The sequence below is a fragment of the Streptomyces sp. CB03238 genome (assembly GCF_002099185.1).
Lineage (GTDB): Bacteria > Actinomycetota > Actinomycetes > Streptomycetales > Streptomycetaceae > Streptomyces.
Genome location: NZ_NBCN01000022.1, coordinates 1 through 57,671, shown reverse-complemented (window position 1 = coordinate 57,671; position 57,671 = coordinate 1). Strand labels below are relative to the sequence as shown.

Sequence of the window (57,671 nt, the reverse complement as noted above, 5' to 3'; positions counted from 1 at the left end):
TCTTCACCTTCATCTCCACCTGGAACAACTTCCTCTGGCCGTTCCTGGTGACCACCGACCCGAACGGCATGACCCTCCCCGTCGGACTGGTCAACGTCCAGTCCTCCTACGGAGTCCGGTACGCCCAGATGATGGCGTCCGTCGTCATCGCGGGACTCCCGCTGCTGATCGTCTTCGCGCTCTTCCAGCGCCAGATCGTCCGCGGCGTCGCCCACACCGGCCTGGCCGGCCAGTAGCACCGCCTTCCCCGAAGGAGCCGCATGACACCCCGTACCGCCCGCTTCACCCTCGACCCCGCCTTCACGGTCGGCGAGGTCAACCCCCGCCTGTTCGGCTCGTTCGTCGAGCACCTGGGTCGGTGCGTCTACACCGGCATATACGAGCCCGGCCACCCCACCGCCGACGAGGCCGGGCTGCGCACCGACGTCCTCGCCCTCATCCGCGAACTCGGCGTCACCACCATCCGCTACCCCGGCGGCAACTTCGTCTCCGGCTACCAGTGGGAGGACGGCGTCGGCCCGGTCGACCAGCGGCCGCGCCGCCTCGACCTCGCGTGGCGCTCCACCGAGACCAACCGCTTCGGCCTCGGCGAGTACATGGCGTTCCTCAAGAAGATCGGCCCCCAGGCCGAGCCCATGATGGCCGTCAACCTCGGCACACGCGGCGTCGCCGAAGCGCTTCACCTCCAGGAGTACGCCAACCACCCCGGCGGCACCGAGCTGTCCGAGCGCCGTATCGCCCACGGCGACAAGGGCCCGTACGGCATCCGGCTGTGGTGCCTCGGCAACGAGATGGACGGCCCCTGGCAGCTCGGCCACAAGACGGCCCGGGAGTACGGGCGGCTCGCCGCCGAGACGGCGCGCGCCATGCGCCAGATGGACCCGGACATCGAGCTGGTGGCGTGCGGCAGTTCGGCCCGCTCCATGGAGACCTTCGCCGCCTGGGAGGCGGCCGTCCTGGCCGAGACGTACCACGACGTCGACCACATCTCGCTCCACGCCTACTACGAGGAACTCGACGGCGACCGCGACTCCTTCCTCGCCTCCGCCGTCGACATGGAGGCCTTCATCGAGGAGGTCGTCGCCACCTGCGACCACATGGGTGCCCGGCTGAAGTCACCGAAGAAGATCAACCTCTCCTTCGACGAATGGAACGTCTGGTACCTCAGCCGCTACCAGGACCAGGCCGCCACCGAGCCCCTGGACTGGCCCGAGGCCCCGCGCCTGCTGGAGGACAGCTACTCCGTCACCGACGCCGTCGTCTTCGGCTCCCTGCTGATCGCCCTGCTGCGCCACGCCGACCGCGTCACCGTCGCCTGCCTCGCCCAGCTCGTCAACGTCATCGCCCCGATCATGACCGAGCCGGGCGGCCCCGCCTGGCGGCAGACCACGTTCTTCCCCTTCGCCCAGTCCTCCCGCCACGGGCGGGGCCGCGTCCTCGACGTACGCGTCGACTCACCCACGTACACCACGGCGAAGTACGGCGAGGTGCCGCTGCTGCACGCCACGGCGGTACGCGGTGACGACGGCACCGTCACCGTCTTCGCCGTCAACCGCGGCCGGAGCGCGCCGCTGCCGCTCGAAGTGGACCTGCGCGGGCTGGACCCGACGCACGTCATCGAGCACTCCGCGCTCGCCGACGCCGACCCCGACGCCCGCAACACCCTCCACGACCCCGAGCGCGTCGCCCCGCACACCGTGTCGACGACCACCCTCACGGACGGTGCCCTGCACGCCGTCCTGGAGCCCATGTCGTGGAACGTGATCCGGCTCGCCGCCGCGGGGCAACCGTGAGCCGCGCCCGCCGCCTCCGTGCGGCCCGGCTGCTCGCGCTCCCCGCCGCCGTGCTCCTCGCCCTCGCGCCGTCCGCGGCCCACGCCTACCCGGGCCCCGGCCGCGTCACCGGTGACATCGTCGTCCACGACCCGGCCATGCTGCGCACCCCGTCCGGCCAGTACCTGCTGTACTCCACCGGCGACGGCCTCCAACTGCGCACCTCCACCGACCGCGTCCACTTCAGCCGCCACAGCTCCGCCTTCCCCACCCGCCCCGCCTGGTGGCGCACCTACAACGGCACCTCGGACGTGTGGGCGCCGGACATCTCGCACCACGGCGGCAGATACCTGATGTACTACGCCGTCTCCTCCTTCGGCTCCAACACCTCCGCGATCGGCCTGGCGACCTCCACCACCGGCCTGCCTGGCAGCTGGACCGACCACGGACCCGTGTACACCTCCACCTCCGCCAGCGACTACAACGCCATCGACCCCCACCTCTTCGTCGACGGCGACGGCAAATGGTGGCTGTCCTTCGGCTCCTGGTGGACCGGGATCAAGATGATCCGCATCAACCCCGGCACCGGGAAGCAGCACGCGACCGACACCGCGCGCCGCTCCCTCGCCTCCCGGCCCACCGGCACCAAGGCCGTCGAGGCGCCCTCCCTCGTCAAACGGGGCGGCTACTACTACCTGTTCGCGTCGTACGACACCTGCTGCGCGGGCACCAGCTCCACGTACAGGATCAAAGTCGGCCGCGCGACCCGCGTCACCGGCCCGTACTACGACAGGAACGGCGTCAGCATGCTGAACAACGGCGGTACGCCCGTCCTGGAGAGCCACGGCCGGTACATCGGCCCCGGCGGCCAGTCCGTCATGGCGGACGTCGACGGCGACCTGCTCGTGTACCACTACTACGACGGCCAGGACAACGGCACGCCCAAGCTCGGCGTCAACCTCCTGAACTGGAGCAGCGGGTGGCCCGTCGCCTACTGATCCGCCCCCGGAGGCACCAGCTCGCCGCCCACGGGCAGGCCGTCCACTCCCCGGTTGTCGGTGACCACCAGTTCGTACGGGTGCCTCCGGCCCCGCTGCCACTGTCCGCCCGCCAGCCGCACCGTGGCGATGTGGGGGACCGGGCCGGACGTCCAGTCGAGCGGACCTGCGACGGTCTGGAGCCGGGTAGCGCCGAGCGCGGCCGCGACCGACTTGGGGGCCGTCGGGTCACCGGCCGTGGCCAGGGCGTGCGCGGCCACCTCGAAGAGGGCGTACGCCAGTCCCAGCGGCTGGAGCCACTGGTCGCCGGTGCTCCGCTCGTACCCCTCGGCCAGCTCGGCGGCGGTCATGCCGTCGAGGGACGAGCGGTAGGGGTGGGCCGGGGTCCAGTAGACGAGCGTTCCGACGTCGGCCTGGGGCGCCTGCTCGGCCGGTGCCGTGGCGGCGGGGGGATAGGCCAGCCACCGGGAGCAGGTGATCAGCCGGGGCCGCAGGCCCTGCCGCGCGGCCTCCCGGCGGAACAGTCCCAGGTCCGCCCCGGTCGCCGCACTCGTGACGACGTCCACCCCCGCCTCCCGGAACGCCGCCACGTGCTCATCGAGCGCGGCGGCCGGCTCCCGGTACCCGGCCGGGTCCACGAGACGGTGCCCACGCGCGCGTGCGGCGGGCAGGAAGCCGTGCTCGCGGTGGCGCGACCAGGTGCCCTGCGGGCCGTCGTTCCACAGGCACCCGACCGTCCGCTCCGTACCGCCGACGGCCTCCCACAGGTCGGCGAAGGTCTCGGCGATGTCGTCGAGCCCCCAGCAGAAGTGGTACGTCCAGCGCCGCCGCCGGCCCCCGTGGTAGTACACCTGCCACGGGAACGTGGTCGACAGGCACGGCACGCCCGCCTCCTCGCAGGCGTCGGCGACCGCCGGCAGCACCTCCGTACCCGCCAGCGTGACCACGATCCGCGCCCGCTCCACCTCCACCAGCTCCCGCACCGCCCGCCGCGCGCCCTCGGCGCTCGACCGGCTGTCGCGCCCCACCAGCCGCAGCCGCCCGCGCAGCTTCGGCGCCAGCAGCTCCATGGCGTACGCCAGTGGATCCCCCAGCCGCGCCAGCCGGCCCGTGCGCGCGACGACCACGCCCACGGCCGGCGCCTGTCCTGCCCCACTGTTCATCCGACTCATGCACCGGACAACGCCCCAGCGGGACAGGTGTCACGCCACGCCCCCGCACCCAGCCGCATGAATCGATTCATGACAGAGTGCGTGCGAACTCCTACGATGAAGCCTCCGGTCCGACGGCGGAGCGGGTGGTGGCTGAGGACCGAAAGGGGTGCGCGGCGTGGTGCGCATGGTGGGCATCAAGGACGTGGCGCAGCGGGCGGGCGTCTCCGTGGGTACCGTCTCCAATGTCATCAACCGGCCCGAGACCGTGGCCGAGGCCACGCGCGAGCGCGTCCAGGCGGCGATCGAGCTGCTCGGCTACGTCCGCAGCGAGTCGGCCCGCCAGCTGCGCGCCGGTCACAGCCGGATCATCGCGCTGCTCGTCCTCGACATGGCCAACCCCTTCTTCGTGGACCTCGCCACCGGCGCCGAGCGTGCCGCCCGCGAGGCCGGGCTCGGGGTGATGCTGTGCAACAGCGCCCAGGACCCGGACGAGGAGGCCGAGTACCTGGGCCTCTTCGCCGAGCAGCGGGTGCGCGGGGTGCTCGTGACGCCCGCCGACCCAGAGGGTCACACGCTCAGGGCGTTCGGCCGGCACGGCATCCCGTACGTGCTGGTCGACCGCACGGCGGCCGGGGAGGAGTCCTGCTCGGTCTCGGTCGACGACGTCGAGGGCGGGGCGCTCGCGGTCCGGCACCTGCTGGACGGCGGACACCGGAGCGTCGTGTACGTCGGGGGCCCGGCGCACCTGCCGCAGGTCCAGGACCGGTGCACGGGGGCGCTGAACGCGCTCGCCGAGGCGGGCCTGCCGGCCGACGCCCTGATCCGCGTCGAGACCGAGCGCCTCGACGTGGCCTCCGGGCGGGACGCGGGCGCCCGGCTGCTGGGCATGTCGCCCCGCCCCACGGCGGTCTTCTGCGCCAACGACCTGCTGGCGCTGGGCCTGCTGCAGACCCTGTTCGCCGCCGGGGTGTCGGTGCCCGGGGACATCGCGCTGGTCGGGTACGACGACATCGAGTTCGCCGCCGCCGCGGCCGTCCCGCTCACCTCGGTGCGCCAGCCCGCCCACCGGATGGGCCGGATGGCCGCCGAGCTGCTGATCGAGGAGACCGGCGAGGGCGCCGACGGTCACGCCCACCGGCGCATCGTGCTCCGGCCCGAACTGGTCGTGCGCGCCTCCAGCATGGCGCCCCGCCGTCCCTGACCGTGCCCCCCGGCCTCCTTGGCCGCCGACGGATCTCGTCCGAACCGTTGACGTACCCGGCGAGGGTCCTTACGTTGTCCCGGCAAGCGCTTTCCTAAAACGATTCAAAGCGCGCTGGAGGACGAACTGTGCGTACCAAGGGGACTGTTGACAGGCGCGGCCTGCTGAAGGTGACGGGCGGCTCCGTGGCCGCCCTCGGCCTGACGGCGGCGGGCTGCGGGTCCGGAACCGGCTCGGGCGGCGACGGGACCGTCACGATCCGGTACGCGTGGTGGGGGTCCGACGACCGCGCCAAGCGCATCAACGAGACGATCGCGCTCTTCGAGAAGAAGTACCCCAAGATCAAGGTCAAGACCGACTTCCAGCCCTACCTGGACTTCTGGAAGAAGTTCAACACCCAGGCCTCCGGCGGCAACCCGCCGGACGTCTTCCAGAACGCGATCGGCTTCCTGCGCAAGTACGACCAGAAGAACGTCCTCCTCGACCTCCGCGAGCAGGTCGAGGCCGGAAACCTCCGCATGGAGGGCTTCCGCGCCGGCCTGGAGAAGTTCGGCGAGGTCGACGGCAAGCTGCTGGGCGTTCCCGTCGGCTCCAACTCCATGGCCCTCGTCATCGACCAGGCCGTCTTCAAGAAGGCCGGCATCACGCCCAGGCCCGGCTGGACCTGGGGCGAGTTCAACGCCGCCATGGCGAAGATCCGCGACACCCAGGGCCGCGCCGGCGACAGCGGCCTGTACGGCGTGATGTACCTGTACGACCTCTACCTCCGCCAGCACGGCAAGGCGTTCTTCACCAAGGACGGGCTCGGCTTCACCCAGGCCGACCTCACCGACTGGTGGACCAAGGGACAGGCCGGCGTGCGGTCCGGCATCCACTCCGACCCCAAGAAGGTCGCCCAGATCAAGCCCAAGTCGGCGGTGGCCGCCGAACTCGCCGCCTCCGAGTTCACCTGGGACAACTTCACCGTCCGCTACACCTCCGAGGGCAAGAGCAGCTACGGCCTCGCGCCGATCCCCACCACCGACGGGCAGAAGACCGGCCAGTACCTCGGCTCCCTGATGCTCAGCGCCTCCAGGCGCACCAAGCACCCCAAGGAAGTCGCCCAGTTCATCGACTTCATGGTCCACGACCCCCAGGTCGCCACGATCATGGGCTACGACCGGGGCGTACCGGCCACCACCGCGCAGTACGAGGCGTTCACGCCGGCCGACGAGGTCACCAAGCTGATAGCCGCCTACGAGCAGCAGCTCGTCGACACCCGGGTCCTCGAACCCATCACCCCGCACCCGTCCGGCGCCGACGTCGCCGAGTCGGCCTTCCTGCGCATCGCCGAGGAGATGGCCCTGGGCAAGCGGTCCGTGCCCGAGGCGGTCGAGCAGTTCTTCACCGAGGCGAAGTCGGCCCTCGGCTCCTGATGGGAACGACCGTGACACACCACGCCACAGCCGCGCCCGAGCGCCTGGACAAGAGCCCCGCGCCGCGGCCCGGCCCGCCCGGCGCCGACCCCGCCGGGCGCACCGCCGCCCGGCGGCGCGGACGCCGCGAAAGCCTGGCCGGCTACCTGTTCATGTCCCCCTGGATCGCCGGATTCCTGCTGCTCACCGCCGGACCGATGGTCGCCTCGCTCTACTTCGCCTTCACCGACTACAACCTCTTCGACACCCCGAAGTGGATCGGATGGAAGAACTTCACCGACATGTTCGCCGACCCACGATGGCGTACGTCGGTCGAGGTGACGCTCTGGTACGTCGTCGTCGGCACCCCGCTCAAGCTCGCCGCAGCGCTCGCCGTGGCGCTGCTGCTCAACCAGAAGCGGCGCGGACAGGCCTTCTACCGGGCCGCGTTCTACGCACCCTCCCTCATCGGCGCCAGCGTCTCCATCGCCATCGTCTGGAAGGCGATCTTCTCCGACGACGCCATCGTCGACCGCACCCAGCGGGCCCTGTTCGGAGTGGACGTCGGCGGCTGGACCGGCGACCCGGACTGGATCATCTACAGCCTGGTGGCGCTGACCGTCTGGCAGTTCGGCGCCCCCATGGTGATCTTCCTCGCGGGCCTCAAGCAGGTGCCGCGCGAGCTGTACGAGGCCGCGGAGGTGGACGGCGCGGGCACCTGGCGGCGGTTCTGGAACATCACCCTGCCGATGATCTCGCCGGTCCTGTTCTTCAACGTCCTGCTGGAGACCATCCACTCGTTCCAGATCTTCGGCTCCGCGTACATCCTCGGCGGCGCGGGCGGCACCTGCGGCCCCGCCGACGGCACGCTCGTCTACACCTGTTACCTCTACGTCCAGGGCTTCGAGAACAGCCGGATGGGCTTCGCCTCGGCCATGGCCTGGATGCTGCTGCTCGCGGTCGGCCTGGTCACGGCGGTGCTGTTCTGGTCCCAGCGGCGCTGGGTGCACTACGAGGAGGCCGCCCGATGACCACCAGCTTGTCCGCCGTACGCAGGCGGGGCGCCGGATCACTCGCCTGGCACCTCGGCTCGCTCGCCGTCCTCGCGGTGGTGCTCTACCCGGTGGTGTGGGTGATCGGCGGCTCGTTCAAGCCGAACGACGAGATCGTCGGCAGCCTGGAGCTGTTCCCCAGCAACCCCATCACCGACAACTACAGCCGCCTCGCCGAGGGCATCGCCGACATCCCCATCTCCACCTTCTTCGGCAACTCGCTCTTCCTCGCGCTCGGTTCCGTCGTCGGCGTGCTGGTCTCCTGCTCGCTCGCCGCCTACGCCTTCGCCCGGATCCGGTTCGCCGGACGCAACCTGTTCTTCGCGCTCATGATCGGCACCCTGCTCCTCCCGTACCACGTCCTGCTCATCCCGCAGTACGTGCTGTTCCAGAAGCTGGAGCTGATCAACACCTATACGCCGCTGCTCCTCGGCAAGTACCTCGCCACGGACGCCTTCTTCGTCTTCCTGATGATGCAGTTCATGCGCGGCCTGCCCAAGGAGCTGGACGAGGCCGCCCGGCTGGACGGCTGCGGGCACCTGCGGATCTACTGGTCGATCGTGCTGCCGCTGTGCCGGCCCGCCCTGATCACCAGCGCGATCTTCACCTTCATCAACGCCTGGAACGATTTCATGGGCCCGCTGATCTACCTCAACGAACCCGAGAAGTACACCGTCTCCCTGGGCCTGAAGATGTTCGTCGACCAGGACGGACTCGCCAACTACGGCGGCATGATCGCCATGTCGCTGGTGGCGCTGCTTCCGGTGCTGGCGTTCTTCCTCGCCTTTCAGCGGTATCTGATCGACGGCATGGCCACCTCGGGACTGAAGGGCTGACCCATGCGCATGGTCCGCTTCGGGCTCTTCGCCGAGTGCCTGCTCACCGGCGTGTGGATCGCCCTCGCGTCCCTGCCGCTCGTCACCCTGCCCGCCGCGCTCGCCGCCGGCGCCGCCCACCTGCGCCGGCACCTCGCCCATGAGCGGGGCGGGCTGCCCGAGTTCGCGTCCGACGTCCGCGCCGCCACCCGGCACGGCGGCCTGGCGGCGGGCCTGGCGGCCTGGGCGGCGCTCGCACTCGTCCTGGCGGACCTCGCGGTCGTACGGGCCGGAGGCCTGCCCGGCGCCCCGCTCGTCGGCACGGTCGGCGTCCTGGCCATGCTCACCCTGTCCGTAGCCGGCCTACGGGCGGCCACCGCCTGGAGCCCGGGCGCCTCCTGGCGTTCCCTCCTCGCCTCGGCCACCCGCCGGACGGCAGGGGACCCAGCCGGCTCCTTCCTCCTCATCTGCGGGTTCGCGGTCATCGCGGCGTCGGCGTGGTTCGCCCTCCCGCTCGCGGCACCCGCGCTCGGCATCGTCATGGCGGCGGCCCTCGCGTTGGAGCGGCGGGCGGAGCCCTAGGAAGCGACGGCGGAAGGGGGCGTGCAGGGTCGCCCCGACAGGGGTTGGCGGCGTCGGGAGGGCTCCCTACCGCGGTACCCGGGGCCGCCGACCCCGAGGACGTGAGCCCGGATGGCCCCCGACCGGACCCACCGGCGGAACGCACCCCCACGCCACGGTCCCGTGGCCGTGGCGCACCCAACGAGCCCCATGGAAAGGAACGGTCCATGTCCCCCATCCCCCGCAGAGGTCTCCTCAAGGCCGCAGCGGCCGCCGGTGCCGCCGCCCAGTTCAGCCGGGCGCTCGGCCAGGGCACCGCCCAGGCGGCCCCCGCCACCGCAGCGGCGGCCGACGCGCCCGTCACCGTCACATGGCTGGAGTCCGGCGGCCTCGGCGCCGCTCCGGGCTCCACGCTCGGCGTCCCGTGGCCCAAGGGCGCCCACCCGTCAGGCCAGACGTTCACCCTGACCACCGACAACGGAAAAGGCGTCCCCGTCCAGACCTGGGCCACCGCCTACTGGCCCGACGGCTCCCTCAAGTGGACCGCCCACGCGGTCGGCCCCGAGGCGGCCGGCAGCGAGAAGTTCACGCTCACCCCCGGGACCCCGGCCGCCTCCGCCCGCCAGGTCACCGTCACGGAGACCGGCCGGAGGATCACCGTCGACACCGGCACGATCAGAACCGTCGTCTCCAAGGACGGCGGGAAGCTCGTCGAGTCCGTCACCCGAGGCGGCACCAAGATCGCCACCGATGGCCGCCTCGTCCTCCTCCGCCAGAGCGACCTCGACGACGGCGACCAGGGCAACGCCAAGTGGGAGCGGTTCGACGGCGAGATCAGCGGCGCCACGGTCGAACAGCGCGGCCCGGTCCGGGCGGTGGTCCGCATCGACGGCAAGCACCGCAAGGGCAGCCGCAGCTGGCTGCCGTTCTCGGTGCGGTTGTACTTCTACGCGGGCGCGGAGTCGTTCCGTATGGTCCACACCATCACCTACGACGGTGACCAGAACAAGGACTTCATCCGCGGCCTCGGCGTCCGCTTCACCGTCCCCATGCGTGACGCCGCCTACGACCGCCACATCCGTATCGCGGGGGAGGGCAAGGGGTTCCTCACCGAGGCCGTCCAGGGCATCACGGGGCTGCGCCGCGACCCGGGTGCCGCCGTCCGCGCCGCGCAGGTCAAGGGCGAGAAGCTGCCCGACCCGTCCACCTGGGACCAGCGCGTCACCAGCCGCCTCGCCCACGTCCCCCACTGGGGCGACTACACCCTCTCCCAGCTGTCCGCCGACGGCTTCACCCTCCGCAAGCGCACCAAGCCGGGCCACGGCTGGATCACCGCCGGAGGCGGCGGCCGGGCGAGCGGCTTCGGGTACGTCGGCGGGGTCAGCGGTGGACTCTCCTTCGGGCTGCGGGACTTCTGGGAGAAGCACCCCGCCCAGCTCGACATCCGCGGCGCGGCCGGGGACGCCGCCGAGGTCACCCTCTGGCTGTGGTCGCCCGAGGCGCAGCCCATGGACCTGCGCTTCTACCACGACGGCATGGGCCAGGACACCTACCCCGAGCAGCTCGAAGGCCTCAACATCACCTACGAGGACTACGAGCCCGGCTTCGGCACCCCGTACGGCATCGCCCGCACCAGCGAGCTGATGTTCTGGGCCAACGCCGCCACCCCGAGCGCCGCCACGCTCGTCGCCCAGGCCGCCGCCGTCCGCACCCCGCCGCAACTCGCCGCGAGCCCGGGCGACCTGGCCCGCGCCGGGGTCTTCGGCGGCCTGTTCGCGCCCGTCGACCGATCCGTCCCCGCCAAGGCGAGGATCGAGGACCAGCTGGACTTCCTCTTCACGTACTACAAGGACCAGGTCGAGCAGCGTCGCTGGTACGGCTTCTGGGACTACGGCGACATCATGCACACCTACGACGAGGACCGGCACCAGTGGCGGTACGACGTCGGCGGCTACGCCTGGGACAACTCCGAACTCTCGCCCGACCTGTGGCTCTGGTACGCCTACCTCCGCTCCGGCCGCGCGGACATCTTCCGCTTCGCCGAGGCCATGACCCGCCACACCGGCGAGGTCGACGTCTACCACCTCGGCACGTGGGCCGGGCTCGGCACCCGGCACGGCGTACAGCACTTCGCGTGCAGTGCGAAACAGCAGCGCATCTCCACCGCCGTGTACCGCCGCCCCTACTACTTCCTCACGGCGGACGAACGGGTCGGCGACCTCATGCACGACCTGGTCGACTCCGATGAGACGTTCCTCGTCCTCGACCCCATCCGCAAGATCCGCACCGAGCCCTACACCCCCGACCGCAACGCCCTCTCCATCGGCTTCGGCACCGACTGGAGCGGCCTGGCCGCGGCCTGGCTCACCGAGTGGGAACGCAAGGGCCCCAAGGCCGCCAAGGCCGAGGCGCGGCTGCGCTCCACCATGGAGACCATCGCCGCCCAGCCCAACGGCTTCGTCCAGGGAACGGGCCTGTACGACCTCGACACCGGCCGTTTCGCGGTCGCGGACAAGCCGGTCGTCGGCGTCTCGCACCTGTCGGCCATGTTCGGGCTCGTCGAGATGTGCGCCGAGCTCATCGACCTCATCGACATGCCCGCCTTCAAGGACGCGTGGCTGGACTACTGCCGCTACTTCAACGCCACCAAGGCGGAACAGGCCGCACGGTACGGGTCGCACTTCGGCAACCTGCTCCTGTTCCAGGGGCACTCGCGCCAGGACGCCTACGCCGCCGCCCGGTTGAAGGACGACAAGCTGGCGGCGCGCGCCTGGCAGAAGTTCTCCCACAGCGACGGGTACACCACGGCCATGAAGTGGGAGAAGACCCCCCTCCAAGGCCCCACCGTCCTCGAACCCGGCTACGAGCACCTGTGGATCAGCACCAACACCACGGCCCTGTTCGGCCTCGCCGGGATCCAGAACCTCGCTCTGATCGGGGACAGGATCCCGAGCTGAGCCGCTCTCGCCCGAACCAGCCGGTAGCCGCTCCTCAGGGGACCGTGTGCGTCACCGTCACGGCCGGCCCGAACGCGATCCGGGTGAGCGACCCGTCGTCCGCCCACCGCACCTCGGCCGTCTCCTCGTCGGCGCGCTCCACGGTCGCCGCGCCCGCGAGCGGCTCCGGCTCCGGGGCCGCCGTCAGCGAGGCCAGCGCCACCAGTACCGCCGTGCCGCCCTCGGAAGGGGCCGTGGACAGCCGGGGGAGGGTCGCCCAGCGGGTGAACGCCGTTCCCTGCGGGGCGCGTAGCTCATCGGAACGCTCCCAGCCGTGCAGACCGTGCAGCTGGGAGCAGAGCGGCTCGTCCGGGCCCGTCGCCCACCCCGACAGGTGTATCCGCGCCCCGAGCGGGAGGCCTACGAGCCGGTGGACCCGCAGCTCGTACCGGCCGCGCGCCACCGTCACGCTCTCCACCCGCAGTCCCGGCACCATCGGCGACCCGGCCGGGAACACCGGCCGGTGCCAGGAGGCGGCCCACCCCCAGCCGTCCCCGTGTCCGGCGCCCAGCGGCCGGATCCGGCACCGCACCGACGCCACCCCGCCGACCTCGACGGACAGGTGGTTGTCGGGCGCGTTGGCGGCGGACGTCGGCCCCGTACGGGTGGAGTAGGCGAGCCGCCCGTACAGCACGTCGTACGCGTCCGCCGAGTCACCTCGCGCGGGGTGGACGTGATCGCTGCCGTGGTTGTGGAGCCGGGCGACACCGTCCGCGCCGGTCGTCTGGACCAGCAGCCCCGGCGCGGGCAGCGCCAGCACCCGGTCGCCGCCGCTCTCGGCGGGGGCCGCCTCCTCCCGTACGGTCCACAGGGGGTCGTCCGCCGGGACCAGCAGTGCCACGAACGCCTTGGACGCCCAGTAGGGCGAGGCGGGCCCCGAGTACGACTGGAGCGTCGCCTCGTGCGGACCGTGCCAGCCGGGCGTCAGCAGCCCGTCGCGCGCGTCCACGGCGCCCCGGTCCAGGAAGTACCGCAGGCAGCCGCTCAGCAGCCGCCGTGAGACCCCGGGCGCGAGCGGCGTGTGCCCGGTCAGCGCGCCGAGCCCCACCGCCGCGCCCGCGGCGAAGCGGTACGTCAGCGACCGCCCGAAGTGCACCGGGGCTCCATCGCCGCCGAACAGCGGGGACAGCCCCTCCAGGTGCTCGCGCAGCCGTGGCCCGTACAGGCCCGACAACGCCTTGTCGCCCGCCAGATGGGCGTGCAGCACGGGGTAGAGGTGCAGGGCCCAGCCGTTGTAGTGGTCGAACGCCCGGCCGTCGCCGTCCGCGTACCAGCCGTCGCCCCGGTACCAGGACTCCAGCAGGCCCAGGCCCCGCTCGATGGCCCGCGCCGTCTCGGCGTCGCCGCGCCCCACCGACTGGAGGAACCCGGCGACGGTCAGCGGGAAGAGGTACCAGTTGTTGGGGGAGGGCGTGTGCCGCAGGGCGCCGCGCAGCCACTGTTCGGTCCGGTCCTGTACGTCACCGTCGAGGCGGTCCCACAGCCACGGGCGGGTCAGCCGCAGGCCGAGCGCCACGGACGCGGACTCGACCATCGGCTGGCCCTGGACGTGGTGGTCGAGGATCAGCGGCCACGACTCGGCGTCGTCGCGCCCGGGCGTGCGCGTCCCGGCGGCCAGCCCGTCCGCGTACCGGCCGAGCAGCCCGTACGGGTCCGCACCGCCCGCGCCCGCGACGCGGAACGCCGCCGCCAGGAACGTCCGCGCGTACCCCTCCAGGCCGTCGGAGCGCACGCCGGAGTGCGACGGCCGCCCCGGCAGGTCCAGCAGCGCCCCGCCCGGCGTCGCCCACCGCCAGGCGGCCCGGACCAGGCTGTCGGCCACGGCCTCCCAGTGGGCGCGGGTGAAGCCGGTGTACGGGCTCGACTCCCGGTCGTCGGGCGGAAGTCCGAGGTTCTCGCTCACGCCAGGTACCCCAGCCTCTCGCGCCGTACGGGATGGGCGAAACCGTCGCCCGCGGCCCAGCGGGCCACCTCGCTCACGGTCAGTTCCGCGAGCCGCCGCCACTCGTTGCCCTGCGAGCCTGCCAGGTGCGGGGTCAGCAGCACGTTCTCGCAGTCCCACAGCGGGTGGTCCGGCGGCAGGCCCTCCGGATCGGTGACGTCCAGCACCGCGTGGAGGCGGCCCGCCAGCGCTGCCTCGGTGAGCGCCTCCTGGTCGACCACCGCGCCCCGCGCGGTGTTGATCAGCGTCGCACCGGGGCGCAGCGCCGCGAGCAGCTCCCGGCCGACCAGCCCGCGGGTGGCGGGCAGCAGCGGGGTGTGCACGCTCACCACGTCGCTCGCGGCGAACAGCTCCTCGATGCCCACCTTCCGTACGCCGAGGGCGGCCGCCTCGTCGTCGGTGACGTACGGGTCGTGGAGCAGGACGCGCAGGTCGTACGGGCGCAGCAGCTCGATGACCCGGCGCCCGATCAGCGAGGCGGAGCAGATGCCGACCGTACGGCCGTAGTTGCCGAGGGCGCGGTCGACCCGCAGCGGGTGGCCGCGCTCGCGCGAGGCGCGGTGGTCGCGGGCGCGCTCCAGGACGCGCTTGCCGGACAGCAGGATCATCGCGACCGTGTACTCGGCCACCGGCAGCGCGTTGGCGGCTGCCGCCGACGACACCTCGATGCCCCGCTCCCAGCACGCCTCGGTGACATGTGCCCGGACGCTGCCGCCCGAGTGCGCGATGGCGCGCAGCCGGGGCGCGGCGGCCAGTGCGGCCTCGTCGACGGGCGGGCAGCCCCAGCCGGTGACCAGCAGCTCGGTGCGGGCGAGCACGGCACGGGCCCGGTCGGTCGTCAGATCGTCGAGCACCGGAGGCGCCAGATCGCACACGGCCGCCAGCTCCTCGCGGGCGGCGGGCCCGAAGACGGCCGTTGCCGTCTCCTCGCTCATCGCGAGGGCGGCGCGCGGCGGCGGACGGTGGGCGTGCGCGGTCGGCATCGCATCACTCCAAGTCGTCGACACTCCATCGACACCGGCATGGTGATCGAGCCACACCCACCCGGTCAAACGATCAAACGTTCACCGGGCGCGCGCCGCCAGCTCGGTGATCGCGCCGGGGCCGACCCGGCAGCAGCCTCCGATCAGCCGCGCGCCCGCCTGCCGCCAGCCGGCCACCCGCTCGGCCGAGAACGTCGGACGGCCACGCCAGGCACGGGCCCCGGCGTCCCACTCCTCGCCGCTGTTGGGGTACACCACCACCGGCTTGCCCGTGACGCGTGCCGCGACCGCGACGGCCCGGTCGGCGTCCTCGGGCGCGCAGCAGTTCACCCCGACGGCGACGATCTCGTCCGACGCGGCCGCGACCGCGAAGGCCTCCTCCAGCGGCTGGCCGGCGCGCGTCCGGTCCCCGGCGACCGTGTACGACAGCCACGCCGGTACGCCGAGCCCGCGCACCGCCCGCACCAGGGCCCGTGCCTCGTCCGTGTCCGGCACGGTCTCCAGCGCCAGGACGTCCGGGCGGGCGGCGGCCAGCACCTCCAGCCGCGGGCGGTGGAACCGTTCCAGTTCGGTGACGCTCAGCCCGTACCGGCCCCGGTACTCCGACCCGTCGGCCAGCATCGCACCGTACGGCCCGGCGGACGCGGCCACCCACAGTGGCCGCCCGGGCGCCTTGGCCTCCGCCCGCCGGGCGGCCTCGCGGCCCAGTTCGACGCTGAGCGCGATCAGTTCGGCCGCCCGGTCGTGCCCGATTCCGCGGTGGGCGAAGCCTTCGAAGGTGGCCTGGTAACTGGAGGTCGTCGCGACGCTCGCGCCCGCCTCGTAGTAGGCGAGGTGCGCCGCGACGATCGCCTCCGGCCGGTCGGCGAGGAGCCGCGCCGACCACAGGTCGTCGCTCAGGTCATGGCCGGCGGCTTCCAGCTCGTTGGACAGCCCGCCGTCGAGGACCACGGGCGGGGCCGATGCGGCGAGCGTCTCGGTGAAGGCGGGGGCGGCGGCGCTGGTCATGAGGCCGAAGCTAGTCCAAGACGCCCGGGCATGGGGAACGGATCACCGGGTAGCAGGGCCCTCACACGGACAACCGGCGCTTGTCGTCAGGAAGGAGACCTGCCGTGCTGATGGCCCACCCCGCCGTCCTGAACAACCTGGTCGAGCAGTACGAGACCCTTGAGCTCCTGCACGCCGAGGCCGGCACCCCGGAGGTCCGGGAGCGCATGGACGAGATCGCCCGCACCCTGTGCGTCGCCACGGGCACCCGCGACGTGGACGTGGCCCTGGTCGCCGCCCGCCACCGCCTTCCGGGCGCCCGGCCGGAGGACGACTCGCTGCTGACGGGCTGACCCGCCGGCGTCCGTCTCCCTCACTCTTTAGGTGGCTTCCGGCGGGCGATCCGCATCCCCGGGGCCGGTTGGCCTGTCTTGCCGGTAGCGGTGTATTCGGGCAGCGTCGCCGCGGCTGCGCGTACGGGAGTGTGGACTTTGAACAGCAGGACCTTCAGCCGCTTAGGGGCGGTGCACGTCACCGTCTGGACCGTGCTGGCCACCGGGGCGGCCGCCGCCCCGGCCCAGGCGGCCCCGGTGCGGCCACCGTCGATCACCGCCAAGGGCGGTTTCGTGATGAACACCGGCTCCGGGGCCGCCCTCTACGCGAAGGGCGCCGACAGCCGTCTTCCCACCGGATCGACGGCCAAGATCATGACGGCCCATGTGGTCCTCTCACAGAAGAACCTCGACCTGGACGCCAAGGTCCCCGTCCAGATGGCGTACAGCGACTACATCGTGGCCAAGACCGCCTCGTCGGCACGGCTGATCGTGGGCGACAAGGTGACCGTCCGGCAACTGCTGTACGGGCTGCTGCTCCCCTCCGGGTGCGACGCCGCGTACGCCCTGGCCGACACCTACGGGACCGGCTCCACCCGACAGGCCCGGGTGAAGTCGTTCGTCGGGAAGATGAACTCGGCGGCCACCGGCCTCGGCCTGAAGAACACCCACTTCGACTCCTTCGACGGCATCGGCAACGGCAAGAACTACTCGACACCGCGCGACCTCACCAGGCTCGCGGGGCAAGCGATGAAGAACGCGACGTTCCGCGCCATCGTGAAGACGAAGTCGACCAAGCAGAGGGTCACGACGAAGAACGGCGGCTACCGCGACATGTCGTGGACCAACACCAACAAGCTGCTCGGCACCTATCGGGGAGCCATCGGGGTCAAGACCGGCTCCGGCCCGGAAGCCAAGTACTGCCTGGTCTTCGCCGCCACCCGGGGCGGCAGGACGATCGTCGGCACGGTCCTGGCCTCCTCCTCGGAGGCCAACCGCAACACGGACGCGACCAAGCTCCTGGACCACGGATTCAGGCAGTAGCGCCCGGCGACCATCCCTGCCCGCCCGGGTACCGTCCCCGCGCGTGCGGGGATGGTCCCGGCCCCGAGGTCAGGCCCGGAGGTGACCGGCGTACGGGCCGCTCGCGCGCCGCATGAGGAGCGCGTAGCCGGCCCGGCCGAGACCTCACCCGGACACCGCAGGGCCCGGAACAGGCGCTCAACGCCCTGGAGGCCCTCCAGGGCATGACCGTCAACGCCGCCTACGCGGCCGGCGAGGAGCACGAGGCCGGCCGTATCGCGATCGGCCACCGCGCCGACCCGACGGTGTTCGCCGCCGACCCGCTCGCCACCGCGGCAACCGAGCTGCCGGACCCTCCCGGTGCCGCTCACCGTCCTCGACGGCGAACCGACCCACCGCGACGCGCTCCTTGACCGGCCTGGGTCAATCGCGCGCGACCCGTTGACCTTCCCGTAGTACACCCTTACCGTTTCGCCGTTCGGTATTGCAGATGGCGTTCGGGATCCCGAACAGGTGGGCGCAGCAAGGCCGTTGGGGTTGCGGGCGCCGGGACGGAAGGGCACACCGTATGAGTGACACATCGACACCCCCCACCCGCAGACTGCTCCTCCAGGGCGCCCTGGCCGCGGGCGCGCTCGGCGCCGTACCAGGCGTGGCGAGCGCCGCCCCGCACCGCCCGTACGTCAATCCGCTCGTGCGCAACCGGGCCGATCCGCACATCCACCGCCACACCGACCGGCAGTACTACTTCACCGCCACCGCCCCCGAGTACGACCGGATCATCCTGCGCCGCTCGCGCACCCTGCGCGGCCTCGCCACGGCCGAGGAGGCGGTGATCTGGCGCAAGCACGGAAGCGGCGACATGGGCGCGCACATCTGGGCGCCGGAGATCCACCACATCGACGGCAGGTGGTACATCTACTTCGCCGCCGCGCCCGTGGACGACGTGTGGAAGATCCGTATGTGGGTGCTGGAGAACCCCAGCCGCGACCCCTTCAAGGGCACCTGGACCGAGAAGGGGCGGATCGTCACCGCCTGGGACACCTTCTCGCTCGACGCCACCACCTTCACACACCGGGGGTCCCGCTACCTCGCCTGGGCGCAGCACGAGCCCGGCATCGACCACAACACCGGCGTCTTCCTGTCGAAGATGGCCAACCCATGGACCCTCACCGGCCCGCAGATCCGGCTCACCACGCCCGAGTACGACTGGGAGCGCGTCGGCTTCAAGGTGAACGAGGGCGCCTCCGTCATCCGGCGCAACGGCCGCGTCTTCATGACGTACTCCGCCAGCGCCACCGACAGCAACTACTGCATGGGCCTGCTCACCGCCGACGCCGACAGCGACCTGATGGACCCGGCCTCCTGGACCAAGTCGCCGCGGCCGGTGTTCACCAGCAACGACACCACCCGGCAGTACGGCCCCGGGCACAACTCCTTCACCGTCGCCGAGGACGGCCGCACCGACGTCCTCGTCTACCACGCCCGCCAGTACAAGGAGATCAGCGGCGACCCGCTGCACGACCCCAACCGCCACACCCGTATCCAACGGCTCGGCTGGAAGAGCGACGGCACCCCGGACTTCGGCATCCCGGTCGCCGACGGCCCCGGAGCCGGCGCATGACCATCCGAACGAGACGCGCCGGCGTCCTCGCCGCCGCCGCGCTCGCCGACGAACCCCTCGCCCAGGGACTGATCAGCCGATCGGCGCGCCGCTGACCCCCGGCCGGTCGCGGCCCCGCCCGGCCGGCACCACCCCCGGCCGGGCGGGCCAACTCCCGCGAAACAAGGGGCCCATGCCCGACCCCACCGTGAACGCGCCGCCTACTCGAGGGTCCCCGGCATCTCCCTCGAAGCGATGCGCGCCGACTTCCGGCGCCACATCTGCCCCATGCACGACACGACACGTACTCCTCCGGCATCACCGAGCAGGGGGCCAGTCGTTCCCGCGCCGGGCGTCTACGGCACCACGCTCGGGGCGTACGCGGGAGCCGTCACGCACTGCGCGCGCAGCGCCGCGAGCGCGGACCAGGCGTCGTGCGCACCGAAGACGCGGGGCGGCGCGGGGCGCGGGCCCATGACCGCGTAGTGCACCGGCAGGAAGGACAGACCGCCCCAGGGCTCCACCGTGTGCGCCCGCGCCAGCACCCCGCCGCACCGTGCGCACCCGATCCACGGAACCAGCACATGGCTCGTACCGGGCGAGGGGAGCGGCCGGGCGTCCGGATGCTCGATCAGCCGCAGCGGAGGGTCGTCCTCGTCGGAGCCGACGACGGCGCAGCACAGCAGCCGGGGCATGAGCGCGTCGCCCATGCCCCAGTCCCGCACCAGCACCGCGATCTCCACGAGCGTGGTCTCGCTGATGACCACCCGCCCGGCCTGGAGACCGGACACCAGCGCGTCCAGCCCCGCCTCCTGTTCCCCTATGTCCCAGCAGTCCCGGACCAGGGTGGCCTCGGGCTCGGGCAGCAGGTCGGCAAGGCGGTACCAGAGAGTAACTTCATCGATCACCCGCCGAGGCTATCGGGGCGGAGGTGACGGCCGGCGAGCAGCCCTCCACCTGGTCACTGGGCCTCCACGACACCCAACTGCCGCATCAGGCCGAAGTCGTCCCAGTTCCACCAGCTCTCCGCGATCTTGCCGCCCTTGCAGCGGAAGGTCGCGTGACCCGTGCCGGAAACATCCCGGTTCGTGGCCTCCAGGCCCTTGTACGTGCCGGTGTGGCGGCCCTTGTACGACATCCGCATGCACACCAGGTCGCCCTCGGCGACCAGCGCCTCGATGGTGATGGCCGGGTGGAACGCCTCCAAGATCTCCCGGTTCTCCGCCTTGGCGGTCGCCAGGTCCGCGTCGTACGTCGACAGGGACGGGTCGTGCTCCCGGTAGTCACTGGTGCACAGGCCGTCGGCCGCGTCGACGTTCCCCTTGTTGATCACCTCGTCCACGAACTTCTGGAGAACCAGCTTGTTGAGCTGCTCGTCGCGGACGACGTCCAGGTCCGTGAAGGTGGGTTCGCCGTCACAGAGGGCCGTCATCTCGCGGAAGATCCGGTCGGTCTCGGGCAGGTTCGAGTTCTCCATCGCCTCCTCGTACGAGGGGAATTCCACGATCTCCAGCACGTGCGTGGAGTCCGAACGGTCCCGGCCCATGATCGCGTGCGTGGCCGTCCGCTTACCCTGCGTTGCCTCGGCCCAGCTGTCCAGCAGCCGGTTCATCTCGTCGACCCTGTCGGTCTTGCAGTCGATGATCTGGACGAATGTCATGACGCCTCCCGCCATTGGAAACGACTGCGCTGCTTTCAGCGTAGGACCGTTGGGCGGAGACGGCAGGCGGGCAGAGGCCCGTCACCGCGAGGGCGCGGCGAGTCCGTTGAGCGCGGTGGCCAGCTGGGCGCGGGAGCGGACGTCGAGCTTCTGGTAGATGCGGGTGAGCCGCGCCTCGACGGTCTTCACGCTCAGATACAGCTTGGCCGCGGCCTCCTGGTTGCTCGCGCCCTCCCCGACGAGCCGGGCGAGCCGCAGCTCGGCCTCGGTCAGCCGGGACAGCGCGCTTCCGGCGGCGGGCGCCGGTGCCGAGTCGGCGGGCGAGGGGTGCTCGGCGGTCAGCCCGAGCCACGGCACGGCTCCCGCCCGCTCGAACACGGCGGCCGCCGCCTGCATCGCCGCCTGCGCGGCCGACCGTCTGCGCCGCCGCCGCTCCACCCGCGCCAGGGCGATCAGGCAGCGCCCCTGCTCCAGTACGAGCCCGTGCCCGGCGAACCGGTCGGCCGTCCCCACCAGCAGGTCGACCGCCTCGTCGGTCTTGCCGCCCGCCGCCAGGCACAGCGCGTACACCCGGTCGCAGCCCAGCAGCACGGTGGTGCGGCCGAGCCGCTCCGCGACCGGACCCACGTCGGCCAGCAGGGCCTGGGCCTCCGCCAGAGCGTCGCTCGCCAGCAGCGCCTCGGCCAGCTCCTCGTGCCAGCGCAGCATCGAGGGGTCGACCGTGCACTGCGCGTTCTCACCGTCCCGGACCCGGCGCAGCGTCTCCAGCGCGCCCGCCACGTCCCCGGTGACCAGCTGGACCCGGCCGAGCGCGTACAGGCCGCGCGCGAGGAAGACATGGTCGCCCTCCTCCTCCGACGCCCGCACGCTGCGCCGCGCGTACCCGGCCGCGCGCGCGAAGCTGCCGCCCGCCGTCTCGGCGAGCGCCAGCGCGTACCAGGCGGGCCCCGGTGAGAGGCCCGCCTCCAGCGTCAGGGCGAGCGACCGCCCGGCGTGCGCGAGGGCCGCCGCACACTGGCCGCGCCGGGCCTCGACCTCGGCGAGCGTACGGAACAGCTCGATGGCGTCCTCGACCGGGCCGCGCCGCTCGACCAGCGGCAGCAGCGCGTACAGCTGGTCCCGTGCCTCGGAGAGCCGGTCGTCGAACAGGGCGTGACGGACCGTCAGAATCTGGGCGCTGTTGCGGACGCCGAGCGGCCGGTCGGTCATCTCCAGCGCCCGTGCCTCGGCCAGCGTCCGCTCGGCGTCCGGCGAGCCGAGCACCCGGTCCATCCGGGCCTGCTGGGTCAGCGCCTGCGCGGCGGTGTGCCGGTCGCCCACGGACATGGCGAGGGCCGCCGACTCGACCGCCGCGGCGCGGGAGCGCACCGGATCGCCGTCCGCGAGGACGTACTTCACCGCCAGCCGTAGCTGGACCGCGGCCCGCAGCGCCGGCTCGCCCTCCGAGTCCTCCATGGCGTGCACATAGATCTCGTCCAGGTCGGTCAGCCCCTGCCCCGCCGTGTCCAGTACGGCGAGCCGCGCCCGCACCCGGTCGGCGGGCGTCGCGTCCCGGGCCAGCAGATCGGCCGCGGCACGCATCGCGAGATCCGCGCGGGCGGCCCGCCCGGCCTCCTCGGCGGCCTCCACCAGCCGCTCCAGCCGGCGCCGGCCCAGGCTCGCGGGCGTGGTCTCGGCGGCCAGCAGCGCCAGTTCGGCGGCGAGCGCGCTGTCGCCCCGCCGACGGGCCGTGTCGGCCGCCTCCGCGACCTCGGCGGCCAGGTCCTCGTCGGGCACGTCGTTGGCCAGGGCCCGGTGCCGTACCGCCTCCACCGGGTCGTCCGCCACTTCGGCGAGCGCGGCGTGCCCCCGGCTGCGCTCGGTCCAGCAGGTGTCGTGGACCAGCGTGGACGGCAGCAGCCCGGCGGTGAACGCGACCGTCCCGTCCTCGGACAGCGATATCAGCCCGGCGCGCTCGGCGGCGGCCAGCTCCGCCTCCGCCGTCGGTCGGCCGGCGCGGCGCAGCAGGGCCGTGGTCGGGCGCAGCGCCAGGGCGGCGAGCAGCAGCGTGGCCCGCACGGGGGCGGAGGCGGGCGCGAGCATCCGGCGCGCCACATCGCGGGCGCGCCCCGACAGCGGCAGCGCCTCGGCGTGGTGCACCGGGGTCCGCGCGTCGGCCAGGGACCGGCCGACGGCGAGGGCGAGGCGCGGGTTGCCGCCGCTGGCGCGGTGGATGCGCCCCGCGAGCCGGGACGGCAGCCGGTGGTGGACCAGCAGCTCCGCCATCTCGTCGGCCTGGAGCGGTGGCACCAGCAGCACGTCGGCCTCGGACGCCACCCACAGCGGCATGGGCGCGCCACCGCTGTCGGCCCCGCCACCGGCGTACGGAGCCGGGGTCTCGACGGCGACGACCCGCAGCGCGGGCGGCGCGAGGTGGAGGGCGAAACGGAGCAGGTCCGCGCTGTCGGCGTCGATGCGCTGGGCGTCGTCGACGACGAGGAGGACGGGCGACCGCTCGGTCAGCGTCCGCAGGACGCCGGCGACGGCCAGCCGCAGCGCGATCGGGTCCCATCCGCTGTCCAGGGCGGCCGACTCGCGGCACAGCACCGCGACGGCCTCCCGCTGCGGCCCCGGCAGGCCGTCGAGCGCGAAGGCGGGCACCGAGGCGATGAGCGCGGCGGCGGCCGCCCCGGCCATGTCGCGGTCCGCGGGTTGCGGGGCCAGCCACACGACCGTCTCACCGCGCGCCGAGGCCTGCTCGGCGGCCGCCTGGGCGACCTCGGTCTTGCCGACCCCGGGAGGCCCGGTGAGCAGGGCGCGCCCGCGGGAGTGCAGGACGCGTTCGAGGCGGGCGAGCAGCTCGGCCCGCCCGACGGGCGCGCCGCGGTCGGACTGCCCGGAGCCGTACGACGCGGGGACGCACGGCGTGGAGGGGTACGGCGTCGACCTCACCAGCGACCACCACCCTCCGGCCCGCGGACCCCCGCCCACGGGCCCCCTGCCCGTGATCTGTCTCGCGAGCGCAGCATACGAACTCGGCCACGGGAGTCCAGGTGTCCCGTCCGGTATGTGGACGAACACACAAGCGGGCGTGCCCGCGGCGAATTGCCGCGAGCACGCCCTTGACCTGCGAAGATGTGCGTCCTGCCGGTGGATCAGAAGGTCAGGCCCCACGAGTCGATGTAGCCGGTGTCACCCGACGCCACGTCCCTGACCTGGAGCTTCCAGGTGCCGTTCGCGACCTCGGTGGAGGCGTCGACCGTGTACGTGGCGAGGACGTTGTCGGCCGAGTCGCTGCCGCTGGAGTTCTTCAGCCGGTACGCGGTGCCGTCCGGGGCCACCAGGTCGATGACCAGGTCACCGCGCCAGGTGTGCTTGATGTCCACGTCGACCTTGAGGGCGGCGGGGGCGTTGCCGGTGAGGCCGGTGACGGAGATCGGGGACGTCACGGTGGTGTTGTCCGAAATCGTCACGTTCGTAGCGTTGGTGAACGCCGTTCCGGTACCGGGGGTGGGGGTACCGGTCACGGCGTTCACGGTCTTCGCCGCGTCCGCGATACCGGCGCCGCAGCCACCCGTGCAGGTGCCGGGCAGCGGGCGGGCGTTGGCCTTGATGGCGGACTCGATCTCGGCCGGGGTCAGGGTCGACTTGGCCGACTTGAGCAGCGCGGCGAGCCCGGCGATGTGCGGGGCGGCCATCGACGTGCCCTGGTAGGGCTTGTAGTTCTCCAGCGACTGGGTGGTGGTGCCGGAGTTCAGCGTGGAGAGGATGCCGTTCTCGGGGGTGGTGACGGTGCCGGGCGTGTCGGTGGCGCGGCGGGTCTCACCGCCCGGGGCCGAGACGTCGATGATGGTGCCGTAGTTCGAGTAGAACGAACGGTTGCCCTCACGGCTGGTGGACGCCACGTTGATGACGTTCGCGCAGTTGGCGGGCGTGAAGCCGGACGCGTTGGCGTTGCTGTTGCCGGCCGCGACGACGACGGTCGCCCCCCGCGCGACCGCCCCGTCGATGGCGTTCTTGTAAACGGTCGGGCAGGTGGAGCTGGCGCCGCCGAGACTCATGTTGATGACCTTGGCCGGATTCGGGTTCGCCGGGATGCCCGGGACCGAGCCGCCGGAGGCCCAGGTGATCGCGTCGGCGATGTCCGAGGACGAGCCGCCGCACTTGCCGAGCACGCGCACGTGCTGCACCTTCGCCCCGTACGCGATGCCCGCGACGCCCTTGGCGTTGTGGGTCGACGCCGCGATGGTGCCGTGGACGTGGGTGCCGTGCCAGGAGGAGTTGCTCGCCCGGGAGCCGGTGCCGCACTCGCCGTCCGTCGCGTTCCAGTCGCCCTCGTCCTTGGGGTCGCTGTCGCGGCCGTTGCCGTCGCGGGCGTCGGCGGAGCTGGAGATGAAGTCGTACCCCGACACGACGCCGGCGCTCAGGTCGGAGTGCGCGGCGTAGCCGGTGTCGATGACGGCGACGGTGACACCGCTGCCGGTGGTCTTGTCCCAGGCGCCGGGCACGTTCATGCCGCCGGTGGGCTCGAAGAGGTCCCACTGCTTGGCGTAGTCGGTGTCGTTGGGCGTGACGGCCATCGCGTAGGCGCGGATGTCGGCCTCCACGGAGGCGACCTGCGGGTCGGCACGGAAGGCGTCCATGACCTCCGTGACGTCCTGCTTCGTCGCCCGGTCGCCGAGGTCGACGAGCGCGGCGCCGCTCGCCAGACGGCGCTCGAACGACAGGCTCTCGCCGGTCTTCGCCGCCTTCTCGGCCGCGTCGCCCTTGGCGGCGGTGTTCGAGGTGGCCTCGGCGGTACGGGACTTGTACGTGACGATGACCTTGTCCACGGGCGCGCTCGGCAGGGCGGCCGGGGTCATGGCCTGCGAAGCCGGGGCAGCGGGCTTCGGGGTGGGGGTGGCCTCTGCGGCGAGGGCCACCGAGGAGGTGGCGGTCACGCCGAGGATCGTGGCGCTCGCCGCCACGACGGATATGAGTCTCCGCCTGGAACCGTTCAAGGTGTTCCCTTTCAGGGCAGCTCCGGCGACTCCCGGAGCGGCTGACGGTGCAGGGCGCGACGGGCGGCGGGCGCGTGGGGTCCGCGGACGTGCCGTGGGGGTGGCAGTCCGTGGTCCCCGGGCTGGGTAGGCCTCTTGCGCCGCCGCCGACGCGACGACCCCTGGGGACGGGGCCGTCACCGGCGGAATTACATGCACCTGACAGGCAGGTGGCTGAGAACCTCCGGTGCGGCAGACAGTAGGGAAACCCGGGATGAACCCGATACGGGGAAAACCCTTGTCACCCCCGCGAGGGTCAAGGGCGGGGGCGGGGGACCCCCGGCCCGCCCGCGGTTCCCACGGGTGGTCACCCCGCCGCGCCGTACCCGACCACCGCCGCAGCCGCCCACGGCCGGACGGTGCAGTACCCAACCACCGGCCTGCGGCCGCTCACGGGGCGGGCGGCTCCCGTGGCCCGCAGCCCCCCCACGGCCGGGCAGGACCGAACCCGACCACCGCCCCGCCCCGCCCCCCACGGCCGGACAGAGCCGAACGCGACCACCGGCCCGCAGCCGCCCGACGCCGGGCGGGGCAAGGAGGGTCACCCCCGCAGCGGATGGGGGTCCCCCCTGCTCGAGCGAGCCGAGAGCTTGGGGGAGGCGACGGGCGGGGCCCTTCCCCGGGTGGGTGCCCCGCCGACCGCGAGGAGGTGAGCCCGGAGGGGCCACGCCCCCACCCCACCCGCTCGGCGCAGACCCGCGGCCGGGCACCGCCCGGCGTGGGTGGTCGCGCCCCCGGCATGCCGAAACCCCCGAAGCCCCCGAGGCCCCGAGAAACCCCCCGCTCCTCGGGCCGGCCGTACGAAACAACGCCGCGTACCCGCGGCCCGCGCGGTCCCGCCCCCCTGTCGGGGCCGCGCGAGCCGGCCGCCGTGGCCGGGGCCACGGCGGGTCAGGTGGTCAGAGGCGGGTGCAGGCGCCCGGAACCGTCCAGGCGGGGGCCACGCCGGTGAGCTGGCAGATCATGAGGTACAGCGGGATCGGCGGGGTGTACGGCGACGTCGTGCCCGGCCGGTGGATCAGCCGGGGGCGCCGGTCCGGGACGTACGCGTCCGCCGCGTAACAGGACGGCAGCGGCCAGCGCAGGTCGGCGTCCGAGCCGGCCGGGACGATCCACCACCACCAGTCCGAGTCGGCGAACACGCACCCGTTGCCGGGCAGCCGCGACAGCAGCCGGAACCCGTACCGCGCCGGCACCCCCACCGCGTCGCAGCCCAGCGTGGCCGGCAGCGTCGACGGCAACGCCAGCCGCACCTCACCGTCCGGCTCACCGCTCCGGGCAGGGGCAGGGCCCGGCCCCCGCCCGCCACGCGCCGACAGCAGCGTGGCCATCGTCTTCAGCACGCCAACTCCGCCCAGACGACACGCCCCGCCCCGTGCCGCGCGTCATGCGCGCCCCACGCGCTGCTGACGGCGTCCACGAGCAGCAGCCCCCGGCCGCCCTCCTCCGGCGAGACGCGCCGCAGCCGCGGCGCGGCGGCCGGGCACCCCTCGTCCTGGACCGAGACGCGCAACCGCTCACCGCAGTCCCGCAGTTCGCAGATCACGCGGCAGCTCGCCGTGTGCACCACGGCGTTGGTGACGAGCTCGGAGACGACCAGCGTCACCGCCTCGCACACCGTGCCGTCCACCTCCCACAGCACCAGCCGTGCCTCGACGAGGTGTCTGGCTCTGGCGACCGACTCCGCGCGCGCGGGAAGTTCGAACGAGAAACGGCGGACGTCGGCGGAGATCGGAGGTCGTGGCGCTACGAGTCGGGGGGTGAGCGCATTACCAGGAGCCACGACCGATTCCTAACGTGGGGGCGCGGCGCCGTACGTCGCCTCTCCCGTGGCGGAGCGCGGCAGCCGCGTGAACTGGTTCACCAACTGGTTCACCGGAATACTTTCCTCCCGACTCGGACACTTGGCAAGTGGCACTCTGAAAATTGCAGAGTGCGGTGTTCTCTCTGACCGTCGCATGGCACACTCATCGAAACAGCGCGTGGGGAGGTCTCAAGTGAGCGAGCCGCGGTCCGCCCCCACCGTGGGACAGGTCGTACTCGGCAAGCGTCTGCAGGATCTGCGAGAGCGGGCGGGCCTGAAGCGGGAAGAGGCCGCCAAGGTGCTCCGCGTGGCCCCGGCCACGATCCGCAGGATGGAGACCGCGGAAGTCGCGCTGAAGATTCCCTACGTACAGCTGCTGCTCCAGGCGTACGGGGTCCCCGCCGACGAGGCCGACAGCTTCGTCCGGCTGGCCGAGGACGCCAACAAGCCCGGCTGGTGGCAGCGCTTCCACGACGTCCTGCCGGGCTGGTTCAGCATGTACGTCAGCCTGGAGGGCGCCGCGAGCGTCATCCGGGCCTACGAACCGCAGTTCGTCCCCGGTCTCCTCCAGACCGAGGAGTACGCCAGGGCCATCCTGCGCGGCGGCGCCGTCGGCCAGGTCGAGCACGACGACATCGAACGCCATGTGGCGCTACGGATGGAACGGCAGTCCCTGCTCACCCGCCCCGACGCGCCGAAATTCTGGGTGATCATGGACGAGACGGTGCTGCGCCGCCCCGTGGGCGGTGGCCCCGCCATCATGCGGGCGCAGATCGGCCGGCTGCTGGAGGCGGCCGAGCTGCCGAACGTCACCCTGCAGATCGCCGAGTTCGCCACCGGCCACCACCCCGGCACCTACGGGCCGTTCGTCCTCTTCCGTTTCGCCATGCCCGAACTCCCGGACATGGTCTACAGCGAGTACCTGACCGGCGCGGTCTACCTCGACGCGCGCCCCGAGGTGGCCTCGCACCTCGAGGTCATGGACCGCATGGCGGCACAGGCCGCCACCGCACAACGTACGAAGGAAATCCTCAAGGATTTCCGCAAGGAGCTGTGAATGGATAGCGCAGAGCACATATACAACGGCATGCCCGCCGCCGAGCTCGGGGCCGAGGGGTGGCACAAGCCGTGGAGCGGCGGCAACGGCGGCAACTGCATCGAGGCGATGAAGCTGGCCGACGGCCGGGTCGCGGTGCGCCAGTCCGCCGACCCCGACGGCCCCGCGCTGATCTACACCCACGGCGAGATCGCCGCGTTCATCCAGGGAGCCAAGTCGGGCAAGGCCGACTTCCTCCTCACCTGAGACGACTGAGTCCACTGAGTCCACGTCCGTCCGTATCGCCAGGGGGAGCGTCACATGACCGGGAACGAAGCCATCGACACCAGCAAGCCGCACCCGGCCCGCATGTACGACTGGTTCCTGGGCGGAAAGGACAACTACCCCGTCGACGAGGAGATGGCCAGGCAGCTCCTCACCCTCGACTCCCGCGGGCGCGACATGGCCCGGGTCAACCGCGCCTTCATGCACCGGGCCACCCGCCGGCTGGCCGGCGACGGCATCCGCCAGTACCTGGACATCGGCAGCGGCATCCCCACCGAGCCCAACCTCCACCAGGTCGCCCAGGAGGTCGCCCCGGAGTGCCGGGTCGTGTACTGCGACAACGACCCCATCGTCCTCGCGCACGCCGAGGCGCTGCTGCGCTCCACCCCCGAGGGCGCCACCGCGTACATCCAGGCGGACGCGCGCGAGCCGGAGGGCATCCTCGAACGGGCGGGGAAGGTCCTGGACTTCACACAGCCCGTCGCTCTCTCCCTCCTCGCCCTGCTGCACTTCGTCGACGACGAGGACGGCGCGTACGAACTGCTCAGCCGGCTCGTCGAGCGGCTGCCCTCCGGCAGCTACCTCGTCCTGTCGCACGTCACCGGTGACTTCGACCCGGAGGGCGCGGACAAGGCACGCGCCATGTACCGGGCGCGCGGCCTCACGCTGCGGCCGCGCACCCGGGAGGAGTTCACCCGCTTCTTCGACGGCCTGGACCTCGTCGAGCCGGGAGTCTCGCTCACGGCGGACTGGCATCCGGAGCTCGGCGAGGTCGTCCCGGTCGCCGGCGACGACCCGATCCCCGGGTACGCGGGCGTGGCGCGCAAGCCGTGACGCCTACACCGGGCGTACCAGCGTGACGAGGAACCTCTTCGCCGGGCCGGTGTTCCCTGCCGAGTCGACCGTCCGGTACTCCACGGTGTGCGTGCCGTACTCGGGCGTCGCGTCGTCCCACGGCACCACGCGCGGGGTGCCCAGCTTCCCGTACACCAGGCCGTCGATCTCCGTGCCGCCCGGGGTGAACCGGAACGGCGCGTCCGCGTCCGTCGGCCAGCCGTAGTACGTGTACCAGCCGTCGCCGTCCACCCGGAACTGGCTCACCACGTGACCCTCCTGGTCGTCCCGGGCGGTCAGCCGCATGGTGAACGGGCCGTCGTACACGTACTCCACCGGCCGCCCCGGCCGGTGCACCGTGCGCAGCGGCTTCGACAGCTCGTACGCGGCCGAGGCGGCCGTCCCGTCGACCGTCCAGCGCAGCTCGCGTGCCGTGCCCGCGATCCGGGCGGTCAGCGTGTACGTCCCGGGCGGGAGCCGCAGCGCCGACAGGTCCAGGTCACGGTCGTTGCCCGGGTTCGCCACGAGCCGGCCGTCCAGCCGCCACTGGACGGCGAGCGTCCGGTCGGCCGGGTGCGTGGTGTCGGCGTACACGACCGACCGGGCCCCCACGGGCGCGTCGGTGGCGGTGTGCCCGGTGAACCCGGGCGCGACGGCGACCGGCTGCGTGACCACCGCCGTATCGACCGTCCAGCTCACCGTACGGGTCAGCGCTGCCGACCCGCGCACCGCCGGGTCCCGCACGAACGGCGTCGGATCGGTCACCGTCGCCGTCAGCGTGTGCCGGCCGGGCGGGACGTCGAGGCGCCGCAGGTCGACCGTGCGCGCCCCGGCCGCCGACCGTACGGGCCGCCCGTCCAGCCGCCACACCACGTCCAGTTCGCCGCCCAGCGGATGCAGGGTGTCCACCCACACCGTCCGGTCGGCGCCGATCGGCGCGGTGGTGGGCGTGTGCCCCTGCACCAGGTTCACCTTGGACGAGATCGCCTGGACCATTACCTCGCGGCCCACCTGGTCGAACGCGTACCCGAGCGTCTTCATGATCGAGTGCCGGCTGGGCCGCCACACCCCCTTGGTGCTGTAGAGCCCGCCCTCGTACCGTCCGATGACGCCACCGGACTCGCTCTCCTCGCCCAGCCAGCGCCACCACTTGGCGCGCTGGTCCTTCATCTGCTGCTCGGTGAGCACCGTGTGGTGCGCGGACGACGGCTCACCGCCCTCGTAGGTCCCGCCGGGCACCCCGCGCCCGTAGTAGTCGTACTCGTCCTGGAGCTTGCCCAGCGAGTGGCCGATCTCGTGCGGGGTGATGAGGGAGGACAGCGCGTTTCCGCCGGACGCGGTGGCGTAGGTGCCGCCCGCGCCGCCGTAGGTGTCGCTGTTGGCGAGGGCGACGATCTGCCGGTTGGCGCTCGTCGAGCCGGGTACGAGGTCGGCGAGCGCGGTCGCCGCGCCGCTGTCCACGGTCAGCAGCCGCTGCACGCTGTTCGCGTCGCAGCCGCCCCAGAACCCCATCCCGAGGGGTGTGTCGCGGCGCGGCGCGTCCAGTCCCGGGTCGCAGTCGACGCCCGACTCGGCGGACGGCACCTCCACCGCCCAGACGTTGATGTACGAGCGGTAGGAGGCGAACGGCTCGATGCTCCACAGCACATTGAGGTGCTTGTCGACGTCCGCCCGGAACTCCGGGAGCTGTTCGGCGGTGTAGCCGTCCCCCAGCAGGACCAGGTTGAACCGCTTGTCCGCGGGGCCGGTGGTCTGTACGGGGACGACGGTGGCGGTCTCGGTGACCGGCGGGCGGTCCTCGGCGGTGGCCGGGCCGGCGCCCACCAGCGCGGTGGTGAGAAGGGAGGCCGCGCCGATCAGCGCGGCGGCTCGTCCAGAGTGTCGGGCAACCATGGGGCCGGAGCGTACGGTGCGCCCAACGCGCGGTGAAGGCACGCGTGTTGGCCACGGTCGCCACCGTTACGCCAGATAGCCCAGCCCCGGGTGCTCGCGCACATACGCGTCCAGGAGCCGCCGCGCCACCGACACCGAGTCGACCAGCGGATGCAGCGCGAACGCCTTCACGGCCGCCGCCCGTGACCCGCTCCCGGCCGCCGCCAGCACCTCTCGCTCGACCGCCTTGACCGCCGTCACCAGACCCACCGCGTGGTACGGGAGCGGCGCCACCGACACCGGATGGGCGCCGTTCGCGTCGACGAAGCAGGGCACCTCGATGACCGCGTCCGCGTCCAGCACCGACAGGGTGGTGCGGTTGCGGACGTTCAGGATCAGTGTGGTGCGCTCGTCTCGGGCGATGGCCCGCATCAGCGCCAGGGCGACCTTCTCGTAGCCGCCCGGCTCCAGGTCCTCCTCGGCGCGGTCCCCGACGCCGGCCGCCTCCCGGTTGGCCGCCATGTAGGTGGCCTCGCGCTCGGCGAGGGTGGCGTACCAGCTGTCCAGCGAGGGCGAGCCGTAGAACGCGGTCTGCTGGTCCCGCAGATACGCCCCCCGCGTCCGCCCGGCCTCCCGGTACGCCCGTACCGCCTCGCGGTTGAAGTAGTAGTAGTGCAGGTACTCGTTGGGGATCGCGCCCAGCGACCGCAGCCATTCCGGGCCGAACAGCTTGCCCTCCTCGAAGGAGCCCAGCGCCGCCGGGTCCGCCAGCAGCCTGGGCAGCTCGTCCCGCCCGGCCACCCGCACGCCGCGCAGCCAGCCGAGGTGGTTCAGGCCCACGTAGTCGAACCACGCCTCGTCCGGATCCGCGCCCAGCAGCCGCGCCACCCGCCGCCCCAGGCCCACGGGCGAGTCGCAGATGCCGATCACCCGGTCGCCCAGGACCCGCGACATGGCCTCCGTCACGAGCCCGGCCGGGTTGGTGAAGTTGATGACCCAGGCGTCCGGCGCGACCTCCGCGACCCGGCGGGCGATCGCGGTCGCGACCGGCACCGTACGCAGCCCGTACGCGATGCCGCCCGCGCCCACCGTCTCCTGCCCCAGCACCCCCTCGGCCAGCGCCACCCGCTCGTCCGCCGCCCGCCCGGCCAGGCCCCCGACGCGGATCGCCGAGAACACGAAGTCCGCGCCCCGCAGCGCCTCGCCGAGATCCGTGGTCGCCGTCACCTCGGGCGCGTCCGGTACGCCCTCGGCCTGCTCGGCCAGCACCCCGCCGATCGCCCCGAGCCGGCCCGCGTCCACGTCATGCAGGGTGACGTGCGTGACCCGCCCTTCCGCGTGGTCGCCCAGCAGCGCCCGGTACACCAGCGGCACCCGGAACCCGCCACCGCCCAGAATCGTCAGCTTCATGCCCGTAACGCTACTCGGATCACCCCAGGTCGAGCGCGTTGCGCAGTCCCAGCCGGTAGCGGGTGCGGTCGTGCCGCTTCAGGCCCTCGATCTCCGGGGCGCGGAACAGGGGCTTGACCATGCAGCGAGGGGCCGTCGAACCCGTGCGGTCCAGCAGGGCGTTGACGGCCTGGCGGGCGGCGGCGTTGGCGCCCTCCATGGTCGCCAGGTCGATGTCGACCGACACGTAGTCGCCCGCCAGGAAGAAGTTGGGGACCGCCGTGGCGGCCGAGGGGCGGAGGTGGAAGGTGCCGACCGGGTGGATCAGCAGCTCGTCCTCGTTGGTCGGGTTCGGCGTGCCGAGGCCGTCCACGCCCGGGTCCAGGAACCACGAGTGCAGGGCGCCGTCCTCGAGCACCGTACGGCCGGTGTCGTTGAGGGCGGCCTTGAGCTGGGCCCACACCTCGCGCGCCACCTGCTCGCGCGTGCACTGCTTCGCGGTCTTCCCGTACAGAATCCCCGGCTTGTCCCACTCCGAGATGTCCACGGACAGGCAGTCCACGGCCACCCCGTCGCCGTAGTCGGCCGGGAAGTCCCGGTGCGGCCAGTGCTCGGCCTGGGCGATCGCCGTCAACGACCAGGGTGAGTCGATGCAGTTGACATGGCCGTGGACCATGGGCGGGCGTTCGGTCAGATAGAACTGGATGCCCGTCATCCAGTCCGTACGGAGCTTGTCGCACCGTGCGAGCTGCGGGTCCGCCGCGCGCAGCGCCGCGCCCCAGGTGCGGCGGGCGTGCTCGACCGGCAGCGCGCAGACGTAGTGGTCGGCGGTGACGGTGGTGCGTACGCCGCCGGGGTCCTCGACCAGCGCGCCGGTGACCTTCCCGTCGCCGTACAGCACCTCGCGCAGCGTCCAGCCGATCCGGAACTCGACGCCGAGGGAGCGGAGGTGGGCCTCCCAGGGGTCGAGCCACGCCTCGTTGGTGGGCGCGTTGAGGATCCGGTCCGGCGGGCCGTCCGCGCCACGGCCGAGCGCGTTGAAGACGAACGCCTCGCCGAGCGTACCGACCGTGCGGGTGCTGGCCTCCTCGGCCTTGGTGGCCACGATGTTGCGGGTGACGCCGATCGCCAGTATCCGCTGGTACGTCTCCGACATCTGCGCCGCCCGGGTGAACTCCCACCAGGGCGTGCGCTCCCACACCTCGTCGCGCCGCTCGTCGCAGCTGGTCAGGAAGACGAGCGCGCGGTTGACGAAGTACGCGGCCTCGTGGAGGGGCAGGCCGGTGGCCGTCTCGACGAGCGCGGTCAGGGCGCGGCGGATCTCGTCGAGCGTGAGCGGGGCGGGTGTGTGGCCCGGCCAGGGGATGGGCATCCGCAGGTCCTCGCGGCCCGTGCGGGCGAACATCATCTCGCGGGGCGCGACCAGGTTGTCGAAGACCCCGTGGGCGTTGCCGGGGAAGGGGATGCGCCGCATCGTGTCGGGGAGGTTGTGGTAGATGCCCGGGATGAACCGGAACCCGTGCTCGGCGGGCAGGGCTCTGCGCCCGCCCTTCGCGCTGCCGGGCACGTCGAAGCTGCGGGCCTTGCCGCCGAGCGCGCGCCGCTCGTAGACGGTGACGTCGAACCCGCGCTCGGCGAGCTCGTGCGCGGCCGTGAGCCCGGCGACCCCACCGCCGAGCACCGCGACGGTGGGGCGGGCCGCCGGGGCGGCTTGGGCCGCCGCGGCGGTCTGCGCCAGGGGCAGCGCGCCCACCCCGACCGCTCCGGTGACGGCGGTGGCGCCCGCCATGAAGGTGCGTCGCGTCGTACCCGTACGGTGCATGCCCCACCCATTCCTTACCCGCGGTAACGGTCACGTCGGTCGCAGGAGCATAGGGCTGCCCCGCGCGGCCCGGAACCAACCGTGCGTCCCCCGCCGCACATTGGCCGGAATGCGCCCCGAAGGGCAGGCCCTCGGTCAGCTCGTGTAGAAGCGCTTCACGGCTTTGAGGAACTCCTTGGCGTCGAGCCGCCCGTTCCCGTCCTTGTCGAGCCGCGCGAAGAACTCCCCGGCGTCGTCGCCGGTCATGCCCAGGAAGCCGGCCGCCCGCAGGAACTCGTCCCGGTCGATCGTTCCGTCGTCGTCGGCGTCGAGCACCTCGAACAGCGTCCTGGACACATCGCCCTTGCCCTGGCGTTCCGGGGAGCGGAAGGCGGGGGAGGTGCGGGCCGCCACGTACTCCTCGGCGGACAGGACCCCGTCCCCGTCGTCGTCCGCGATCGAGAGCAGGAAGTCGAACTGTTCGTCGTTGGCTTCCAGCAGCGCGCGGCCCTTGTCCGCGTCCTCCGGGATGCCCAGCTCGGTCAGCAGCCTGCGCGGGGCCCGCATGAAGTCGTCCCGGTCGACGGATCCGTCGGCGTCCGCGTCCATGCGCTGGAACTCCTGGACGGCCGAGAGCCTGGCCTTGTCGGTGATGTCGGTCATATGAGGGAGCCTGCCAGCCGCGGGGCCGCCGACCGGCGAGCCGTCGGTCAGGTTCGCCCTGACGAGTGATCGGGACCGGCCAGCCAGGAGGCGACCGCCCCGGTGATCGGCTGGCCCGTCTCCAGCTCCACGAAGCCGAACTGCCCGCCCTGGTTGCACTCCAGGAACCACCACAGGCCGTCGGCGTCCTCGGCGAAGTCGAACGCGGCGTACGCGAGGCCGGCCAGGTCCGTGAACTCATGGACCGACCGGGCGATCCGGTCGGGCACCCCGGTCGGCTCCCAGCGCTGCCCGGTGTCGCCGTAGCGCCCGTCGACCTGCCCGTCCGCACTGACCTTGCGGGCGGCGAACAACCGCCCGCCGACGTACGTCAGCCGGACGTCGGCGCGCTTGGGCACGTAGCTCTGGAGCAGCGTGGGACCGGCCGCGACCCCGGCGAAGTCCGTGCCGGGTGCCAGCAGCGTGGTGGGCAGCGCGACCGGCGGGTCGGTCCGCGGCGGCCCCGACAGGGACTTGACCACGACCTTCCCGTACCGCGCCGCGAACTCCTCCGCCACGCGCGGGAAGGTCGTGATGAGGGTGGGTGGCACGGCGAAGCCGCTGTGGTGCGCGACGCGCAACTGCCAGGGCTTGTACCGGGCCTGTCCCGCCTGCCGGGGGTGGTTCATCCAGCGCGCCGTGGTGGAGTACAGCATGCCGTACAGCGCCTGCCCGGTCTCGGCGCTCAGCCACTCCGAGGCGTCGGGCGCGTGCGCCGCGGGCTCGCCGGGTCTTCGCACCCATATGGAGCGCAGGGCCCGGGAGCCGACCATGCGCCCCCGCGTCGACAGGTAGCAGTGGAAGTCCCCGTGGACGTACTCGGCCGACAGGTCGGCCCCACCGGGCACATCGGCCGGATCCAGCCGCACGAGCGGCACTCCCCGCTCGTGCAGCTCGGCCACCACCAGGTCGGCCGTGACGTCCTGAGGGCTCGTCAGGATCAGTACGGTCATCAGTCGCGCCGCCCGCCGGCCGCTCAGTCGTCGAAGTGCGTCTGGGAGCCGGCGGTGGACGTGGTCGTGCCGGCGGCCAGGAGCACCGCGCGGTCGCTGATCGCCGGACGCCCGTCGGGCAGGACGTTCAGCTGGAGCGCCGGGTCGTACGTGTAGAGAGCGGTGACGTCCTCCGAAGCCTTCTGCGGACGCGCGTAGCTGCACGCGAACGGCTGCATGATCCCTCCATTACTCATTCAACTTCGGTACATGTGACGGTACGCGGCCAATGTGTAGGGATCTCACTACTCTCCGCTGCATTCCGGACACCGGGCGGCCCGCCCGCCCCCGACCGGCAGAATGGACGCATGTCCCGACGCACCTCCGCCCGCCGCGCCACCCCCCGTCCGACCTCCCACAACGCCCGGTCCGGCGCCCGTCCGCAGCCCGCGCCCGAGGTCCGTGCCGACACCCCGTGCCCGTGCGGGCTGCCCGCCGCCTACGCGGCCTGTTGTGGCCGGTTTCACACCGGTGAGGCGCTCGCCCCGACCGCCGAAGCACTGATGCGGTCCCGCTACTGCGCCTTCGCCGTCCGCGACGAGCCGTACCTGCTGCGCACCTGGGCGCCGGCCACCCGCCCCCGGAGCGTCGACTTCGACCCCGCCATGCGCTGGACCGGCCTGGAGATCCTCGACACCACCGACGGCACCCTGTTCCACACCACCGGCACGGTCACCTTCGCGGCCCGCTACACCCACCAGGGCGAGCCGGGCGCGCTGCGCGAGCGCAGCCGGTTCGAGAAGACCGACGGCGCCTGGGTGTACGTGGACGGGACCTTCACCGACTGAAACGCTAGGGCGTGTCTTTTGGATCAGGCCGGATTCAGCGAGCGGGGTCTGGCGCGTGCAGATGCAAGGCGGAGGAGGGAGCCACTGCGGAGCATTGGCGACCGACGACAACGCCGCAGATGTGCGTGCCAGGGCACGCGAGCCCGGCGAGATCCGAAAGACACGCCCTAGGGGCGAGCCGCCGCCAGGTCCTCCGCCAGCAGCCGCTTCGCGATCGCGTCGACCGCCGCCCGCAGCTCCGGGCCGCTGGGGCGGCCGCTCTCCCGCTCGATCTGCCCGGCCAGCCAATCCCCCCACGCCTCGCTGATCACCCGCGCCTCCCGCGCCCCCGCCTCGGAGTGCGAGAACAGGTGCCCGTCCCGCGTCAGGTACCCCTCCTCCACCATCCGGTCGAACACCGGCACCAGCACCTCCGGTGGCACCCGCCGGCGCGCCGCGATCAGGCCCAGGCTCGCGTGCCCCACCAGCCGGGTCAGCAGCTCCACCTGCATCACCGCCCACGCGCCCGCCACGTCCAGCCGGGTGTCGGACGCCTCGATCACCTTCCGTACCGTGGTGACGTCCATCCGGCGCAGCAGCCTGCCCACCGACAGCTCCAGCAGCTTCGCCGAGTCCGCGGTCGCGACCGGCGACGAGAAGCCCTCGCCCATGTCGGGCGCCGTCGCCCGCGCCGTGTCGCGCAGCCTCACCTGCTTGAGGAACAGCGCCACCACGAACCCGACGGCCGCCACCGGCACCGTCCACAGGAACACGGTGTGCAGGGTGTCCGCGTACGCCTCGACGACCGGCACGGCCTGGTCCGCCGGCAGCGCGTGCACCCCGGCCGGGCTCTGCGCCGCCCGCGCCAGCACCGCCGGGTCGGGCGCCCCGGTGACGGCGGCCGCCTCGCGCACGCCCTGCTCCAGGTTGGGCCGCAGCGCGTTGGCGTAGATCGTCCCGAAGACCGCCGTGCCGAAGGACATGCCGAGGGTGCGGAAGAAGGTCACGCCCGAGGTGGCCGTGCCGAGGTCGGCGTACTCCACCGTGTTCTGCACGGCGATGGTCAGCACCTGCATGCACAGGCCGATCCCGATGCCGAGGACGAACATGTACAGGGACTCCAGCCAGCTGCTCGTGTCCCGTCCCATCAGGGAGAGCAGGTAGAGCCCGACGCCCATCACCAGCGACCCGGCGACGGGGAAGAGCCGGTACCGGCCGGTCTTGCTGACGACGTTGCCGCTGAAGACCGACGCGATCAGCAGTCCGATGACCATGGGCAGGGTGCGGACGCCGGAGACGGTCGCCGAGTCGCCGTCGACGTACTGGAGGTACGACGGCAGGAAGATCATCGCGCCGAGCATGGCGAAGCCCACGATGAAACTGAGCACCGAGCACACCGTGAACACCGGATTGCCGAACAGCCGCATCGGCAGCATCGGCTCGGCCGCACGCGTCTCGGCCACGCAGAACAGCGCGAGCGCGACGAGCCCGCCCGCGAACAGCCCGATGATGACCGGCGAGCTCCACGCGTACTCGTTGCCGCCCCAGCTCGTCGCCAGGATCAGCGCGCTCGCGCCGACCGCGACCAGCGCGATGCCCGGGTAGTCGATGACGGGCCGGGCCGCCGACCTGACGGCCGGGATGGTGCGGGCCGCGGCGAAGACCACGAGGACGGCGATGGGGACGTTGACGTAGAACGCCCAGCGCCAGGACGCGTGATCGGTGAACAGCCCGCCCAGCAGCGGCCCGATCACCGTAGACACACCGAAGACCGCCCCGATCGCCCCCTGGTACTTGCCGCGCTCACGCAACGGGATGACGTCCGCGATCAACGCCATGGCCGTCACCATCAGCCCGCCCGCGCCGATGCCCTGCACGCCCCGCCACAGGATAAGCAGCGGCATGTTGGCCGCCAGCCCGCACAGGAACGATCCGGTGATGAAGACGACCGCCGAGATCTGGAAGACGACCTTGCGGCCGAAGAGGTCACCGAACTTGCCGACCAGCACGGTGGCGACCGTCTCCGCCAGCAGATACGCCGTGACGACCCACGACATGTGCGCGGCGCCACCCAGATCCGCCACGATCGTCGGCAGCGCCGTCCCGACGATCGTCTGGTCCAGCGCGGCCAGCAGCACACCCAGCATGATCGTCACGAAGACGATGGTGCGCTGCCGGGCGTCGAGCACCGGCGGAGCCGCCGGCACCGCTTGCGTGGTCGTCGTCACGCCTGCAGCCTCACACCGGCGGACCGCACCCGCATGCGGGCACGGTCCGGACCGGTGACCGGCGCGTCAGAGTTCGATCTGGTAGCGGATGAAGCCGCGGTTCTCGGCCACCTTGTCGTAGAGGCGCCGCGCCGTCGCGTTGGACTCGTGGGTGTTCCAGTACACGCGCACGCAGCCCTGTTCGCGCGCCCAGTCCGTCACGGCGGCGATCAGCTCCCGGGCGACGCCCCGGCCGCGGACGTCGGGCGCGGTGAACAGGTCCTGGAGGTAGCACACGTCCGGGCCGGAGGTGTTGGCGTGCACGAAGAAGTGCGTGATGCCGACGAGCCGGCCGTCCAGCCGCGCCACCAGCGCGTGCATCCGGGTGTCCGCCTGGAACGCGCGCCAGGACCGCTCGTACATCTCGGGCGGCTCCACCCTCTCGTAGAAGTCGATGTACGCGCGGAAGAGTGCCTCCCAGGCGTCCCGGTCGGACGGCGTCGGCCTGCCAATGCTGATCATGGCGCTACGATCGCACGCCCCTCCGAGGGGCCGCCCGCCCGGGCCCTGGCGGTCAGCACCAGGCCGCTCGGCCCGGCCGCAGCAGCAGGCCCGGGTTGTACGCGCCGAGCACCTTGTTCGCCCTGGCCAGCGCCGCCAGCGCGTGCTCGCGGTCGGCCTGGTCCTCCGCGCACAGCGGTGCGCGGAACCGGTACACCTCGCGCGCCGCGCACTCGGCGTCGACCTCCGCCTGAAGGATGCCGATCGGCATGCACGACCCGATGAGGGCGGCGACCCGGTCGGGGATCGGGACGGGGACGAGGGGCGACGCGGTCACGTGGAGTCCTTCACTGCTTGAGCCTGCTTGTGGCAGCCGTCTGTTTGCCGTTCTCCCTCCATGGGTACAGCATCAGGTTCGCGTTTTCCCCAAGGGTTTGTATCTGTGCTGCAACCGTTTGCCCAAGAAGGCCGTCGACGGGACGGTTCAGCCACCGGTCCGCCGGCCGCCCGTCCTCGCGGCACGCAGGTGCAGCGCCCGCAGCACCGCCTCGGTCGCGAACCTGGACCGCGGGTCGGTGAGCCGGCCGCCGAAGCGGGCGTCCAGGTTGCGCATCCGGTAGCGCACGGTCTGGGGGTGGACGCCGAGCAGGGCGCCCATCTGCGCTGCCGTGCCACGGGTGTCCAGCCAGGTGCGCAAGGTCTCGACGAGCCGGTCGCGGCGGGTGGGGGTGAGCCCGGCGAGCGGGGCGAGTTCGCGTTCGGCGAGCTGGTCGACGAGGGCGGGATCGGCCAGCAGCCACAGGGTGATCAGATGGTCGGAGCAGAAGGCGAGCGGGGCGTCCTCGATGACGCCCGTGTCGATCAGCTCCAGCACGCGCCGGGCCCAGCGCAGCGAGTCGGCGGCGGAAGCGGTGGGGACGGTGAGGCCGACGGCGGCGCGGGTCGCGGGGAGCGCCGCTTCCAGCACCCGTCTTCGTGCCTCGTCGAACGGGCCGGGGAGGAGGAGGTGCGGCTGAGGGTCGTTCAGGTCGACGAGGGCATCGGCCAGGACATCGTTGTCGGGTCCGGACCGGGAGAGCCGGGCGGGGGAGCGGAGGGCGACCGGCGTGACCCGGTCGGGCAGCGGCCAGCCGGTCTGCTCGGCAAGCTCCGTGATGGCGGTGCGCGGCACGGGCGGCCCGGCGAGGACCAGGTGCAGCAGCCGCCTGCGTAACGCCTCGGTCTGTTCGACGGACTCCGCCCGTACTTGCAGATAGCCCTCGCGGGACAGCGCCTCCAGCTCGTCGATGTACGCGAACAGCGCGTCGGCGAAGCTCAGCATCAGGCTGGGGGAGAGGTTGTAGCGCCGGCCGACCTTCTTGGCGCGCCGCAGCGCCACCCGGGCGCCCAGGCGGTAGGCCCCCTGCAGGTTCTCCAGGCTGCGCCCCTCGTACGCCTCGAACCGGCCGAACCTCCGGCACATCTCGTCGCGCAGGGTGGTGGGCGCGGCGGGTGAGGCGACCTGGTCGACGAAGGCGGAGATGTGCTGTTCGAGGCCGAGTCGGATCGCCTGGCCGTAGGGGCCCTTCAGGAGGCGGGCGTACTCGGGGTAGGCACGGGTGACCTCGATGCCTATCTCCTGGATCAGGCTGGGCAGTTCGGGCCGGATGATGGCGGCGAACTCCTGGGGGAGCGGCCCCAGTGGCTCGCCCGCGTCCGACGGCTGGGTGGTGGACCGGGGCATGGCGGGTGGCCCCTCCTTCTCCGGGCGAACCGGTGGGGGAGGTGGTGGTGCGGGGGCGCGTGGGGGGAAGCGCTCCCACGGCGGACGGGGTTGAGCACTTCGTGGGTGCTGAACATAGACCAGGAGTCGCTGGGCGCGCATCAGTTCCGACCATGGCCGAAGGGGCGGGACCCGGATCTGGCCGAAGCGCGACCGTCGTCGTCGCCCGAGGGTGGCCGACGCGGGTGCGCGGGGGCGGGAGTGCTCACTTCCGGACAAGAAACCCCGGCGATCTGTTGCCCCGGCGACAAGAAAATACCCATCGGTAAGAGTGTCGGGGAAAACTTACGGGCGAGTATTGCGCGGCCGGTTACTCACTCGTAGCGTCAAACGCGCAACGTGCTCGACCTGGTGGCCGTCCGAATTTGGCCCCGCGTTCCGTGAAGTGAGCCGCTACCGCTTTTCCGCCGACGCGTACGAGCCGCATACGTGCCGGTGGGGAGCGGTCATCAGGTACGCCCCATCCCCGCAGGAGGGAACAGCCCGTGCGACGCATTACCAGAAGCAGAATTTCCGCCATTTCCGCCGCCGCATTACTGGCCGCCGCAGGAATGACCGCGACGAACGCCTCGGCCGCCCCCCAGGCCCAATGGACCGTCGCCAATCCCGCCGCCAACGACGCCTTCAGCGCCACGAACGTCTCGGGCGTCAACGCCGTCCTCACCAATGTGACCACCGGCGCCACCATCACCTGTTCCGTGTACGCCGCGACCGGCACGGCCGTGGACGGGGTGTACGCCAGTGGCACCGGACTGGCCACCATCAGCAGCGCCACGTTCGGCACGTCCGCGACCAAGTGCAACGGACCGCTGGGATCGAAGTGGGTCTCGTCGTCCGTCCAGGCCATGAAGCTCAACGGCGTCACGTACAGCGCCGGCGTCACCAAGGGCACGCTCACCGGCGTCAAGGTGTCCCTCACCGGCACCAGCCTGCTGGGCACCTGCAACGCGACGATCGAAGGGGCGGCGAACACCGGCAGCTACACCAACGCCACCGGTGTCCTGGAGATCGTGCCCGACGCGACCCCCGCGCTCACCGTCACCAGCGCGACAGGCCAGTGCGCCAACCTGATCAAGACCGGTGACAAGGCGAAGTTCGGCGCCAAGTACAAGGTGACGCCGGTCATCACCGTCACCAGCCCGTAGGCGTTTCGCGGGCGGACCCGTACGGGTCGTGCGGTCGGCGAGCGCGAGCACCGGCCGCACGGCCACGTCGGGGCACGCCCACGGCGAGAGGGGGTTGACCGATGGGCAGCAGCGTGAGCGGTGAACGCGGGCGCGGGCTCCGGCGGACATGGGCACGCACCGCGTCGGTGGGGGCCGTGGTCCTAGTGGCGGGGCTCGTCCCGGGTACGGGCGTCGCGGTGGACGAGGCGGTGGACGGGGGCGCGCGGGCCGCCGAGGCGGAGTTCGACCACCGGTGCGCACTGCCGGGCGGGGAACACCGCGCGGAGGTACGGGTCTCGGCCACGTTCCCCCGGCAGGCCGCGGCCGGCCGGCCGGTGCGGCCCACGGACGTGCGGGTCGCGGTACGCCTGCCGGCGGAGGCCGTGGCCGAACTCGCCGCCCTGGGAGCGGCGACCACGAGCGGAGCCGTACGCCTGAACGGGCGGGTGGCGCAGGGCGACGACACCGCCGAGCTGCCCTGGACACGGCTGACCGCCCCGGACACCGCCCTCCCCACCACCGGGCCGTACACGGTCGAAGGCACCGGCGCCGTACCGGCGGTGACCGCCTCCTCCGGGGGTGTACTGACCTTCTCGACCGGGCCCGTGACCCTGGACCTCCTCCTCCGCAAGGCCGACAGCACCCCCACCACGCCGCCGGGGCTCTCCGTCACCTGCGTGCCCGAGGCGGACCAGGACATGACCATCGCCGAGGTCACCGTCGTGTCCGGGCCGGGGCCGGGCGCAGGCGAGCGGCCACCGGCCGTGGAGGCGCCCGCCACGCCACCCACCGGCCCGGACGACGCCGGCCGTCCCGGAGACCCGCCGGGAGGCCCGGCGAAGACTCCGCCGGACGGAGCGGGCCGGCAGGACCCCGGCCGCCGCGCCGGTCCGGCCGACGAGTGCGTGGAGAACCCGCCCGTACCGCAGGAACCCGTACCGAGCCACGGCTACCTCGCCGGTTACGCCAATGTCCTGAAACTGGGATCCGCCATGTTCATCAAGGACCCCGGCCTGATGAAGGTGAACATGGCCAAGGCCACCCAGCTCTACCAGTGTCCCCGCGACGACGGGCTCATGTTCACCATGTACAGCGACGCCACGTTCGACCACAAAGGGAAACCACAATTGCCGCCCGCCCGGTCGACATTCCTCACCTTCGGGTTCATGCCGACGACGGCCACCGCGGAATTCACCCTGGAGGCGCCGATGGAGATCGCCACCGGAAGCTACTTCTCACCCGACGGCCAGTTCTCCGAGGTGACGAAGGCGACCGCGAAGCTGTGGATCCGGCTGTACGACGTGAAGGTGAACGGAACGCCGCTCGATGTCGGCCCGGCGTGCCGCACAGCCCGTCCGATGGAGCTGGCCCTGACGGGCCGCGGCTCCTACGACGCCGAGGGCAGGCCCCACGGCTACACGGTGGTCACCGGCGGCCCGCTCACCGGCACCGCCACCATCCCGGAGTTCAGCGGCTGCGGCGCCACCGAGGACCTGGACCGGCTGTTCACCGCGTCCCTGTCCGGCGGCGGCAACCACACGAAGATGACCCAGGGCGTGCTGTGCTCCCCGGGCCAGCCCGAGTACTGCCCCGACCCGCCCCGGCCGAAGCCCCAGCGGTGAACCGGACGGGCGACGCCGGTGCGCACCGAACGACAAGGAAACCGGGCCGGATTGTCATGCGGTGACAAACCATTCCGGCCGCTCCGAAGACGTCGTGCGCGGCGCTTGTCCAAGACCTCCGAGTGACCGTAACGTGCGGCCCCCGGCGCACTTTTGTCACTTCCTCAGCAAGAGCAGCACCTGGGAGTTGTGGTGGGAACAGAAGTGGTCGTCGAAGGACTCACCAAATCCTTCGGCAAACAGAACATCTGGCAGGACGTCACCCTCACCCTGCCGGCGGGCGAGGTCAGCGTCATGCTCGGGCCTTCCGGCACCGGAAAGACCGTATTCCTGAAATCCATCATCGGGCTGCTGAAACCCGAGCGCGGACGCGTCCTCATCAACGGCGTCGACATGGTCAACAGTTCCGAACGCGACATCTACGAGACGCGGAAGCTGTTCGGGCTGATGTTCCAGGACGGGGCCCTCTTCGGCTCGATGTCGCTGTTCGACAACATCGCCTTTCCGCTGCGCGAGCACACCCGCAAGAAGGAGCCGGAGATCCGCCGCATCGTCATGGAGCGGATGGAGATGGTCGGACTCGTCGGCGCCGAGGAGAAACTGCCCGGCGAGATATCCGGCGGCATGCGCAAGCGCGCCGGGCTCGCGCGCGCACTCGTACTCGACCCGCAGATCATCCTCTGTGACGAACCCGATTCCGGTCTGGACCCGGTCCGTACCGCTTATCTGTCGCAGCTGCTGATCGACCTCAATGCGCAGATCGATGCCACGATGCTCATCGTCACCCACAACCTCGACATCGCGGCGACGGTGCCGGACAACATGGGAATGCTGTTCCGGCGCAATCTCGTCACGTTCGGGCCGCGTGAGGTCCTGCTCACCAGTGACGAGCCGGTCGTCGCGCAATTCCTCAGCGGGCGGCGCGAAGGCCCCATCGGCATGTCGGAGGAGAAGGACGCGGCGACGCTGGCGCGTGAGCAGCGCACAGCCGCCTCGTACGCGCCGCCGCGTGCGCTGGCGCCCCAGCTGGAACCCTCGCCCGGCATGCCGCGCCGCGCGGCCGTCCTGCGCCGCCGCGAACGGGTCCTCGGCATGCTGCCCCGCCTGCCGGAAGCCGCCCGGACGGCGATCCTGCAGAGCTACGCCCCCGCCGGCACACTCGGTGGTGCCGCCTCATGACCCCGGCCCGGCCGCGCGATCCGGCCGCCGCCCCGGCCCCGCCGCCCGAAGGCCGGCCTCCAGGCCGCCCGGCAACGCCCGCGGACCCGTCGCTCCCCCTGCCGGACACGGATCCGCCCCGGGCCGACGCCCGGGGCCCGGCGCCCGAGAACGCGGCGACCAGGGACCCTGGCGCACCGCCCGGGGCCGCGTCGTCAGGCACCGTCCCGCGCCCCCTCCCGCCCGCGGACGCCCACCCCCGCCCCACCGCGGGGGCCGCCCCGGATGCCGCGTATACCGCCGCGGGCCCGCCCCCCGGGCGGCCCCACACGCAGGCGGACGCGGTCACCGCCCCCGCCCACGCGGGCGGCCAAGCTGACGTGAACGCGAGCCCGGAGCCGGACGCACCGGCGAGCGCGGGTCACCGCACCGGCACCTGCACCGGCACCGGCACTGGCTCCGGGGTCCCGCACCAGCCGCTCGCAGGGCACTGCACCGGCAGCGGCCCCGACACCGGCAGCGGCCCCGGCTCCGGCAGCGGCCCCGGCTCCGGCAGTGGCGCCGGCTCCGGCGCCGCGCACCGGCCGCCCGCGGGGCACCGCTCCGGCAGCGGTTCCGGCGCACGCGGCGTCGCCTACCGGCCGCCCGCGCGGGTGCTCGCGCCGTTGCGGGAGAGCGGGCGGCTGTTCGCCCTCGCCGTCACCGTCGCGCGCGACATGTTCCGGCGGCCGTTCCAACTCCGCGAGTTCATCGAGCAGTTCTGGTTCGTCGCGAGCGTCACGATCCTGCCCGCAGCACTCGTCTCCATCCCGTTCGGCGCGGTCATCGCCCTCCAGGTCGGCTCGCTCACGCAGCAGCTCGGCGCCCAGTCGTTCACCGGCGGGGCGAGTGTCCTGGCCGTCATCCAGCAGGCCAGCCCGCTGATCGTCGCCCTGCTGATCGCCGGCGCCGGCGGCTCCGCCATCTGCGCCGACCTCGGCTCCCGCAAGATCCGCGAGGAGCTGGACGCCATGGAGGTCATGGGCGTCTCGCCCATCCAGCGCCTCGTCGTCCCGCGGGTCCTCGCCACCATGCTCGTCGCCGTCCTCCTCAACGGCATGGTGTCCGTCGTCGGAACCCTCGGTGGCTACTTCTTCAACGTGATCATGCAGGACGGCACCCCCGGCGCCTACCTCGCCAGTTTCTCCGCCCTCGCCCAGCTCCCCGACCTCTGGATCAGCGAGATCAAGGCGCTGATCTTCGGTTTCCTCGCCGGCATCGTCGCCGCCCACCGCGGCCTCAACCCTCGCAGCGGCCCCAAGGGGGTCGGCGACGCCGTCAACCAGTCCGTCGTCATCACCTTCCTCCTCCTCTTCTTCGTCAACATGGTCCTCACCGCGATCTACCTCCAGATCGTCCCCGCGAAGGGGGCGTGACGATGGCTTCCCCGCTCGCCTGGCTCGACCGCTCCGGCGATCAGCTCATCTTCTACGTCAAGGCCGTCGCGTGGATCCCCCGCACACTGCGCCGCTACTCCCGGGAGGTGCAACGCCTGCTCGCCGAGGTCGCCTTCGGCAGCGGCGGCCTCGGAGTCATCGGCGGCACCATCGGCGTGATGATCGCCATGACCCTGTTCACCGGCACCGTCGTCGGCCTCCAGGGCTACGCCGCGCTCAACCAGATCGGCACGGCGGCGTTCACCGGCTTCATCTCCGCCTACTTCAACACCCGTGAGATCGCCCCGCTCGTCGCCGGTCTCGCCCTCTCCGCCACCGTCGGCGCCGGGTTCACCGCCCAGCTCGGCGCCATGCGCATCAACGAGGAGGTCGACGCCCTCGAGGCGATGGGCGTGCGCTCCCTGCCGTACCTCGTCACCACCCGCATCGTCGCGGGCGTCGTCGCGATCATCCCGCTCTACGCGATCGGGCTGCTCTCCTCGTACGCCGCCTCCCGCACGGTCACCGTCCTGTTCAACGGCCAGTCGGCGGGCACGTACGACCACTACTTCACGCTCTTCCTCTCGCCGGACGACGTCCTGCTCTCCATCCTCAAAGTGCTGATCTTCAGCGTGCTGGTGATCCTCGCCCACTGCTACTACGGCTTCCGCGCCACCGGCGGCCCGGCCGGTGTCGGCGTCGCCGTCGGCCGTTCCGTGCGCAACGCCATCGTGCTGATCAGCGTGACCGACTTCTTCCTCTCGCTCGCGATCTGGGGCGCCACGACGACCGTGAAGGTGGCCGGATGACCGCGAACAAGCTCCGCAGACGCCTCGCCGGGGTCGTGTTCCTGCTCGTGCCCGTCCTCCTCGTATGGCTGTCGGTGGCGGTGTACGACAAGGAGTTCACGCGCGACGCCACGATCACCGTCCTCACCACCAGCGCCGGCAACGAGATGCACCGCGGCGCGGAGGTGAAGCTGCGCGGCGTCGTCATCGGCGAGGTCCGCGACATCCGCGCCGACGGCACCGGGGCCCGCCTCACCCTCGCCATCGACCCCCGCCACCTCGACCGCGTCCCGGCCGACGTCACCGCGCAGATGCTGCCCACCACGCTCTTCGGCGAACGGTTCGTCGCCCTCGTACCGCCCACCGCCAACCCGTCCCCCCGCACCCTCACCGCCGGCGCGACCATCCCACAGGACCGCTCCACCAACGCCATCGAACTGGAAGAGGTCCTCGACCAGTTGCTCCCGCTGCTCACCGCCGTCAAGCCCGAGAAGCTGTCCGCCACCCTCACCGCCGTCGCCCAGGCCCTCCAAGGCAGGGGCGAGCAGCTCGGCCGCACCCTCGTCACCCTCGAAGCGCACCTGAAGCGGCTCAACCCCCACCTGCCCGCCCTCAACCGCGACATCACCCACCTCGTCGAGGTCAGCCGCGTGTACGGCGACGCCGCCCCCGACGTACTCGACGCCCTCACCGACTTCACCACCACCAGCGGCACCATCGCCGACCAACAAGCCCGGCTCGCGAGCCTGTACGGCGCCACCACCGCCTCCGCCCAGGACCTGACGGCGTTCCTCCGGAACAACCGGCACAACATCATCCGGCTGTCCGCCGTTTCCCGCCCCACCCTGGAACTCCTCGCCCGCCACTCCTCCTCCTTCCCCTGCACCCTGCGCACCCTCGCCGGGTTCGTCCCCGCCATGGACAAGGCGCTCGGCAAGGGCACCGACGAACCCGGCCTCCATGTGAACGTCCGGACCGTCCCCTCTCTCGGCCAGTACTTCCCGGGCAAGGACCGGCCCGTGTACGACGCGACCGGCGGGCCCCACTGCTACGCCGTCCCGTACACCGGAAAACCCGCCCCCACGGCCCCGGACCAGGCCGGGCTCGGCCTGCCCAACTCGCCCCAGGAGAACCGGCTCGTCAACGAACTGATCGCCCCGGGCCTGAAGACCGCCCCCCAGTCCCTGCCGGACTGGAGCACCGTCCTGACGGGCCCCGTCTTCCGCGGAACGGAGGTGACCCTCAAGTGAAGCGCCGCTCCCTCGCCGGACCGCTCACCAAATCGCTCGTCTTCGTCGTGGTGACCGTTCTCGCCACCACCGTCCTGGCGTTCTCCGTCGCCAACAAGGGCGTCGGCGACACCGTCACGTACAAGGCCCGCTTCACCGACGCCACCGGCCTCGTCGAGGGCGACAGCGTCCGTATCGCCGGGGTGAAGGTCGGTCAGGTCGAGTCCGTCAGGGTCGCCGACCGCCGGCTCGCCGAAGTCGCCTTCGCGGTCCGGAAGGGCCGCGCCCTGCCCGCCTCGGCGACCGCGTCGATCAAGTACCTCAACATGGTCGGCCAGCGCTACATCGACCTCGACCGCGGCAGCGGCCCGGTCGGCCGGACGCTGCCCGCCGGTGCGGTCATCCCGGTCGGACGCACCACCCCCGCGCTCGACCTCACCCAGCTCTTCAACGGCTTCCAGCCGCTCTTCCAGGGCCTCTCCCCGGCCGAGGTCAACAGCCTGGCCGGATCGATCGTCCAGGTCCTCCAGGGCGAGGGCGGTACCGTCGACTCCCTCCTCGAGCACGTCGGGTCGCTCACCACCACCGTCGCCGGCAAGGACAAGGTCATCGGGGAAGTCATCAAGAACCTCAATACGGTGCTGAAGACGGTCAACGACCGCGAGGCGGGCTTCAACGACCTCGTCGTCACCCTCCAGCGGCTCGTCAGCGGCTTCGCCGGGGACCGGGAACCGCTCGGCGAGGCCATCACCGCCATGGGCTCGCTCACCACTGTCACCGCCGGGCTCCTGGAGGACGGACGCGCCCCGCTCAAGGCCGACATCCGCCACCTCGGCCGCCTGTCCGGGCAGCTCGCGGACAGCACCGCGCAGATCGAGAACTTCCTTCACACGTCCCCCGCCAAGATGCGGGCGATCGGACGCCTCGCCTCGTACGGATCGTGGCTCAACCTCTACCTGTGCGAGGCCACGGTGACCGGCGTCACCACCGACGACGGCTCCAGGCCGCCCACCGGCATCACGATCACCGAACCGAGGTGCCGCGCATGAGACTCCCGCGCGTACAACGCATCACACCCGTACGGGAGCGCAATCCCGTCGCCGTCGGCATCGTCGGCCTGCTCCTGCTCGCCCTCCTCGCCCTCGGCGCGTACAAGGTCGACGCCCTGGCCGGCGGCGGCACCACCTACACCGCCGACTTCACCGAAGCCGCCGGACTCGACGAGGGCGACGAGGTACGCATCGCCGGCGTCAAGGTCGGCGAAGTCACCGGCATCGGGCTGGACGGGGCCAAGGTCAAGGTGAGCTTCGAGGTCGACGACACGACCTGGATCGGCGACTCCAGCACCGCCGCCATCGCCATCAAGACCCTGCTCGGCGAGAAGTACCTGGCCGTCGACCCCCTCGGCACCCACGCCCAGAACCCCGCCGCACGCATCCCCGCCTCCCGCACCACCTCCCCGTACGACGTCACTCAGGCCCTCACCGGTCTCGGCGACACCATCGACGCCATCGACACGCAGGCGCTCGCCAAGAGCTTCGAGGCCATCTCCGCCACCTTCGCCCACTCCCCGCCCGATGTGCGCAGCGCCGCCACCGGCCTGTCCGCGCTCTCCAAGTCGGTCTCGTCGCGCGACGCGCAGCTCGCCGAACTCCTCAAGGGCAGCAAGCAGCTGACCAGGACCCTGGCGGGCAAGAACAGCAGCTTCGAAACCCTCCTGGGGGACGGCACCCTGCTCCTCGGCGAGCTCCAGGCCCGCCGCGACGCCATCCACCAGCTGCTCACCGGCGCCAGGAACCTCGGCACCCAGCTCACCGGCCTCGTCCAGGACAACAGCCGGCAGCTCGGGCCCACCCTGAACGCGCTCGGCCGCGTCACCGGCGTCCTGCTGAAGAACCGCGACAGCCTCGACCGGACCCTCGCGCTGGCCGGCCCGTACTACCGGCTCGTCGGCAACACCCTCGGCAACGGCCGCTGGTTCGACACCTACGTCTGCGGTCTCGTCCCCAGGAACTACCTGGACCCCGGTACGCCCCCGGCCACCGGGTGCATGCCGCCCAAGCCGACAGGAGGCGGTGCCCGGTGAACCTCCGACGCGCCCTCGGCATCACGGCAGGGCTCGCCGTCGTGGCCGTCGCCGCGGCCTGTGGCATCACGGCCCTCGACGCGTCCGAAGCCACCCGCATCACCGCCCGCTTCGACCGCGCCACCGGCGTGTACGAGGGCTCCGACCTGCGGATCCTCGGGGTGAAGGCCGGCACCGTCGCCTCCGTACGCCCCCGGGGCAAGGAAGTCGAGGTCACCCTGCTGATCGACGAAGGCGTCCGCGTCCCCGCCGACGCCCACGCCGTCGTCGTCGCGCCCAGCGTCGTCGCCGACCGCTACATCCAGCTCGCCCCCGCCTACACGGGCGGCCCCGAGATCCGGGAAGGCGCCGTCCTGCCCGCCGCCCGCAACGCCACACCCCTGGAGGTCGACCAGCTGTACGCGTCCATCACCGAACTCAGCGAGGCCCTCGGCCCGAACGGCGCCAACGCCGACGGCGCCCTGGCCGGCCTGTTCGACACCGGCGCCGCCAACCTCAAGGGCAACGGCAAGGCCATCGGCGACTCCATCGAGCAGTTCGGCAAGGCCGCCAAGACCCTCGACGCGAGCAGCGGCGACCTCTTCGACACCCTCACCCACCTGCAGTCCTTCACCACCATGCTGAAGAACAACGACGGCGACGTCCGCAAGGCCGAGCAGCAGCTCGCCACCGTCACCGGCTTCCTCGCCGAGGACAAGGAGAACCTGGCGGCGGCCCTCAAGGAGCTGGGCACGGCCCTCGCCCAGGTCAAGAGCTTCATCGAGACCCACCGCGCCGGGCTGAAGAAGAACGTCGACCTGCTCGTCCCCCTCACACAGACCCTCGCCGACCAGCGCGCCTCGCTCGCCGAGATGCTCGACACCGCGCCGCTCGCCGCCGGCAACGCCCTCAACGCGTACGACCCGGTCCACCGCACCCTCAACGGCCGCACGAACATCAACGAGCTCAGCTACGGGCCCGGAACCCCAGGCCTTCCGAACGGTCTGGTCCCCGTCGACGCGGCCCGCCGCAAGGCCCTGCCCGCCCTCCCGCTGCCCGCCGTCGGCACGGTGTACGGGACACCCGTGTACGGGGCACCCGTGTACGGGATACCCGTGTACGGGATACCCGGGAAGGGGACCGCACGGTGAACCGGCCCTCCCGTACCGCCGCCACCACGACCGGCATCGCCGCCGCGCTCGCCCTGGCCGTCGGCTTCTCGGCCACCGTCGCGAGCTGCGACGTACCGACAAGAGCCCTGGAGCTGTCCGGTATCGAGCAGTTACCGCTGCCCGGCGGCGCCGACCTCGGCGACCACCCGTACGAGATCACCGCCGAGTTCGCCGATGTCCTCAGCCTCGTCCCCCAGTCCGCGGTCAAGGTCAACGACGTCGCCGTCGGCCGGGTCACGCGTATCTCCCTCGACCGGGCCGACTGGTCCGCCACCGTCACCATGCGGGTCAACGGCGATGTGACACTCCCCGCGAATGCCTATGCCCACCTCGAACAGTCCAGCCTGCTCGGCGAGAAGTACATCCAGCTCACCGCACCCCCCAAGAGCCACGGCACCCTCACCGACGGCGCTCGCATCCCCATGAGCCGCACCAACCGCAACCCCGAGGTCGAGGAGGTCTTCGGCGCCCTGTCGATGCTCCTCAACGGCGGCGGCATCCAGCAGATCCGTACCATCACCACCGAACTCGGCACGGCCCTGCGCGGCAACGAGACCGAGGTCCGCTCCCTGCTGAAGCGGCTCAACACCCTGGTCGGCAGCCTCGACAGCAACAAGAGCGACATCACCGCCGCCCTCGACGGCGTCAACCGGCTCACCGCCACCCTCGCCACCCGCGAACGGGACGTCGACAAGGTCCTCACCGGCCTCAGCCCCGGCCTCAAGGTCCTGGAGAAGCAGCGCGCCTCGCTCCTCACCATGCTCCGCGCCCTCGACGCGCTGTCCGGCGTCGCCGTCGACACCGTCAACCGGAGCAAGGCCGACCTGATCGCCGACCTCAAAGCCCTCGGCCCCACCCTCCAGGCGCTCGCCGACTCCGGCAAGGCCCTGCCCGACTCGCTCCAGGTGCTGCTCACCTACCCCTTCACGGACGAGGTGCTGCGCGGCGTCAAGGGCGACTACCTCAACGTCTACCTGGACGTGACCGCCGCCCCCGGGACGCAGATCATCCCGGCGCTCACGCCGCCGGACGACGCCCCTCCGGCCTCGAAGACCGGGCCGCCCCTTCCCCTTCCCCTGCCCCTGCCGTCCGCCGGGAGGAACTGATGCTCACCCTCGCCACCCGGCTGAAGAACCTCGCCTTCCTCCTCATCGGCGTCCTCGTCCTCGGCTTCGTCGGAGTGCGGTACGCGGACGTCGGCCACCTCGTCGGCCTGCGCGACCACTACACCGTACGCGTCCGACTCGACTCCACCGGCGGGCTGTTCACCCACTCCAACGTCACCTACCGCGGGGTCTCGGTCGGCCGTGTCGGCACCCTCCGGCTCACCGACGACGGGGTCGAGGCAGAGCTGCGCATCAAGGACTCGGCGCCCGCGATCCCCGTCGACCTCGAAGCCGTCGTCGCCAACCTCTCCGCCGTCGGCGAGCAGTACATCGACCTCCGCCCGGTCTCCGACACCGGACCGTACCTGCGCGACGGCTCGGTCATCGCCCGCGCCGACACCCGGGCACCCGCGCCCGTCACCACCGTACTGAGCGGGGTGAGTTCGCTGGCGTCCTCCATCGACCTGGAGTCGCTGCGCACGGTCGTCGACGAGTTCGGTACGGCGCTGAACGGGCGAGGCGACGACCTCCAGGCGCTGATGGACGGCGGCAACGACTTCGTACGGGCCGCCGACCGGGCGCTGCCCGCCACCACCCGCCTGATCACCGACGGCGAGACGGTGCTGCGGACCCAGGCGGAGGAGGGCGAGGCGCTCATCTCGTTCGCCTCCGGCGCCAAGGAGCTGGCCGCGCGGCTCAAGAGCTCCGACACCGACCTGCGCAGGCTGATCGCCGCGGCCCCGGACGCGGCCGGCCAGGTCAGTGCACTGCTGCGCGACCTCGACCCCGGGTTCGGTGTCGTGCTGGCCAACCTGCTCACCACATCGGAAGTGGCGGTGACCCGGCAGCGCGGCATGGCGGAGTTCCTGGTGAGGATGCCCGCGCTCGTCGCCGCCGGGTCGACCGCCGTGACGCCCCGGGGTGTCGACCTCGGCATGTCGGTCACCTTCTTCGAGCCGCTGCCGTGCACGGCGGGGTACGGGGGGACGACGTACCGCAACGGCCTCGACCTGTCCTCCCCACCGGCCCTCAACACCAAGGCCCGGTGCACATCACCACCGTCGAGCGGCATCAATGTGCGCGGCTCCGCCAACGCACCCCGCGGCGGCCCGCTGCCGCCCCCGGCGACGCCCCCGGCGACGGCACCGGCGACGGCACCGGGGCGCGGGCGATGAGGCGGCGGTACGGACCCGGGCCGGCCGTCGTCGTGGCGGCCGTTGCCGTGGCGGCGCTGCTGTGCGGCCTCGCCGGCTGGTCGTACGCCCGGGCGGCGGGTGACGAGACCCGCGCGTACGCCGAAGCCAGGGACAGCGCGCTCGACGCCGGGCGCCGGCACGTCGCCCGGCTCAGCAGCGTGGACGCCGGGCTCACAGGGACCGCGTCCGCCCGCGCCACCGTGACGGACGCCGCCCTCACCGCCCTGGACGTCCGGGCCGGTACGGCGGAGCTCATCGCGACCGTACGGGTGGAGACCACGCCCGGCGACGGCCGGCCCGCCGGCACGGACCGCAAGCGTCTGGAAGCCGGCCTCGCCCGTACCGGCGACGGCTGGAAGATCACCGCCCTCAGCGCCGTACCGGTGGCCGGACCATGAAGGGAGGGCACAGGGTGAGCACGCCCTGGACCGCCATGGCGAGTGTGCTCGTCTCGCTGGTGCTGCTCGCACTGCTCGCTTGCACGGCCGGACTCCTCCTCCGTACGCAGCAGTTGACGGACGCGCCCGCCCTGCGGAACCGGGCGCTGACCGACACCGAGGCCACCGCCCGGGTCGTGGGCGAGGTCAGCGGGGCGCTCCGCCACGTCTTCTCGTACGGCCCCGAGGACACCACCGCGACGCGGCAGGCGGCGCGCCGCCTCCTCGCGGGGAAGGCGGCCCGGCAGTACGAGACCCTGTTCGGCCAGGTCGAGCAACGGGCGGCGCAGCAGAGGCTGACGCTCACCACCCATGTCGTACGCGCCGGGGTGACCCGGCTCGACGACCACGGCGCGCACCTCCTGGTCTTCCTCGACCAGGTTGCGCAGCGCGCCGGTAAACCCGCCACCACGGTCGCCGCGCAGCTCTCCGTCACCGCGGAGCGGCGGGAGGGCGGCTGGCGGATCGTCGACATCCGATCGCGATAGGGGGCACCGCACCGATGGCCCGCACGACGAAATGGAACGCACCGGCACGCAACCCGCTCCTCACGGCGGCGGCCGCACTGGCCCTGCTCGCGGCCGGCGGCGCGGGCTGGGGCGGCTGGTCCTGGTACACGGCGGCGCACGACGAATCCACCGCGTACGCCACCACCCGCGATGAGGTGCTGGACGCGGGCCGGCAGGCCGTGCAGAACATGAACACGCTCGACCACCGCGACCTGCGACGCGGACTGGACACCTGGCAGGACTCCGCCACCGGCGACCTGCTGGCCCAGCTCACGGCCGGCCGGCCGCAGTTCGAGCGGCAGATCCAGCAGGCGAAGACGGTGACCAGCGCGAAGGTGCTGTCCGGCGCGGTCACCGAGCTGGACACGCGGGCGGGGCGGGCGCGTGTGATGGTCGCCCTCCGCATCACGGTGACCCCGCCCAAGGGCACGCCCGCCGCGAAGGAGAGCCGGATGCTCGGCGAGCTCACCCGTACCCCCGAGGGCTGGAAACTCAGCGCCCTCGGCCAGGCACCGGTCGGCACCACCGCGTCCGCCGCCGACTGAGAGGACCCCAGCACCATGTCGACGACCCGTCACCTCGTGAACCGGCAACGCCGCCTGGCGACCGTGCAGGCGACGCACCCGCGCACGGCCACACCTCCGCCGCGCGCCGAGCCCGAACCGCCCCGGGCTCGGCGCCGCAGACTGCCCGCCCTGCCCACCCTGACCGCCGTACTGGGCGTCCTCACCGTCATCCTGGGCGGTTTCGCGGCCTGGGCCACCGGGGAGGCGGCCGCCCTGCGCGACACGCCCGCCGCCCGCAACGCCGCCCTCACCGACATCGCCCGCACCAGCGAGGTCAAGGGCCAGGTCACCAAGGCGGTGAACGAGCTCTTCTCGTACGACTACGCCGCCGCCGCCACCGCCGACAAGGCGGTACGCACGCACCTGACCGGCAAGGCGGTCGAGCAGCACCGCGCGATGCTGGCCCCGGTGCGGGAACAGGCCGCGAAGCAGAAGCTCGTCCTCACCACCACCGTCACCGAGAGCGGCGTGGAGCTGATCGACGGCGACCGGGCACGCGTGCTGATCTACGCGGACCAGAACAACACCCGTACGGCGGCCAAGAAGGACGGGACGACGTACGGCGCCGCCATGTTCGTGGTGGAGGCGGTACGGAAGGACAACGCCTGGCGTATCGCCGCCATCGACACGCTGGGGGCGGGCTCATGAGGGTGCGCCGTCGACTCACCGGAACGGCGGCGGCCGTCGCCGCGATGGCCGCGCTCACGGCGTCGCAGGCGCCGGGGGTCGTCGGTCCGCCGCAACCGGTCGCGGGCGGTCCGGCCGCGGAGGAGCCGGTGGCGGACGACCGTGGGCGGACCGCATCGCAGCCGCCGAACGACGACGCGTACCACACGGAGCTGCCCCCGCTCACCTCGCCCGCGCCGTCCGGTCCGCCCGTCGCGCCCCGGCCCGGCGGCGGCCCCCTGGCCGGGCGGATCGCCGCCCACGCCGGGATACCCGCCACCGTCCTCGCCGCCTACCGGCGGGCCGAGGCCGCCGTCGCCCGTACCGACCCTGGCTGCCGGCTGCCGTGGCAGCTGCTCGCGGCGATCGGCAAGGTCGAGTCGGGTCAGGCGCGCGGCGGGCGCGTGGACGCCTACGGCACCACGCCGACGCCGATCCTCGGGCCGGTGCTCGACGGAGCCGGGTTCGCCCGGATCACGGACACGGACGGCGGCGCGTACGACGGGGACACGGTGTACGACCGGGCGGTCGGCCCCATGCAGTTCATCCCGTCGACGTGGGCCCGCTGGCGCGCGGACGGTAACGGCGACGGAAGGCGGGACCCGAACAACGTGTACGACGCCGCCCTGGCCGCCGGGCACTACCTGTGCGCGGGGGAGCGGACGCTCACGGTCAAGGCCGACCTGGACCGGGCGGTCCTCAGCTACAACCACTCGGACGCCTACCTGCGGACCGTGCTGTCCTGGCTGGCCTTCTACCAGCGCGGGGCGCATCCCGTGCCGGACAGCACGGGCGTGCTCCCGGTGAGCCCCGGGGCGGGCAGTGCCGACGGCAAGGGTACGGAGTCGAACGCCAAGCCCACGCCCAAGCCCAAGCCGAAGCCCCATCCCCATCCCAAGCCCAAGCCGAGCCCCGACGCGGGCGGAGGCGGCGGCATCGTGGTGGGCCCGCAGCCCTCCACCCGCCCGCCGGCCGTCCCCCGCCCGCCGGTGCGCCCGACGCCGTCCCCCGGTACACCGTCCCCGGCCCCGACCCCAAGCCCCACACCGTCCCCCACCCCAACGCCGACCCCAACGCCGACCCCGAGCCCCACCCCCACTCCCACGGACCCGGCCCCCACCCCCACCTGCTCG

Annotated in this window: 52 protein-coding genes and 1 pseudogene (1 of these 53 running past the window's edge); 33 read left to right on the top strand and 20 right to left on the bottom strand. The window is 72.3% G+C overall.

What is annotated here, in order from left to right; genetic code table 11:
- The 3 genes in view from BKD26_RS30870 to BKD26_RS30860 are tightly spaced (at most 24 nt apart) and all read left to right on the top strand, a layout consistent with a single transcriptional unit that may run on beyond the window.
- A protein-coding gene (locus tag BKD26_RS30870) for a carbohydrate ABC transporter permease (RefSeq protein ID WP_084905106.1) crosses the window boundary here: on the top strand, positions 1 to 236 show its 3' end. The gene continues 595 nt to the left of window position 1, outside the view; 236 of the gene's 831 nt are visible here — the last part of the coding sequence; its start codon lies beyond the left edge, outside the window; its stop codon occupies positions 234 to 236.
- A gap of 24 nt (positions 237 to 260) precedes the next feature.
- Positions 261 to 1,793, top strand: a complete 1,533-nt coding sequence (locus BKD26_RS30865; protein WP_084905103.1) for an alpha-N-arabinofuranosidase — start codon at positions 261 to 263, stop codon at positions 1,791 to 1,793.
- Positions 1,790 to 2,770 carry an arabinan endo-1,5-alpha-L-arabinosidase gene (locus BKD26_RS30860; protein WP_084905101.1) on the top strand — a complete coding sequence of 327 codons (981 nt, stop codon included), beginning with the start codon at positions 1,790 to 1,792 and terminating at the stop codon, positions 2,768 to 2,770. Before BKD26_RS30865 ends, BKD26_RS30860 begins: the two co-directional genes overlap by 4 nt.
- Here the strand turns inward: BKD26_RS30860 and BKD26_RS30855 are convergent.
- Positions 2,764 to 3,933 (bottom strand): ABC transporter substrate-binding protein, encoded by a 1,170-nt coding sequence (locus BKD26_RS30855; protein WP_084905099.1) that lies wholly within the window; start codon positions 3,931 to 3,933, stop codon positions 2,764 to 2,766. The genes BKD26_RS30860 and BKD26_RS30855 overlap by 7 nt on opposite strands.
- A 175-nt stretch (positions 3,934 to 4,108) precedes the next feature.
- Between BKD26_RS30855 and BKD26_RS30850 the strand changes: the two genes are divergently transcribed.
- From BKD26_RS30850 to BKD26_RS30825, 6 genes are all read left to right on the top strand, one after another.
- A complete protein-coding gene (locus tag BKD26_RS30850) occupies positions 4,109 to 5,125 on the top strand; it encodes a LacI family DNA-binding transcriptional regulator (protein WP_084905221.1) in 1,017 nt (338 codons plus the stop codon).
- A 128-nt stretch (positions 5,126 to 5,253) separates the two neighbouring features.
- Complete coding sequence (locus tag BKD26_RS30845) at positions 5,254 to 6,540, top strand: extracellular solute-binding protein (protein ID WP_084905097.1); 1,287 nt, start codon at positions 5,254 to 5,256, stop codon at positions 6,538 to 6,540.
- Positions 6,540 to 7,550: a sugar ABC transporter permease gene (locus tag BKD26_RS30840; RefSeq protein ID WP_084905095.1), complete on the top strand. Its 1,011-nt coding sequence runs from the start codon at positions 6,540 to 6,542 to the stop codon at positions 7,548 to 7,550. The genes BKD26_RS30845 and BKD26_RS30840 overlap by 1 nt, the downstream gene beginning before the upstream one ends.
- Complete coding sequence (locus BKD26_RS30835; RefSeq protein ID WP_084905093.1) at positions 7,547 to 8,407, top strand: carbohydrate ABC transporter permease; 861 nt, start codon at positions 7,547 to 7,549, stop codon at positions 8,405 to 8,407. Before BKD26_RS30840 ends, BKD26_RS30835 begins: the two co-directional genes overlap by 4 nt.
- 9 nt (positions 8,408 to 8,416) lie before the next feature.
- Entirely contained in the window at positions 8,417 to 8,968 is a 552-nt protein-coding gene (locus tag BKD26_RS30830) for a hypothetical protein (protein ID WP_179166768.1), read from the top strand.
- 206 nt (positions 8,969 to 9,174) lie between these two features.
- On the top strand, positions 9,175 to 11,904 hold the full coding sequence (locus BKD26_RS30825) for a Tat pathway signal sequence domain protein (protein ID WP_084905087.1): 2,730 nt from the start codon (positions 9,175 to 9,177) through the stop codon (positions 11,902 to 11,904).
- A 34-nt stretch (positions 11,905 to 11,938) separates the two neighbouring features.
- Here the strand turns inward: BKD26_RS30825 and BKD26_RS30820 are convergent, their stop codons facing one another.
- The 3 genes from BKD26_RS30820 to mmuM form a co-directional block, all read right to left on the bottom strand.
- Complete coding sequence (locus BKD26_RS30820) at positions 11,939 to 13,846, bottom strand: DUF2264 domain-containing protein (RefSeq protein WP_084905085.1); 1,908 nt, start codon at positions 13,844 to 13,846, stop codon at positions 11,939 to 11,941.
- On the bottom strand, positions 13,843 to 14,868 hold the full coding sequence (locus BKD26_RS30815) for a hydroxyacid dehydrogenase (RefSeq protein ID WP_084905083.1): 1,026 nt from the start codon (positions 14,866 to 14,868) through the stop codon (positions 13,843 to 13,845). The genes BKD26_RS30820 and BKD26_RS30815 overlap by 4 nt, the downstream gene beginning before the upstream one ends.
- An 81-nt stretch (positions 14,869 to 14,949) precedes the next feature.
- Complete coding sequence (gene mmuM / locus BKD26_RS30810) at positions 14,950 to 15,876, bottom strand: homocysteine S-methyltransferase (RefSeq protein WP_084905080.1); 927 nt, start codon at positions 15,874 to 15,876, stop codon at positions 14,950 to 14,952.
- A gap of 104 nt (positions 15,877 to 15,980) precedes the next feature.
- Here mmuM and BKD26_RS30805 point away from each other — a divergent pair, with 104 nt between their 5' ends.
- From BKD26_RS30805 to BKD26_RS30790, 4 genes and pseudogenes are all read left to right on the top strand, one after another.
- Positions 15,981 to 16,208, top strand: coding sequence for a DUF5133 domain-containing protein (locus BKD26_RS30805; protein ID WP_084905078.1), 228 nt, complete (start codon positions 15,981 to 15,983; stop codon positions 16,206 to 16,208).
- Positions 16,209 to 16,379: 171 nt separating this feature from the next.
- The gene (locus BKD26_RS30800; protein WP_084905076.1) at positions 16,380 to 17,231 is read left to right on the top strand and encodes a D-alanyl-D-alanine carboxypeptidase; all 852 of its coding nucleotides are present in this window, start codon (positions 16,380 to 16,382) and stop codon (positions 17,229 to 17,231) included.
- A 128-nt stretch (positions 17,232 to 17,359) separates the two neighbouring features.
- Positions 17,360 to 17,666: pseudogene (locus tag BKD26_RS30795) on the top strand (amidohydrolase family protein); the annotation flags it as partial.
- Positions 17,667 to 17,778: 112 nt separating this feature from the next.
- A complete protein-coding gene (locus tag BKD26_RS30790) occupies positions 17,779 to 18,834 on the top strand; it encodes a glycoside hydrolase family 43 protein (protein WP_084905073.1) in 1,056 nt (351 codons plus the stop codon).
- A gap of 335 nt (positions 18,835 to 19,169) precedes the next feature.
- Here the strand turns inward: BKD26_RS30790 and BKD26_RS30785 are convergent, their stop codons facing one another.
- The 6 genes from BKD26_RS30785 to BKD26_RS30755 all read right to left on the bottom strand — a co-directional run bounded on the left by BKD26_RS30785 (position 19,170) and on the right by BKD26_RS30755 (position 27,274).
- Positions 19,170 to 19,721, bottom strand: coding sequence for a hypothetical protein (locus BKD26_RS30785; RefSeq protein WP_084905071.1), 552 nt, complete (start codon positions 19,719 to 19,721; stop codon positions 19,170 to 19,172).
- A 53-nt stretch (positions 19,722 to 19,774) separates the two neighbouring features.
- Complete coding sequence (locus BKD26_RS30780; protein ID WP_084905069.1) at positions 19,775 to 20,473, bottom strand: ester cyclase; 699 nt, start codon at positions 20,471 to 20,473, stop codon at positions 19,775 to 19,777.
- An 81-nt stretch (positions 20,474 to 20,554) separates the two neighbouring features.
- The gene (locus tag BKD26_RS30775; protein WP_084905067.1) at positions 20,555 to 23,404 is read right to left on the bottom strand and encodes a LuxR family transcriptional regulator; all 2,850 of its coding nucleotides are present in this window, start codon (positions 23,402 to 23,404) and stop codon (positions 20,555 to 20,557) included.
- 203 nt (positions 23,405 to 23,607) lie between these two features.
- The gene (locus BKD26_RS30770) at positions 23,608 to 25,419 is read right to left on the bottom strand and encodes a S8 family serine peptidase (protein WP_179166767.1); all 1,812 of its coding nucleotides are present in this window, start codon (positions 25,417 to 25,419) and stop codon (positions 23,608 to 23,610) included.
- Between the two features lie 971 nt (positions 25,420 to 26,390).
- Positions 26,391 to 26,834, bottom strand: a complete 444-nt coding sequence (locus BKD26_RS30760; protein WP_241518928.1) for a hypothetical protein — start codon at positions 26,832 to 26,834, stop codon at positions 26,391 to 26,393.
- Complete coding sequence (locus BKD26_RS30755) at positions 26,828 to 27,274, bottom strand: ATP-binding protein (protein WP_084905063.1); 447 nt, start codon at positions 27,272 to 27,274, stop codon at positions 26,828 to 26,830. Before BKD26_RS30755 ends, BKD26_RS30760 begins: the two co-directional genes overlap by 7 nt.
- A 214-nt stretch (positions 27,275 to 27,488) precedes the next feature.
- Between BKD26_RS30755 and BKD26_RS30750 the strand changes: the two genes are divergently transcribed.
- Genes BKD26_RS30750 through BKD26_RS30740 form a run of 3 tightly spaced genes read left to right on the top strand, consistent with a single transcriptional unit; the run spans position 27,489 to position 29,450 of the window.
- Positions 27,489 to 28,352: a helix-turn-helix transcriptional regulator gene (locus BKD26_RS30750; protein WP_084905061.1), complete on the top strand. Its 864-nt coding sequence runs from the start codon at positions 27,489 to 27,491 to the stop codon at positions 28,350 to 28,352.
- Positions 28,353 to 28,598, top strand: a complete 246-nt coding sequence (locus BKD26_RS30745) for a DUF397 domain-containing protein (protein WP_084905059.1) — start codon at positions 28,353 to 28,355, stop codon at positions 28,596 to 28,598. It begins immediately after the preceding gene.
- Positions 28,599 to 28,652: 54 nt separating this feature from the next.
- Positions 28,653 to 29,450: an SAM-dependent methyltransferase gene (locus BKD26_RS30740; protein WP_084905057.1), complete on the top strand. Its 798-nt coding sequence runs from the start codon at positions 28,653 to 28,655 to the stop codon at positions 29,448 to 29,450.
- A 3-nt stretch (positions 29,451 to 29,453) separates the two neighbouring features.
- On the opposite strand, the gene BKD26_RS30735 is transcribed toward BKD26_RS30740, so the two are convergent.
- From BKD26_RS30735 to tgmA, 6 genes are all read right to left on the bottom strand, one after another.
- Entirely contained in the window at positions 29,454 to 31,343 is a 1,890-nt protein-coding gene (locus tag BKD26_RS30735) for a M64 family metallopeptidase (protein WP_084905055.1), read from the bottom strand.
- A gap of 66 nt (positions 31,344 to 31,409) precedes the next feature.
- Positions 31,410 to 32,732: a 6-phospho-beta-glucosidase gene (locus BKD26_RS30730; protein WP_084905054.1), complete on the bottom strand. Its 1,323-nt coding sequence runs from the start codon at positions 32,730 to 32,732 to the stop codon at positions 31,410 to 31,412.
- A 19-nt stretch (positions 32,733 to 32,751) separates the two neighbouring features.
- The gene (locus BKD26_RS30725) at positions 32,752 to 34,533 is read right to left on the bottom strand and encodes an FAD-dependent oxidoreductase (RefSeq protein ID WP_084905052.1); all 1,782 of its coding nucleotides are present in this window, start codon (positions 34,531 to 34,533) and stop codon (positions 32,752 to 32,754) included.
- 135 nt (positions 34,534 to 34,668) lie between these two features.
- Positions 34,669 to 35,175 (bottom strand): EF-hand domain-containing protein, encoded by a 507-nt coding sequence (locus BKD26_RS30720; protein WP_084905050.1) that lies wholly within the window; start codon positions 35,173 to 35,175, stop codon positions 34,669 to 34,671.
- Positions 35,176 to 35,222: 47 nt separating this feature from the next.
- Complete coding sequence (tgmB, locus tag BKD26_RS30715) at positions 35,223 to 36,167, bottom strand: ATP-grasp ribosomal peptide maturase (protein ID WP_084905048.1); 945 nt, start codon at positions 36,165 to 36,167, stop codon at positions 35,223 to 35,225.
- Between the two features lie 23 nt (positions 36,168 to 36,190).
- Positions 36,191 to 36,385 carry a putative ATP-grasp-modified RiPP gene (tgmA, locus tag BKD26_RS30710; RefSeq protein WP_073760100.1) on the bottom strand — a complete coding sequence of 65 codons (195 nt, stop codon included), beginning with the start codon at positions 36,383 to 36,385 and terminating at the stop codon, positions 36,191 to 36,193.
- 129 nt (positions 36,386 to 36,514) lie between these two features.
- Between tgmA and BKD26_RS30705 the strand changes: the two genes are divergently transcribed.
- Complete coding sequence (locus BKD26_RS30705; protein ID WP_084905047.1) at positions 36,515 to 36,994, top strand: YchJ family protein; 480 nt, start codon at positions 36,515 to 36,517, stop codon at positions 36,992 to 36,994.
- A gap of 167 nt (positions 36,995 to 37,161) precedes the next feature.
- On the opposite strand, the gene BKD26_RS30700 is transcribed toward BKD26_RS30705, so the two are convergent.
- The 4 genes from BKD26_RS30700 to BKD26_RS30685 form a co-directional block, all read right to left on the bottom strand.
- A complete protein-coding gene (locus tag BKD26_RS30700; RefSeq protein ID WP_084905045.1) occupies positions 37,162 to 39,201 on the bottom strand; it encodes an MDR family MFS transporter in 2,040 nt (679 codons plus the stop codon).
- A 66-nt stretch (positions 39,202 to 39,267) separates the two neighbouring features.
- Entirely contained in the window at positions 39,268 to 39,702 is a 435-nt protein-coding gene (locus tag BKD26_RS30695) for a GNAT family N-acetyltransferase (protein ID WP_084905043.1), read from the bottom strand.
- A gap of 52 nt (positions 39,703 to 39,754) precedes the next feature.
- Positions 39,755 to 40,018 (bottom strand): hypothetical protein, encoded by a 264-nt coding sequence (locus BKD26_RS30690; RefSeq protein ID WP_084905041.1) that lies wholly within the window; start codon positions 40,016 to 40,018, stop codon positions 39,755 to 39,757.
- A gap of 147 nt (positions 40,019 to 40,165) precedes the next feature.
- Entirely contained in the window at positions 40,166 to 41,404 is a 1,239-nt protein-coding gene (locus BKD26_RS30685; RefSeq protein ID WP_084905039.1) for a PucR family transcriptional regulator, read from the bottom strand.
- A 590-nt stretch (positions 41,405 to 41,994) separates the two neighbouring features.
- On the opposite strand from BKD26_RS30685, the gene BKD26_RS30680 reads away from it, so the two are divergent.
- From BKD26_RS30680 to BKD26_RS39425, 16 genes are all read left to right on the top strand, one after another.
- Positions 41,995 to 42,588 (top strand): hypothetical protein, encoded by a 594-nt coding sequence (locus BKD26_RS30680; RefSeq protein WP_084905037.1) that lies wholly within the window; start codon positions 41,995 to 41,997, stop codon positions 42,586 to 42,588.
- 101 nt (positions 42,589 to 42,689) lie between these two features.
- A complete protein-coding gene (locus BKD26_RS30675; protein ID WP_143662732.1) occupies positions 42,690 to 44,231 on the top strand; it encodes a DUF6801 domain-containing protein in 1,542 nt (513 codons plus the stop codon).
- Positions 44,232 to 44,423: 192 nt separating this feature from the next.
- A complete protein-coding gene (locus tag BKD26_RS30670) occupies positions 44,424 to 45,410 on the top strand; it encodes an ATP-binding cassette domain-containing protein (protein WP_084905033.1) in 987 nt (328 codons plus the stop codon).
- A gap of 359 nt (positions 45,411 to 45,769) precedes the next feature.
- On the top strand, positions 45,770 to 46,804 hold the full coding sequence (locus BKD26_RS30665) for an ABC transporter permease (RefSeq protein ID WP_241518927.1): 1,035 nt from the start codon (positions 45,770 to 45,772) through the stop codon (positions 46,802 to 46,804).
- A 2-nt stretch (positions 46,805 to 46,806) separates the two neighbouring features.
- Positions 46,807 to 47,613: an ABC transporter permease gene (locus tag BKD26_RS30660; protein WP_084905031.1), complete on the top strand. Its 807-nt coding sequence runs from the start codon at positions 46,807 to 46,809 to the stop codon at positions 47,611 to 47,613.
- On the top strand, positions 47,610 to 48,842 hold the full coding sequence (locus BKD26_RS30655) for an MCE family protein (protein ID WP_084905029.1): 1,233 nt from the start codon (positions 47,610 to 47,612) through the stop codon (positions 48,840 to 48,842). Before BKD26_RS30660 ends, BKD26_RS30655 begins: the two co-directional genes overlap by 4 nt.
- The gene (locus BKD26_RS30650; protein ID WP_084905027.1) at positions 48,839 to 49,870 is read left to right on the top strand and encodes an MCE family protein; all 1,032 of its coding nucleotides are present in this window, start codon (positions 48,839 to 48,841) and stop codon (positions 49,868 to 49,870) included. The genes BKD26_RS30655 and BKD26_RS30650 overlap by 4 nt, the downstream gene beginning before the upstream one ends.
- Positions 49,867 to 50,907 (top strand): MCE family protein, encoded by a 1,041-nt coding sequence (locus tag BKD26_RS30645; protein WP_084905025.1) that lies wholly within the window; start codon positions 49,867 to 49,869, stop codon positions 50,905 to 50,907. Before BKD26_RS30650 ends, BKD26_RS30645 begins: the two co-directional genes overlap by 4 nt.
- Entirely contained in the window at positions 50,904 to 52,037 is a 1,134-nt protein-coding gene (locus BKD26_RS30640) for an MCE family protein (protein WP_107418043.1), read from the top strand. The genes BKD26_RS30645 and BKD26_RS30640 overlap by 4 nt, the downstream gene beginning before the upstream one ends.
- The gene (locus tag BKD26_RS30635; protein ID WP_084905021.1) at positions 52,034 to 53,164 is read left to right on the top strand and encodes an MCE family protein; all 1,131 of its coding nucleotides are present in this window, start codon (positions 52,034 to 52,036) and stop codon (positions 53,162 to 53,164) included. The genes BKD26_RS30640 and BKD26_RS30635 overlap by 4 nt, the downstream gene beginning before the upstream one ends.
- The gene (locus BKD26_RS30630; protein WP_084905018.1) at positions 53,164 to 54,339 is read left to right on the top strand and encodes an MlaD family protein; all 1,176 of its coding nucleotides are present in this window, start codon (positions 53,164 to 53,166) and stop codon (positions 54,337 to 54,339) included. The genes BKD26_RS30635 and BKD26_RS30630 overlap by 1 nt, the downstream gene beginning before the upstream one ends.
- Positions 54,336 to 54,758, top strand: coding sequence for a hypothetical protein (locus BKD26_RS30625; protein ID WP_084905016.1), 423 nt, complete (start codon positions 54,336 to 54,338; stop codon positions 54,756 to 54,758). Before BKD26_RS30630 ends, BKD26_RS30625 begins: the two co-directional genes overlap by 4 nt.
- Before the next feature lie 14 nt (positions 54,759 to 54,772).
- Positions 54,773 to 55,285 (top strand): hypothetical protein, encoded by a 513-nt coding sequence (locus tag BKD26_RS30620; protein WP_084905014.1) that lies wholly within the window; start codon positions 54,773 to 54,775, stop codon positions 55,283 to 55,285.
- A gap of 14 nt (positions 55,286 to 55,299) precedes the next feature.
- Positions 55,300 to 55,851, top strand: coding sequence for a hypothetical protein (locus BKD26_RS30615; RefSeq protein ID WP_084905012.1), 552 nt, complete (start codon positions 55,300 to 55,302; stop codon positions 55,849 to 55,851).
- Between the two features lie 15 nt (positions 55,852 to 55,866).
- The gene (locus BKD26_RS30610; protein ID WP_084905010.1) at positions 55,867 to 56,520 is read left to right on the top strand and encodes a hypothetical protein; all 654 of its coding nucleotides are present in this window, start codon (positions 55,867 to 55,869) and stop codon (positions 56,518 to 56,520) included.
- Positions 56,517 to 57,671: lytic transglycosylase domain-containing protein (locus BKD26_RS39425; protein ID WP_107418049.1), on the top strand; the 1,155-nt coding region annotated here is incomplete at its 3' end. The genes BKD26_RS30610 and BKD26_RS39425, both read left to right, overlap by 4 nt.

Bases quoted from the DNA above. Each gene is read 5' to 3' on its own strand.
- BKD26_RS30865 (WP_084905103.1), top strand. From the start codon at position 261: ATGACACCCCGTACCGCCCGCTTCACCCTCGACCCCGCCTTCACGGTC.
- BKD26_RS30855 (WP_084905099.1), bottom strand. From the start codon at position 3,933: ATGAACAGTGGGGCAGGACAGGCGCCGGCCGTGGGCGTGGTCGTCGCG.
- BKD26_RS30850 (WP_084905221.1), top strand. From the start codon at position 4,109: ATGGTGGGCATCAAGGACGTGGCGCAGCGGGCGGGCGTCTCCGTGGGT.
- BKD26_RS30840 (WP_084905095.1), top strand. From the start codon at position 6,540: ATGGGAACGACCGTGACACACCACGCCACAGCCGCGCCCGAGCGCCTG.
- BKD26_RS30835 (WP_084905093.1), top strand. From the start codon at position 7,547: ATGACCACCAGCTTGTCCGCCGTACGCAGGCGGGGCGCCGGATCACTC.
- BKD26_RS30830 (WP_179166768.1), top strand. From the start codon at position 8,417: ATGGTCCGCTTCGGGCTCTTCGCCGAGTGCCTGCTCACCGGCGTGTGG.
- BKD26_RS30825 (WP_084905087.1), top strand. From the start codon at position 9,175: ATGTCCCCCATCCCCCGCAGAGGTCTCCTCAAGGCCGCAGCGGCCGCC.
- BKD26_RS30815 (WP_084905083.1), bottom strand. From the start codon at position 14,868: ATGCCGACCGCGCACGCCCACCGTCCGCCGCCGCGCGCCGCCCTCGCG.
- mmuM (WP_084905080.1), bottom strand. From the start codon at position 15,876: ATGACCAGCGCCGCCGCCCCCGCCTTCACCGAGACGCTCGCCGCATCG.
- BKD26_RS30790 (WP_084905073.1), top strand. From the start codon at position 17,779: ATGAGTGACACATCGACACCCCCCACCCGCAGACTGCTCCTCCAGGGC.
- BKD26_RS30780 (WP_084905069.1), bottom strand. From the start codon at position 20,473: ATGACATTCGTCCAGATCATCGACTGCAAGACCGACAGGGTCGACGAG.
- BKD26_RS30745 (WP_084905059.1), top strand. From the start codon at position 28,353: ATGGATAGCGCAGAGCACATATACAACGGCATGCCCGCCGCCGAGCTC.
- BKD26_RS30740 (WP_084905057.1), top strand. From the start codon at position 28,653: ATGACCGGGAACGAAGCCATCGACACCAGCAAGCCGCACCCGGCCCGC.
- BKD26_RS30735 (WP_084905055.1), bottom strand. From the start codon at position 31,343: ATGGTTGCCCGACACTCTGGACGAGCCGCCGCGCTGATCGGCGCGGCC.
- BKD26_RS30730 (WP_084905054.1), bottom strand. From the start codon at position 32,732: ATGAAGCTGACGATTCTGGGCGGTGGCGGGTTCCGGGTGCCGCTGGTG.
- BKD26_RS30725 (WP_084905052.1), bottom strand. From the start codon at position 34,533: ATGCACCGTACGGGTACGACGCGACGCACCTTCATGGCGGGCGCCACC.
- BKD26_RS30720 (WP_084905050.1), bottom strand. From the start codon at position 35,175: ATGACCGACATCACCGACAAGGCCAGGCTCTCGGCCGTCCAGGAGTTC.
- tgmB (WP_084905048.1), bottom strand. From the start codon at position 36,167: ATGACCGTACTGATCCTGACGAGCCCTCAGGACGTCACGGCCGACCTG.
- tgmA (WP_073760100.1), bottom strand. From the start codon at position 36,385: ATGCAGCCGTTCGCGTGCAGCTACGCGCGTCCGCAGAAGGCTTCGGAG.
- BKD26_RS30705 (WP_084905047.1), top strand. From the start codon at position 36,515: ATGTCCCGACGCACCTCCGCCCGCCGCGCCACCCCCCGTCCGACCTCC.
- BKD26_RS30695 (WP_084905043.1), bottom strand. From the start codon at position 39,702: ATGATCAGCATTGGCAGGCCGACGCCGTCCGACCGGGACGCCTGGGAG.
- BKD26_RS30685 (WP_084905039.1), bottom strand. From the start codon at position 41,404: ATGCCCCGGTCCACCACCCAGCCGTCGGACGCGGGCGAGCCACTGGGG.
- BKD26_RS30680 (WP_084905037.1), top strand. From the start codon at position 41,995: ATGACCGCGACGAACGCCTCGGCCGCCCCCCAGGCCCAATGGACCGTC.
- BKD26_RS30675 (WP_143662732.1), top strand. From the start codon at position 42,690: ATGGGCAGCAGCGTGAGCGGTGAACGCGGGCGCGGGCTCCGGCGGACA.
- BKD26_RS30660 (WP_084905031.1), top strand. From the start codon at position 46,807: ATGGCTTCCCCGCTCGCCTGGCTCGACCGCTCCGGCGATCAGCTCATC.
- BKD26_RS30655 (WP_084905029.1), top strand. From the start codon at position 47,610: ATGACCGCGAACAAGCTCCGCAGACGCCTCGCCGGGGTCGTGTTCCTG.
- BKD26_RS30645 (WP_084905025.1), top strand. From the start codon at position 49,867: ATGAGACTCCCGCGCGTACAACGCATCACACCCGTACGGGAGCGCAAT.
- BKD26_RS30630 (WP_084905018.1), top strand. From the start codon at position 53,164: ATGCTCACCCTCGCCACCCGGCTGAAGAACCTCGCCTTCCTCCTCATC.
- BKD26_RS30625 (WP_084905016.1), top strand. From the start codon at position 54,336: ATGAGGCGGCGGTACGGACCCGGGCCGGCCGTCGTCGTGGCGGCCGTT.
- BKD26_RS30615 (WP_084905012.1), top strand. From the start codon at position 55,300: ATGGCCCGCACGACGAAATGGAACGCACCGGCACGCAACCCGCTCCTC.
- BKD26_RS30610 (WP_084905010.1), top strand. From the start codon at position 55,867: ATGTCGACGACCCGTCACCTCGTGAACCGGCAACGCCGCCTGGCGACC.